Annotated in this window: 50 protein-coding genes (1 of these 50 running past the window's edge); 29 read left to right on the forward strand and 21 right to left on the reverse strand. The window is 70.7% G+C overall.

What is annotated here, in order from left to right:
- On the reverse strand, nt 1-898 hold an 898-nt coding region (locus A3G1_RS0113315; RefSeq protein ID WP_018349969.1), incomplete at its 3' end, for an NAD-dependent epimerase/dehydratase family protein.
- 425 nt (nt 899-1323) lie between these two features.
- On the opposite strand from A3G1_RS0113315, the gene A3G1_RS0113320 reads away from it, so the two are divergent.
- The 5 genes from A3G1_RS0113320 to A3G1_RS41410 all read left to right on the forward strand — a co-directional run bounded on the left by A3G1_RS0113320 (nt 1324) and on the right by A3G1_RS41410 (nt 7701).
- Nucleotides 1324-3162, forward strand: a complete 1839-nt coding sequence (locus A3G1_RS0113320; RefSeq protein ID WP_018349970.1) for a hypothetical protein — start codon at nt 1324-1326, stop codon at nt 3160-3162.
- Nucleotides 3159-3794 (forward strand): hypothetical protein, encoded by a 636-nt coding sequence (locus A3G1_RS0113325; RefSeq protein WP_018349971.1) that lies wholly within the window; start codon nt 3159-3161, stop codon nt 3792-3794. The genes A3G1_RS0113320 and A3G1_RS0113325 overlap by 4 nt, the downstream gene beginning before the upstream one ends.
- Before the next feature lie 156 nt (nt 3795-3950).
- Nucleotides 3951-5765 (forward strand): 1-deoxy-D-xylulose-5-phosphate synthase, encoded by a 1815-nt coding sequence (locus tag A3G1_RS34760; RefSeq protein ID WP_157641116.1) that lies wholly within the window; start codon nt 3951-3953, stop codon nt 5763-5765.
- 43 nt (nt 5766-5808) lie between these two features.
- Nucleotides 5809-6885, forward strand: coding sequence for a flavodoxin-dependent (E)-4-hydroxy-3-methylbut-2-enyl-diphosphate synthase (gene ispG / locus A3G1_RS0113335; protein WP_018349973.1), 1077 nt, complete (start codon nt 5809-5811; stop codon nt 6883-6885).
- A gap of 405 nt (nt 6886-7290) precedes the next feature.
- Nucleotides 7291-7701, forward strand: coding sequence for a GNAT family N-acetyltransferase (locus A3G1_RS41410; RefSeq protein ID WP_211216304.1), 411 nt, complete (start codon nt 7291-7293; stop codon nt 7699-7701).
- Nucleotides 7702-7710: 9 nt separating this feature from the next.
- Here the strand turns inward: A3G1_RS41410 and A3G1_RS0113345 are convergent, their stop codons facing one another.
- Nucleotides 7711-8052: a YciI family protein gene (locus A3G1_RS0113345; RefSeq protein WP_018349975.1), complete on the reverse strand. Its 342-nt coding sequence runs from the start codon at nt 8050-8052 to the stop codon at nt 7711-7713.
- Between the two features lie 57 nt (nt 8053-8109).
- On the opposite strand from A3G1_RS0113345, the gene A3G1_RS0113350 reads away from it, so the two are divergent.
- Nucleotides 8110-8316 (forward strand): hypothetical protein, encoded by a 207-nt coding sequence (locus tag A3G1_RS0113350; RefSeq protein WP_018349976.1) that lies wholly within the window; start codon nt 8110-8112, stop codon nt 8314-8316.
- Nucleotides 8317-8601: 285 nt separating this feature from the next.
- On the opposite strand, the gene A3G1_RS0113355 is transcribed toward A3G1_RS0113350, so the two are convergent.
- From A3G1_RS0113355 to A3G1_RS0113385, 7 genes are all read right to left on the reverse strand, one after another.
- Nucleotides 8602-8880, reverse strand: coding sequence for a hypothetical protein (locus A3G1_RS0113355; RefSeq protein ID WP_018349977.1), 279 nt, complete (start codon nt 8878-8880; stop codon nt 8602-8604).
- Nucleotides 8881-8943: 63 nt separating this feature from the next.
- Nucleotides 8944-10173: a helix-turn-helix domain-containing protein gene (locus A3G1_RS0113360; RefSeq protein WP_018349978.1), complete on the reverse strand. Its 1230-nt coding sequence runs from the start codon at nt 10171-10173 to the stop codon at nt 8944-8946.
- Between the two features lie 110 nt (nt 10174-10283).
- Nucleotides 10284-11468, reverse strand: coding sequence for a terpene synthase family protein (locus A3G1_RS0113365; RefSeq protein ID WP_018349979.1), 1185 nt, complete (start codon nt 11466-11468; stop codon nt 10284-10286).
- A 64-nt stretch (nt 11469-11532) separates the two neighbouring features.
- Nucleotides 11533-13773 (reverse strand): terpene synthase family protein, encoded by a 2241-nt coding sequence (locus A3G1_RS0113370; protein WP_018349980.1) that lies wholly within the window; start codon nt 13771-13773, stop codon nt 11533-11535.
- Between the two features lie 13 nt (nt 13774-13786).
- A complete protein-coding gene (locus tag A3G1_RS0113375; protein WP_018349981.1) occupies nt 13787-15202 on the reverse strand; it encodes a family 2B encapsulin nanocompartment shell protein in 1416 nt (471 codons plus the stop codon).
- 61 nt (nt 15203-15263) lie between these two features.
- Complete coding sequence (locus A3G1_RS0113380; RefSeq protein WP_018349982.1) at nt 15264-16370, reverse strand: polyprenyl synthetase family protein; 1107 nt, start codon at nt 16368-16370, stop codon at nt 15264-15266.
- A 99-nt stretch (nt 16371-16469) separates the two neighbouring features.
- Nucleotides 16470-17252 carry an IclR family transcriptional regulator gene (locus A3G1_RS0113385; RefSeq protein ID WP_018349983.1) on the reverse strand — a complete coding sequence of 261 codons (783 nt, stop codon included), beginning with the start codon at nt 17250-17252 and terminating at the stop codon, nt 16470-16472.
- Nucleotides 17253-17451: 199 nt separating this feature from the next.
- Here A3G1_RS0113385 and A3G1_RS0113390 point away from each other — a divergent pair, with 199 nt between their 5' ends.
- Nucleotides 17452-18330, forward strand: coding sequence for a geranyl diphosphate 2-C-methyltransferase (locus tag A3G1_RS0113390; protein ID WP_018349984.1), 879 nt, complete (start codon nt 17452-17454; stop codon nt 18328-18330).
- A gap of 7 nt (nt 18331-18337) precedes the next feature.
- Nucleotides 18338-19294, forward strand: a complete 957-nt coding sequence (locus A3G1_RS0113395) for a 4-hydroxy-3-methylbut-2-enyl diphosphate reductase (RefSeq protein WP_018349985.1) — start codon at nt 18338-18340, stop codon at nt 19292-19294.
- A 60-nt stretch (nt 19295-19354) separates the two neighbouring features.
- On the opposite strand, the gene A3G1_RS0113400 is transcribed toward A3G1_RS0113395, so the two are convergent.
- On the reverse strand, nt 19355-19666 hold the full coding sequence (locus A3G1_RS0113400; protein ID WP_157641117.1) for a hypothetical protein: 312 nt from the start codon (nt 19664-19666) through the stop codon (nt 19355-19357).
- 239 nt (nt 19667-19905) lie between these two features.
- Between A3G1_RS0113400 and A3G1_RS0113405 the strand changes: the two genes are divergently transcribed.
- Entirely contained in the window at nt 19906-20433 is a 528-nt protein-coding gene (locus A3G1_RS0113405; protein WP_018349987.1) for a hypothetical protein, read from the forward strand.
- Here A3G1_RS0113405 and A3G1_RS0113410 read toward each other — a convergent pair.
- The 3 genes from A3G1_RS0113410 to A3G1_RS34770 form a co-directional block, all read right to left on the reverse strand.
- A complete protein-coding gene (locus A3G1_RS0113410) occupies nt 20417-23275 on the reverse strand; it encodes an ATP-binding protein (RefSeq protein ID WP_018349988.1) in 2859 nt (952 codons plus the stop codon). The genes A3G1_RS0113405 and A3G1_RS0113410 overlap by 17 nt on opposite strands.
- A 30-nt stretch (nt 23276-23305) precedes the next feature.
- Nucleotides 23306-23605: a hypothetical protein gene (locus A3G1_RS0113415; protein WP_018349989.1), complete on the reverse strand. Its 300-nt coding sequence runs from the start codon at nt 23603-23605 to the stop codon at nt 23306-23308.
- A 189-nt stretch (nt 23606-23794) separates the two neighbouring features.
- Nucleotides 23795-24811, reverse strand: coding sequence for a methyltransferase (locus A3G1_RS34770; protein ID WP_018349990.1), 1017 nt, complete (start codon nt 24809-24811; stop codon nt 23795-23797).
- A gap of 220 nt (nt 24812-25031) precedes the next feature.
- Between A3G1_RS34770 and A3G1_RS41750 the strand changes: the two genes are divergently transcribed.
- Complete coding sequence (locus A3G1_RS41750) at nt 25032-27830, forward strand: M4 family metallopeptidase (protein WP_018349991.1); 2799 nt, start codon at nt 25032-25034, stop codon at nt 27828-27830.
- Between the two features lie 65 nt (nt 27831-27895).
- Here A3G1_RS41750 and A3G1_RS0113430 read toward each other — a convergent pair whose 3' ends face one another.
- Both A3G1_RS0113430 and A3G1_RS34780 read right to left on the reverse strand, forming a co-directional pair.
- Nucleotides 27896-28711, reverse strand: a complete 816-nt coding sequence (locus A3G1_RS0113430) for a hypothetical protein (RefSeq protein ID WP_018349992.1) — start codon at nt 28709-28711, stop codon at nt 27896-27898.
- Between the two features lie 218 nt (nt 28712-28929).
- On the reverse strand, nt 28930-31929 hold the full coding sequence (locus A3G1_RS34780) for an AfsR/SARP family transcriptional regulator (RefSeq protein ID WP_018349994.1): 3000 nt from the start codon (nt 31927-31929) through the stop codon (nt 28930-28932).
- 108 nt (nt 31930-32037) lie between these two features.
- Between A3G1_RS34780 and A3G1_RS38560 the strand changes: the two genes are divergently transcribed.
- Together A3G1_RS38560 and A3G1_RS0113450 are read left to right on the forward strand one after the other, a co-directional pair.
- Entirely contained in the window at nt 32038-32565 is a 528-nt protein-coding gene (locus tag A3G1_RS38560) for an RICIN domain-containing protein (RefSeq protein WP_157641118.1), read from the forward strand.
- 56 nt (nt 32566-32621) lie between these two features.
- Nucleotides 32622-32978 carry a VOC family protein gene (locus A3G1_RS0113450; RefSeq protein ID WP_018349996.1) on the forward strand — a complete coding sequence of 119 codons (357 nt, stop codon included), beginning with the start codon at nt 32622-32624 and terminating at the stop codon, nt 32976-32978.
- A 6-nt stretch (nt 32979-32984) separates the two neighbouring features.
- On the opposite strand, the gene A3G1_RS34790 is transcribed toward A3G1_RS0113450, so the two are convergent.
- A complete protein-coding gene (locus A3G1_RS34790; protein WP_018349997.1) occupies nt 32985-35885 on the reverse strand; it encodes an AfsR/SARP family transcriptional regulator in 2901 nt (966 codons plus the stop codon).
- A gap of 141 nt (nt 35886-36026) precedes the next feature.
- Between A3G1_RS34790 and A3G1_RS0113460 the strand changes: the two genes are divergently transcribed.
- From A3G1_RS0113460 to A3G1_RS0113495, 8 genes are all read left to right on the forward strand, one after another.
- Nucleotides 36027-39905, forward strand: coding sequence for a LamG-like jellyroll fold domain-containing protein (locus tag A3G1_RS0113460; protein WP_157641119.1), 3879 nt, complete (start codon nt 36027-36029; stop codon nt 39903-39905).
- 111 nt (nt 39906-40016) lie between these two features.
- Nucleotides 40017-41219, forward strand: a complete 1203-nt coding sequence (gene glgA, locus A3G1_RS0113465; RefSeq protein ID WP_018349999.1) for a glycogen synthase — start codon at nt 40017-40019, stop codon at nt 41217-41219.
- Nucleotides 41220-41374: 155 nt separating this feature from the next.
- Nucleotides 41375-42496, forward strand: a complete 1122-nt coding sequence (wecB, locus tag A3G1_RS34795) for a non-hydrolyzing UDP-N-acetylglucosamine 2-epimerase (protein ID WP_211216305.1) — start codon at nt 41375-41377, stop codon at nt 42494-42496.
- A gap of 15 nt (nt 42497-42511) precedes the next feature.
- Entirely contained in the window at nt 42512-42658 is a 147-nt protein-coding gene (locus A3G1_RS40540; RefSeq protein ID WP_018350001.1) for an LPXTG cell wall anchor domain-containing protein, read from the forward strand.
- Nucleotides 42651-43199, forward strand: coding sequence for an exosortase/archaeosortase family protein (locus A3G1_RS0113480; protein ID WP_157641120.1), 549 nt, complete (start codon nt 42651-42653; stop codon nt 43197-43199). Before A3G1_RS40540 ends, A3G1_RS0113480 begins: the two co-directional genes overlap by 8 nt.
- Entirely contained in the window at nt 43196-44608 is a 1413-nt protein-coding gene (locus tag A3G1_RS34800; protein ID WP_018350003.1) for a glycosyltransferase, read from the forward strand. The genes A3G1_RS0113480 and A3G1_RS34800 overlap by 4 nt, the downstream gene beginning before the upstream one ends.
- A gap of 3 nt (nt 44609-44611) precedes the next feature.
- Nucleotides 44612-46945 carry a hypothetical protein gene (locus A3G1_RS0113490; RefSeq protein ID WP_018350004.1) on the forward strand — a complete coding sequence of 778 codons (2334 nt, stop codon included), beginning with the start codon at nt 44612-44614 and terminating at the stop codon, nt 46943-46945.
- Between the two features lie 34 nt (nt 46946-46979).
- The gene (locus A3G1_RS0113495) at nt 46980-47654 is read left to right on the forward strand and encodes a hypothetical protein (RefSeq protein WP_157641121.1); all 675 of its coding nucleotides are present in this window, start codon (nt 46980-46982) and stop codon (nt 47652-47654) included.
- On the opposite strand, the gene A3G1_RS0113500 is transcribed toward A3G1_RS0113495, so the two are convergent.
- Nucleotides 47651-48427 (reverse strand): class I SAM-dependent methyltransferase, encoded by a 777-nt coding sequence (locus A3G1_RS0113500; RefSeq protein ID WP_018350006.1) that lies wholly within the window; start codon nt 48425-48427, stop codon nt 47651-47653. The genes A3G1_RS0113495 and A3G1_RS0113500 overlap by 4 nt on opposite strands.
- 277 nt (nt 48428-48704) lie before the next feature.
- Between A3G1_RS0113500 and A3G1_RS0113505 the strand changes: the two genes are divergently transcribed.
- The 5 genes from A3G1_RS0113505 (at nt 48705) to A3G1_RS0113525 (ending at nt 53061) form a co-directional block, all read left to right on the forward strand.
- The gene (locus tag A3G1_RS0113505) at nt 48705-49067 is read left to right on the forward strand and encodes a hypothetical protein (protein WP_018350007.1); all 363 of its coding nucleotides are present in this window, start codon (nt 48705-48707) and stop codon (nt 49065-49067) included.
- A 184-nt stretch (nt 49068-49251) separates the two neighbouring features.
- A complete protein-coding gene (arr, locus tag A3G1_RS0113510; RefSeq protein ID WP_040478353.1) occupies nt 49252-49665 on the forward strand; it encodes an NAD(+)--rifampin ADP-ribosyltransferase in 414 nt (137 codons plus the stop codon).
- 95 nt (nt 49666-49760) lie between these two features.
- The gene (locus A3G1_RS0113515; RefSeq protein WP_018350009.1) at nt 49761-50384 is read left to right on the forward strand and encodes a hypothetical protein; all 624 of its coding nucleotides are present in this window, start codon (nt 49761-49763) and stop codon (nt 50382-50384) included.
- A gap of 161 nt (nt 50385-50545) precedes the next feature.
- Entirely contained in the window at nt 50546-52348 is a 1803-nt protein-coding gene (locus A3G1_RS0113520) for an anthranilate synthase family protein (protein ID WP_018350010.1), read from the forward strand.
- Nucleotides 52333-53061 (forward strand): GntR family transcriptional regulator, encoded by a 729-nt coding sequence (locus A3G1_RS0113525; protein WP_018350011.1) that lies wholly within the window; start codon nt 52333-52335, stop codon nt 53059-53061. The genes A3G1_RS0113520 and A3G1_RS0113525 overlap by 16 nt, the downstream gene beginning before the upstream one ends.
- A gap of 160 nt (nt 53062-53221) precedes the next feature.
- Here A3G1_RS0113525 and A3G1_RS0113530 read toward each other — a convergent pair whose 3' ends face one another.
- On the reverse strand, nt 53222-53488 hold the full coding sequence (locus A3G1_RS0113530; protein ID WP_157641122.1) for a hypothetical protein: 267 nt from the start codon (nt 53486-53488) through the stop codon (nt 53222-53224).
- 20 nt (nt 53489-53508) lie between these two features.
- Nucleotides 53509-53742, reverse strand: coding sequence for a hypothetical protein (locus tag A3G1_RS41755; protein ID WP_157641123.1), 234 nt, complete (start codon nt 53740-53742; stop codon nt 53509-53511).
- Here A3G1_RS41755 and A3G1_RS0113535 point away from each other — a divergent pair.
- Both A3G1_RS0113535 and A3G1_RS0113540 read left to right on the forward strand, forming a co-directional pair.
- Complete coding sequence (locus tag A3G1_RS0113535) at nt 53741-54097, forward strand: hypothetical protein (RefSeq protein ID WP_026212107.1); 357 nt, start codon at nt 53741-53743, stop codon at nt 54095-54097. The genes A3G1_RS41755 and A3G1_RS0113535 overlap by 2 nt on opposite strands.
- 39 nt (nt 54098-54136) lie before the next feature.
- Entirely contained in the window at nt 54137-55462 is a 1326-nt protein-coding gene (locus A3G1_RS0113540) for an MFS transporter (protein WP_083936923.1), read from the forward strand.
- Between the two features lie 10 nt (nt 55463-55472).
- Here the strand turns inward: A3G1_RS0113540 and A3G1_RS0113545 are convergent, their stop codons facing one another.
- Complete coding sequence (locus A3G1_RS0113545; protein ID WP_018350015.1) at nt 55473-56411, reverse strand: ribose-phosphate diphosphokinase; 939 nt, start codon at nt 56409-56411, stop codon at nt 55473-55475.
- 166 nt (nt 56412-56577) lie between these two features.
- Complete coding sequence (locus A3G1_RS0113550; RefSeq protein ID WP_026212108.1) at nt 56578-56901, reverse strand: DMT family transporter; 324 nt, start codon at nt 56899-56901, stop codon at nt 56578-56580.
- 61 nt (nt 56902-56962) lie between these two features.
- Between A3G1_RS0113550 and A3G1_RS0113555 the strand changes: the two genes are divergently transcribed.
- Both A3G1_RS0113555 and A3G1_RS0113560 read left to right on the forward strand, forming a co-directional pair.
- Entirely contained in the window at nt 56963-57424 is a 462-nt protein-coding gene (locus A3G1_RS0113555; RefSeq protein ID WP_018350017.1) for an NUDIX domain-containing protein, read from the forward strand.
- Nucleotides 57425-57528: 104 nt separating this feature from the next.
- On the forward strand, nt 57529-57671 hold the beginning of the coding sequence (locus tag A3G1_RS0113560; protein ID WP_026212109.1) for an HAD family hydrolase. Its footprint extends 490 nt past the window's final position; only the first 143 of its 633 coding nucleotides appear in the window; the start codon lies at nt 57529-57531; its stop codon lies off the right edge, out of view.

The following is a 57671-nucleotide window of genomic DNA, read 5'->3' on the forward strand; positions in this document are numbered from 1 at the left end:
GTTCGACGGTGATTTCTGGTGCCCATCCGAGCATGTTTTTGGCGCGGGTGATGTCGGCGGCGCGGCGGGTGACGAGGACGTCGCGGGGGACGAAGATGGGTTCGACGTTGGCGCCGAGGGCTTGGATGAGGATTTTGGCGAGGGTGGCGATGGAGGTGTCGATGCCGGTGCCGATGTTGATGGGCTTGCAGTCGTGTTCGGANTCGAGGGCGGCGACGACGGATTTGGCGAGGTCGGTGACGTGGATGAAGTCCATCGACTGTTCGCCCTTGCCGTCGATGGTGGGGGCCTGGCCGGAGCGGATGCGCTGGATGAACGTGTTGATGACGCTGGTGTAGTAGGCCTCGATCTTCTGGCCGGGGCCGTAGACGTTGAAGAAGCGCAGGGCGTTCCAGGACAGGCCCTTGGTGCGCTGGTAGAAGCCGAGGAGGTCTTCGCCGGCGCGTTTGGTGATGCAGTAGGGGGTGAGGGGGGCGAGTTTGTCGTCTTCGTGCATGGGGAGGCGTTCGGGGTCGCCGTAGACGGAGGCGGTGGAGGCGAACACGAGGCGCTTGACGCCGTGGTCGGCGGCGGCGGCGAAGACGTTGTTGTTGCCGGTCATGTTGATGTCGATCGACTCGTAGGGGTCGGCGACGGACTTGTTGATGGAGACGGTGGCGAAGTGGATGACGTGGGAGCAGCCGGCCATGGCGTTGTGGACGGCGCCGCCGTAGCGGACGTCCTGCTCGACGAGCTCGACGTTCCCGCCGGCGATGAGGGCGTTGACGGCCGCGCGGTCACCACGGGCCATGTTGTCGAAGATCCGGACCTTGTAGCCCTTGTCCAGCAGGATCGGGATCACATGCAGGCCGATGAAACCAGCACCACCAGTAAACAGAACAGTCTTCTGCTCGGACATACGGGGAAGGTTCTCCTTCGGGACAAGCCACGGACCGTGACAGTGAGATGAATTACCGATTGAGGTTAATTGTCATCTTCTGTGCCGTGGGTAGTATTGTCGGCTGCTTGGGCCAGAGGCCCCCAGCTCGGGTTCCACTAGTATGCCAGGGTAGATTTCCTGCGCCGCCAGGACAGGCTCCTCACCTGTGACCGGGCCAGTGATCCGGTGGTTTCACGGGGTGACATGTGTCAGCTCCGGTTCACTCAAGAAAGGATGCCTGGGTGTCTACTGCACCACCTGCACCACCCGTCGCGTCTAGTGAGCCATCACCCGCGCCTGAGTCGCCGGGGAGGCGGCCAGTTGCAGCTACACGCCGTGACGGCGTCCCGCTGCACTACGCCGGGCTGGCACTAGCGTTGTCCTGGGGGCTCCCAGCTGCCGCGATGGCGATCCACGCCGGCTGGATCCTCCCGCTCGTGCTCTGGGCCGCCACCGCGAGCCTGCTGCGCGCCGGGCGCACGATCCTCGACCGGCTGGTCCTGTCCCTCGGCGCCCTGGTCGGCACGACCTGCGCTGCCGGGCTGGTCCTGTCGCTGTGGCCGGTGACGCTCAGGCCGGTACCGGTCTTCGGCATCGGTTTCACGATCCTCGTCGTGCTGTCGGTCCTGACCCGCCGCCGCCCCCAGTTCCCGGTCCGCACCGCGGGGCTGGCCGAGGCCGGCGTGGTGCTCACGACCCTGGTCAGCGCGGCGTTCGCGGTGTACCCGTTCCTCGGCAAGGGCTTCGCCGGCCGGCTGGGCATCCTCGCGATGGGCGGCGACCTGGCCAGGCACTTCACGATCTACGACGGGCTGCGGGTCACTGGCGGCTTCCTGTTCATGCACCGCACCGAGGCGCTCAAGTACGTCGACGACGGGTACGAGAGCTACCCGCAGGGTGTCCACTTCATCTACGCGCTGCTCGCCAACGTCCTGCCGCAGGGTGCCGACCGTGACGACACCGTCGCGTCCTTCGACCTGCTGATCAGCCTCGACATCGCCACGCTGGTGTTCCTCTGCCTCGCGATGCTGTGGGGGGCGCGCTGGGTGGCCGGACCGCTGATGCGTAACCCGCTGACCCTGGCCCTGCTGGCCGTGATCTGCGGCTACGCGCTGTTCGGCGAGCCGGTGACCATGCTGACCCAGGGCTTCCCCTCGGAGATGGCCGGCGGCGGGCTGCTGGCCCTGCTGGTCGCGATCGTGGTCCGCCCCGTGCGGCGGCTGCCCGACCAGGCACTGCTGGTGTCCAGCCTGCTGGTGGGCATCTCCTTCACGTACTTCCTGTTCATGCCCTTCGCCGGGCTGCTCGCCCTGCTGTGGGTGTGGCGCAGCCGGCGAGCACTCCGCGGACACTGGGTGAAGATCGGGCTGCTGGCTCTGGTCACCGGGGCGCTGGTCATGGTGTCGCCGGTGGTGAACACGCTGATGAGCCCGGCGAGTGTCGGCAACCGGCTGCTGCTGCCAGGCACGATCACCAAGGTCGACCGGTCGGTGGTCGTCTTCTGGCTGCTGATGGTGATGGCTGGCGGCCTGCTGGCCTGGCGCCGCAAGATCGTCCTCTGGCGGAACGCCCTGATCGTCGCGGTGCTCAGCCTCGCGCCGGCCGTGCCGCTGTTCGCCTACCAGGTGTACAAAGGCAGGTCCCAGGAGACGTACTACCTGGACAAGCTGCTCCACCAGAGCCTGCTGACCGCCGTGGTGGTCTCCGGGGTGCTCCTGCTGATGGCCCCGAAGATCAAGCTGACCGGCGGCCTGCGGAACAAGGCGCTGCCGGTCGTGGTGACCGCGATGGTCGCCCTGGCGATGTTCGTCCGCGTCGCGAACGTGGAGTGGAACGGGCCGGTCGGCCTGGGCCGCAGTTTCCTGAGCGGGCGGGACGCGTTGCCGTCCGCCGGTGCGAGCACGGAGACCGCGATCACCATGTTCCCCAAGGCTGACGGCCGGGTGACCTGGGTGCAGCTGAGCAGCCGGATCGACCAGAGCAACCGTGAGGCCTCGCACTGGGCGACCCTGTACACGTCGGTGCTCCAGCGCAACTACCGCGACTCCTGGTCCACGTTCTACTGGGGCTACCCGTGGCTGCCCAACACCGAGGAGGAGACGGCCGAGTTCCTGATGACCTCGCCCGTCCCGCTGCGGATCCTGGTCGGTGACCAGATCAGCTACGAGTTCCTGAACCGCATCCAGGCGCGGTACCCATCCCTGGACCTCGAGATCGTCGACCTGAGGAAGAAGAAGCTATGACCCGCGCATGGATCCGGCGGGCCGTGGTCACCGCCCTCGTCCTCGTGGCCGCGGCGGGCTGCACGGGCGGTACCACCGCCGAGCCGGCGAAGAAGGCCTCGGAGCTCAGCGGCAAGAAGCTCCAGGACCTGCTGGCGATCTACCCCTGTGGGCTGTACGAGAAGGACGACGTCCTCAACACGATCAAGCCCAGCCTCACCAAGGCCGGCTGGCCGAGGATGGTCATCGAGGACATCCGGGTCCGGATGAGTGGTCACCTCCAGCGCTGCCAGTGGGTGTTCGCCCCGTGGGACCTGCGCAAGGACGGTTCCCAGCGGCTGTGGCTCTCGCTGTACAACGAGGGCGAGCACGGCGGCAAGCTGATGAAGGACTGCCTGGCCCGGCCGGGTGCCGCCGAACGCAGCAAGCAGAAGGTGGGCGACGAGTCCTGTGTGGATCTCGCCGGCCAGTGGCGGGTCCGGGTCGGCACGGAGTACTTCTCCGTCCTGGTCCACGTCCCGCCGTACATGGAGTCCGGCGACCGCCCGCTCGTCGAGGGCGAGAGCGTGACCCCGCCGTCGCGCACGACAGACAAGGCCAAGGCCGACATCGCCTACTACGTGGCTGCCGACCTGGCCAAGCGCCTGGGGTAACCAGCGGCACTACCACACGACCGCCCCGTCACCGGCTCTCCGGTGGCGGGGCGGTTTGTCGTACATGGGCGTTCGGCCTGGCGGAACGCCCGCCCGTCGCCGGTCGGCTCCTGGGGTGAGGTAGGGAGGTGTCTCACGTGCGGAGGTGGTGGCGAAGTGCTCTCCAGCAGTCATGACCAGCTGTCCCTTGTGGAGGTTTCCCCGGAGTCTGTCCGAGCCTGGCCGGCCGGTGACCTGCCGGCGCTCGCCGGCCGGATCCGGGACTTCCTGGTACCGGCGGTGTGCGCCTCCGGCGGGCATCTGGGGCCGAACCTGGGCGTGGTCGAGCTGACGATCGCCCTGCACCGGGTGTTCGCCTCGCCCCGGGACCGGATCCTGTTCGACACCGGTCACCAGGCGTACGTCCACAAGATCCTGACGGGCCGCGCCGGGGGTTTCGGCACGCTGCGCCAGGCCGGCGGCCTGTCCGGGTATCCGGCGCAGGCCGAGTCGGCGCACGACGTGGTCGAGAACTCGCACGCGTCGACGGCACTGTCCTATGCGGACGGCCTGGCGAAGGCGTACCAGCTGCGGGGCGAGGACCGCGCCGTCGTGGCCGTGATCGGCGACGGGGCGATGACGGGCGGGCTGGCCTGGGAGGCACTGAACAACCTCGGGGCTTCGAGCCGCCCGGTGGTCGTGGTGCTCAACGACAACGGCCGCTCGTACGCGCCGACGTCCGGCGGGCTGGCCGACCACCTCGCGGACCTGCGGGCCGGCCGGGCCTCGGGGAAAGGGAACATGTTCACCGCCCTCGGGTTCGCCTACGCCGGCCCGGTCGACGGCCACGACATCCCGGCGCTGGAGGAGGCGTTCCGGCAGGCCAGGGCGCTCGGCCGTCCCGTGGTGGTGCACTGCGTGACGGTGAAGGGGAAGGGGTACGGGCCTGCCGAGGGCGACGAGGCGGACCGCATGCACGGCGTCGGCGTACTCGACCCGGTGACCGGCCGCCCGCCGAAGCCGACCAGCCCGACCTGGACGGACGTCTTCGCCGCCGAGATCGCGCAGCTGGGGGCCGAGCGGCAGGACCTGGTCTGCCTGACGGCCTCGATGCTGCTGCCGGTGGGCTTCGGCCCGTTCGCCGCCCGGTACCCGGACCGGGTCTTCGACGTCGGCATCGCCGAGCAGCACGCGGTGTGCTCGGCTGCCGGGCTGGCTCTCGGCGGGCTGCACCCGGTCGTCGCCGTGTACGCGACGTTCCTCAACCGCGCCTTCGACCAGGTACTGATGGACGTGGCCATGCACCGCCTCCCGGTCACCTTCGTCCTCGACCGGGCCGGGATCACCGGGCCGGACGGCGCGAGCCACCACGGGATGTGGGACACGTCGTTCCTGGCGATGGTCCCCGGGTTGCGGGTCGCGGCGCCCCGTGACCCGGCCCGGCTGCGCGAGCTGCTCCGGGAGGCGGTGCGGGTGACAGGCGGGCCGGCTGTGGTCAGGTACCCGAAAATGACTGCTGGACCGGATCTGGACCCGGTGGACCGCGTCGGCCGGGCAGACATCCTGCATCGGTCGGGGAGCGACGTGCTGATCGTCGCGAACGGACCTGTGGCGCGGATGTGCGTGGCGGCCGGGGTGGATCTGGGCAGCGCGACCGTCGTCGACCCCCGCTGGATCATCCCGCCCGACCGATCCCTGCTGGCCATGGCCGCCGAGCACCGGGCAGTGATCACTGTGGAGGACGGCTCGCGGACCGGCGGCGCGGGCACGATGCTCGCCCAGGCGATGGCCGACGCCGGCGTGACCACCCCGGTGCACTGCCTCGGGCTGCCCCGACGCTTCCTCCAGCACGGCGACCGGGCCGCGATCCTCGCCCAGCACGGTTTCACGGCCGAGGCCATCGCGCACGCCGCCCGCCTGGCCCTGACCGGCGAAGGCCCCTACCGGCACGAACCGGACCAGCCCCCCGCCCAGTCCCTGTGGCAGTCCTGAACCCTTCCAGAACCCGTCCAGCCAAGCCGAGAGAGGAACGCCGATGACGACCTTGGCCATCCGCCGTCCCACCCGCCAGCTCCAGGTCGGCAAGGTGGGAGTGGGCAGCGAACATCCGGTGAGCATCCAGTCGATGACGACGACGCTGACCGCCGACGTGGACGCGACGCTCCAGCAGATCGCCGGGCTGACCGCCGCCGGCTGTGACATCGTCCGGGTGGCTGTGCCCTCGCAGGACGACGCCGAGGCGCTGCCGAGGATCGTGGCCCGGTCACAGATCCCGGTGATCGCCGACATCCACTTCCAGCCCCGCTACGTCTTCGCAGCCATCGACGCCGGCTGTGCCGGGGTCCGCGTGAACCCGGGCAACATCAAGAAGTTCGACGACCGGGTGGGCGAGATCGCCCGCGCGGCCGGCGCGGCTGGCGTGCCGATCCGGATCGGGGTCAACGCCGGTTCGCTCGACCCGCGGCTGCTGGCCAAGCACGGCAGGGCGACCCCGGAAGCCCTGGCGGAGTCGGCGCTGTGGGAGTGCTCCCTCTTCGAGGAACACGGCTTCACCGACCTGAAGATCTCGGCGAAGCACCACGACCCGCTGACGATGGTGGCCACCTACCGTCTCCTGGCCGAACGCTGCTCCTACCCCCTCCACCTGGGAGTCACCGAGGCCGGCCCGGCCCTCCAGGGCTCGGTCAAGTCCGCCACGGCCTTCGCGATCCTGCTCGCGGAGGGCATCGGTGACACGATTCGCTGCTCGCTGTCCGACCCGCCGGTGGAGGAGGTCAAGGTCTGTGAGCAGATCCTCCAGTCACTGGGCCTGCGTCCCCGCACGCTGGAGATCGTGTCCTGCCCCTCGTGCGGCCGGGCGCAGGTCGACGTGCACACCCTGACGGCGAAGGTCAGCGCGGCCTTCGACGGCTTCCCCCACCCGATCCGCGTCGCTGTCATGGGCTGCGTGGTCAACGGTCCCGGCGAGGCCCGCGAGGCCGACATCGGGGTCTCCTGCGGCAACGGCAAGGGCCAGATCTTCGTCCGTGGCGAGGTTGTCCGCACCGTCCCCGAGTCCCAGATCGTCGAGACGCTCCTGGAGGAGGCCCTCAAGCTCGAACCCGCCCCGTAACCCCGCCGCCGGTTTGGCCTGGCAATCCACTCCAGGCCAAACCTTTCTCTTCTTGTACCCGTCTCGTGGCCCCCTGGCTGCCTTCCACCGGTTCCGTCCGGCCCGGGCGGCTGACGGAAAACGGATCGACGACTTTGCCGAGCTCTGACACAGTGGCGCACCATGACCGGCTTCGAGCTTGTGACCGCCGGGGACATCCTGCTCATGCAGGGTCTCGCCCAGCGTGTCACCGCCACCCGCCCGGACCTGGTCAGCGCAGGTGCTTCGTACGGGGAACTGGCCTGGATCTGGGGCGGCGGGCCTGGAGCGCACGGTGTGCCCGACGGACGCCGAGGAGTTCACCCTGAAGCGATGGGCGGCGCACGGCTACGAGGCCGACCCGTACTCCCTCGGCGACGACGGCGAATGGAGGGGCCTGAGGCTGCGGTCCGGGCCCACGTGGACGCCTGGTCTCCCACCTCGTACACAGCCGGGTGCTACGCGGTCGTCCGGCAGACGGCGGCCTACCGCAGCGACCTGCACGTCCTGGTGGAAGCTCCGGACGGGACGATGGCCTCCTCCACGATCATGTGGTTCGACGAGGCGAACAAGGCCGTCGAGTTCGAGCCGGTCGGGACGCACCCGGACTACCGGCGCCTCGGGCTGGCGAGAGCGATGATGCTGCACGGGATGCACCTGGCGCGCGCCGCCGGGGCCACGCACGCGACGGTCGTCTGCGAGGGCGGAGCAGCGCACGCCGGGACCCAGCGGCTGTACTCCGGCCTCGGATTCCGTGAACTCTCGCGAGACGTACCGCTCATCAAGGCCGCAGCCTGAAAACCAGGGTCAGCTCGCCGGGTCGTAGTGGAACGCGCGGACCTCCTGCGCGCACCGGCAGGCGGCCGCGATTTTCGCAGCCCACTCCAGCGCCGCCTCCCGGGACGGCAGATCCAGGACCGCGTACCCGCCTTCGATCTGCCGCGTCTGCGGATACGTCCCCTCGGTCACCTTCCCGTCGCCGTCCACCATGACCGGCGGAACGCTCTCGTCGATGCCACCGCCGAACACCCAGACACCGGCGTCCCTGGCCTCCTGCACCACAGCATGCGAAGCGTCCCAGACGGCCTGGAAATCCTCCTCGGGAACCACCATCGCGCCACTCGGAAACGAGATCAGGTACTTCGCCATCGCTTCGGCTCCTTCTGCGGCCTTCGGCTGCAAGATTCGATCTGGGCAGGTGTGACAGTGTCTCCTATCATCCGGCGCGGCATCCTCGAAACCGCGATCTTCGGAAGCATCACGTTCGTGGCCCTGCTGCTGCTCGCGGACGGCAAACAATGGCCGCTCCTGGCACTGATGGTCCTGGCCTCCGGAGCACTACGGACGTGGCTCCTCGAGCTGCGCTACCGCAGAGCCGCCCAGGTCGGCTCGGAACGCGATCGCACCAGCTAGCAATCAGCCAGCGAGAGCCGGCCCCGCCGAGTGGGGCTCACAGTAGTCGCAGGGCGGAGGCCGCAAGCGTGACAGCTATTGCCAGCACGACCAGTAGGCGGACACTGATCGTCCTGTGCCTGTAGTGGCGCAAGCGGCGCTGGACGTGCACCATTCCGGGATACGCGGCACATGGCACAGCCAGCCATTGTGGACGGTCGGCGCCTGGCGGCGTGAGGGCTTCCGCTGCGTCGGCCGAGGTGTACGCGAGGAACCCTGAGGCGCACAGCCCGCATTCGTACGCCACTACGGGAACACCGGTGCGCACATGAGTGCCACGAAGGCTGATCGCCGACCCTCGTCATCAAGATCCGTCACGTGGAATCCGTACCCGGCCAGAAGCAGGTCCACCTCGGCACGAGTCGCGATGAGCTGGCAGCCGGCCGGTAGCTGGCGAGCGCAGCCGAACCCGCCGTGGCCATCAGCGAACAGGACGGGTCCCGTGGCGGTGCCCCAGGGTTGCAGGAGAAGCTCGCGGACCTTCTCGCCCAGCTCCCGGTGCTGGGCGGCTGTCAGTGAGAGCATGGCCTCACGGTACGAGGTCCATGACCGAGGGTGAGGTACGTCGGTTGACGGGTACGACCGTACCTAGTCTGCTCCGACCCCGACCCGGCCGGCCAGCGTGACCGCCTGGGCCCTCAGATACGCGGGGGACTCCTCCACCAGCCGCCGGACCATGTCCCGGCCAACAGGGGAGTACCTGATGACCTCTGTGGACACATCGGCGGCCTGGGACAGCAGATGGAGCACACCCTCGCGTGATCCCTCCAGGTCCGCGAGCCGGGCCACTTCGAGCAGGTGCCGTGCCCGGTGCTCGGTCGACGTGATCGTCGCGGGGTCAAGCGCGTAGGCATGGTTGGCCGCGCTGGCCATGTCGCCCATCTCGACCGCGCACATCACGCCGTACACCTCGACCCGCACGGGTCCGATCTGCGTCCACGGGTGCGCGTATCCGGCTGGCAGCAGCTGCCGCACGATCGTGTCCGCCCGGCCCCAGTCCTGCCAGGACGACTGGTCACCAGCTCTGGCCCGGGTCAGCGCCGAGCACAGGTGCAGGTCCGCGAGCATCGCGGCCCGCTCGACCTGTTGGCCGCCCGTGCTCGAAGCGACCAGCGGAGTCATCAGCTCGATGGCTTCACGGAGCCGGTCCGAGGCCTCGTCCGTCCGGCCGACGGCTCTCAGCAGGTGCGCCGTGTACCAGACGGATCCGGCGATCGTGACCGGCTCGTCAGCTTCGAGCGCTGTGGACATGCCCCGGTCAGCCGTCAGCCACACGAGTTCGCGGTCGCCGTGCCAGGCCAGGTATGCCTGAGCCATGTGGTAGCCCTGCGCCAGCAGCGCCAGTGCCTCCCGCCGGGCCTCGCCGGTGTGCAGGCGGGCTGATCGCTGGAGCTGGTCGAGCAGGCCAGGCAGGAACTCGCCGGCCTCGGTGCGCTGGCGGGCGGACGTGTGCCAGGTGCGCCAGGCGGAGTCGACCGCCCCCCGCAGGTACTCCACCGGTTGAGGCTCGCCGTCGACCGAGAGATGCCATGTCGTGAGGACCCGGCGCACCTCGGGTACGCCCGGGTGACTCACCGGACCCGACAGCGACAGCCGTCCGATGTCGGCACCGTAGAGGTCGGCGAGGTCGTCGACGCGCAGGGCCGGAGCGAGCTTGCGCGCCGAGTCGATCGACAGATTCCGGCGGCCGTTCTCGATGAACTTGACGGCCGTGACGCTGAGCCCGCTCTGCGCGGCGAGACCAGCCTGCGTCAGCCCCCGGGCTTTGCGCAGTGCCCGGACCCGCTGGCCCGGAGTCATGGCGGACGGCTCTGGCATGGCGCGCCTCCTGGGGGTACAAGGTGTACCCCCAGGTTAGGTTCCTGCTTGCAGGGAATGCGCTTCCGGCACGCAGGTTGGCACGTTCCGGACATCAGTACACAGTGGATCTACAGGAGTTCGAGTTCTTCTGGGGTGGGCAGGGTCACCGGGGCCGGGCTGTGGCAGTCTGCTGGGCCTGAGGTGGTGAGTTCTTCCTCGTCCCAGAAGTCGGGGAGGCTGTAGCGGTGGTCGTTGGTGGCGTGCCACCAGTGGTTGCCGTCGACCCAGTCGGCGACGCCCTTGCAGAAGCGGGCGAGCTGTGGGAGCGGGTGGGCCGCCATGAGCAGCGCGCACTGTTCCTCGAACTGTTCCATCAGGTCGTTGTGGACGCGGATGGCCTCCAGGTAGGCCTCGCGGTCCGAGCAGCCGGTCTCGGCCTGGACGACGCGGGGGAGGTTGAAGTGGCCGGGGTCGGAGCGGAGTTCCTTGGTGTAGGAGTAGAGGTCGTTCACGATCGTGGTCGCGTTGCCCGCGAGCCCGATCATCTTCTGTACCAGCGGCAGGTCGTGGAACTCGGCCGGCAGTTCGTACCCGGCGACCAGGTCGGTGAGCACCGGGCACGGCCGGAAGTTGTTGTACTGCCGGTACAGCAGGTACTGCCACACGGTCGGCACGGTGCCGTCGAGGGCGTAGCCGGCTTCGGCCGCGTACCCCAGGTGCAGGCGCAGCAGGTCGTGCCGTTCGCGGTCGGCCTGGGCCGGGGTGCCGTACTTCTCCAGGTACGAGAAGGCTGACACGTACGAGACGACGGCCGGGTCGGAGTCCCGCCATTCCCGCCACTGGGAGGCGTAGGGCTCGGCGGTGTGCAGCGGGTCGACGGCGGTGTGGGCGCGGAGGATGCGGTACGCGAGGCCGCTCGGGCCGCCGCCGTAGGGCCCTGCCTCGCAGTAGGTGTCGTCGATGGCGTTCTCGGCGACGAGCATGCGGGAGGCGACCATCAGGTGCTCGACGCTCTGGTAGTCGGGGTGCTGGAGGCAGATCGCGTAGCCGAAGCCGAAGCCGCGGAAGTCCTCCTCCCATTCCGGCGGGTAGAGGCCGATCTCGTCGACGGCCCAGCGGGCGGTGCGTTCCTCGACCTCCGCCACGAGCAGCGGGTCGGGTTCGGGCACGCTGTGCCAGTGCAGCCCGGGGATGGGGCGGACCGGGGTCGAGCGCGCCTGCCCGGCCTCGGGTGCCGCCGGCAGGTGTGCGCGCGCGAAGGCCGTGCCCAGCCCGCGCGGGCCGGGCGGCAGGCCGCCCGTGGTGTCAGTCATGACGTCTCCTCACAGCATCGCCAGCACTTGGTTCAACGCTTGGGTCAACGATTCAGCCGGTACATCAGTCAATACATTGACCAGTGAATCGGAGAAAGCTATCCACTGTGGATGGAAACGGCGGTCCGGCGATGCTGCCGAGACTGAACGGCACTGCGGCCGGTGGCGGCGACGGGACCGGGGCTGGCGGGTCGTAGCGGCGGCGCAGGCCGGCCTCGGAGTACCGGCCGCACTCGGCGTGCCAGGCCAGGATGGCGACCATCCAGTCCTTGAGTTCGCGGACGCGGCGGGTCAGGCTTGCCCGTGCGGCGTCGCCGAGGCCGAGCTGCTCGCACAGCCGGGGCAGCTCGACGCCCGCGACCCGCTGGAACTGGGCCAGCCTGGCATCCATCAGGTTCTTGAAGACGACGGTCGCCTGTTCCCGGTCGTAGCCGAAGAAGTCCTGGATGACGAGGATCAGGTTGTGCAGCTCGTTCTCGTACTCGGTCTCCTTGTGGTACGAGTACCAGTCGTTGATCATCCAGCCCACGTCGTTGGCCGTGGTCTCCAGGTCGATCATGGTTTGCGTGCCGAACACCTCCGCCGGGATGGCGTCCGAGTGGCTGAACCTGGCCAGCACCAGCGTGAAGTCCGAGCCGAACGTCGCCCGGCGCATCTCGACGTAGTCGACCGGGTCGGGGATCCTGTTGAGCGCCAGGTTCACGATCTCCCAGCAGGAGGCGGTCAGGAACTTGCCGACGCCCTCGCGGAACTGGTCCTTCTCCGCCGTGGTCATCGTGGCCGTCGTCCGGGTCCACAGGTCGGCCAGCCCGGCCTCCATCCCGTTCGCGGCTCGCGGCGCGGGCACACCTTCGGCCGGCATGAACTCGGCCAGGCGGTGGCTCTGCAACACCGAACCCGCCACGTCCTTCGCCTTGCCGAACACCTCCGGGTAGTAGTCGTCGAGATACGTACCCCAGATCAGCCAGCCAGCCGACAGGTCCAGTGCCTCCGGGCCGCCGTCCGGATCGATGCCAGCTGAGCAGTGTGCGAGGTCGAAGGCCACCACGTCGTCCTCCGTCCACAGATAACGCGAGGTGTGGCCGGGCAGGAGAGCGCTGATGCCCATCTCGCGGGCCCACGCCTCGCTGCGGTCGCGCACCCCGTCCAGGTGGGGGGAGAGGCGGTGGGGGAAGGGCAGCGAGATGTCCGGCGCCGGGTCAGGGCCTGTTTTCTGGTACGGGACATGGGTGTAGTGCCGGACGCGGCCGGCGCCGAGCCTCGCCGCCACCCGCTCCGGGCTCATCGGCCCCTGCTCGAAGTCGGCGGGCTCGTTCGAGTAGCGGCTGGAGCGTGCGTGCCACTCCTGGCCGCCTGCCTGCCAGTCCTGCAACCCTTTCACGTACCCGAGCACGGCCAGCTGCTCCACCGGCCCGGCCCTGTGCTCGGCCAGCAGCAGCGGCACCTCCACCACAGCCGTGTGCTCGAACTGCTGCATGCGGCTGGTCAGCAGCTCGTTGAGCCAGCCGGCCGCCTCCTGGGTACCGACGCCGAGGAACTTCTCCAGGACCAGGACCCCGTTGGACAGCTCGCCCTCGTCGAGCACCTCGCGCTGGTACGAGAAAAGGTCGTTCCTGAAATGGACGGCGTCGGAGAAGGTGTCCCGCAGCACCCGCATCGGCCTCGTGGCGGCGATCCCCGCCGGGACCTCCGCACCCACCGCGTGCTCGACGAGATTCGCCGACCACGGCGCCCCGCCCACCTTGCGCCGCATCTCGACGTACTCGATCGGGTTGGCCACCCGCCCGTCGCGGATCGCCAGCAGCTCCCACATGGACTCGTCGAGCAGCGCGATCGTGCTGTCCGTGAACCGTTTCCGCCAGGCCCCCGACCGCGCGGGGATCGTGCGCGCCCACAGGTCCGCCAGGCCGGCCTCGACCGGATTCTCCGGCTCCGGCACCGGGCCGCCCGCCAGCGGCATGAAGGCCCGCAGCCGACCGAGGTGCTCCCTGGCGCCCTCCACGTCCCTCGGCCGCTTGTAGAACTCCAGGAAGCGGTCGTCGAAGTAGAACACCCAGACGTACCAGTCCGTGATCAGGTCCAGCATGTCCTGGCCTGCGTCGGGATGCGTGTACGCGCACATCAGCGCGTAGTCGTTCGCGGTCAGCTTGGCCTGGTCCCAGACCACCGTGCCGTCCGGCCCGTCCTCGCTCAGCATGCCCAGCCGGGCGGCCCACGCGTCGCTGTGCTCGCGGGCGTGCTGCTCGTGCGGGTTACGCCGGGCCGGATGGTTCAGGTAGAACTCGGGCAGCGTGAAGGCTTCCATCGTCTCCTCGTTCCTACCGGTAGTGGCCGAGCTCGACGTTCTCCAGCACGCCGAGCGCGTCCGGGACGAGGACAGCGACGGAGAAGTACGCCGTCACCAGGTAGGACATGATGGCCTGCTCGTTGATGCCCATGAAGCGCACGGAGAGCCCCGGCTCCCGCTCGCCGGGCAGCTCAGCCTGCCGGAGCCCGATCACGCCCTGCTGCGCCTCTCCGGCCCGGACCGCGATGATCGACGTCGACCGGCTCTCCGAGATCGGGACCTTGGTACACGGCAGCATCGGCACGCCCCGCCAGGCCGGCACGGCCTCACCCTCCACGATGGCCGTCTCCGGGTATACCCCGAAGCGCGTGCACTCGCGGTGGAAGGCCGCGATCGCCTGCGGGTGGGCGAAGAAGAAGCTGGTGTCCCGGCGCAGGGACAGCAGGTCGTCGAGGTCGGCCGGGGTCGGCGGGCCGGAACGGGTCGGCAGGCACTGCCTCAGGTCCGCGTTGTGGAGCAGGCCGAAGTCGCGGTTGTTGACCAGCTCGTCCTCCTGCCGCTCGCGTAGCGCCTCGACCGTCAGGCGCAGCTGCTGCTCCGTCTGGTTCATCGGCTGGTTGTAGAGGTCGGCGACCCGGGTGTGCACGCGGACGACGGCCTGCGCGATGCTCATCTCGTACTCGCGCGGCTCCAGCTCGTAGTCCACGAAGGTCGCCGGGATCTGAGGCTCGCCCGCGTGGCCGGAGGCCAGCTCGATCGCCGCCTCGCCGTACCGGTTCTGCGGTGGCCGTGGCGCGCTCAGGTTGGCCTCGATGTGCGCGACGAGCGCCGAGCCGCGCCTGCCCAGCTTCGCGAACACGGTGACCGGCAGGGCGAGCAGCGTGACGGCTGTGCTGGCCTTGACCGTGTACCCCCACTGGCCGGTGCTGCCGGGTACCAGGTACTCCTCGCCGAAGTGCCCGCCGTCGGCCATCGTCCCGAGCGTCGCCGTGTCGCCGAACTCGGTCACGCCGAGCCTGGTCACCTTGCCGTGCGCGATGAGGTACGTCTGGCTGACCGGCGTGCCGGCCTCCGCGATCACCTCGCCCGGGCCGAACTCGCGCTGCACGAGCCGGTCGGCGAGCAGGGTCAGCAGCTCGACATCGGTGAACCCGCGCAGCAGCGGCAGCTCGGCCAGCGACTCCGGCACGACGCGGACCTGGCCGCCCGACCGGTACATCGCGACGCGGCCCTCGCCGGCCTGGTAGGTGAGACGGCGGTTGACGCGGTACGTGCCGCCGGACACGGCCGTCCACGGCAGGGCGCGCAGCAGCCACCTGGGCGAGATCTCCTGCATCTGCGGCACGGACTTGGTGGTGGTCGCCAGGTTCCGCGCGGCGGCAGTGCTGAGGCTGTGCTGGTCGCTGTTGTCTCGCCCATGCCCGGTTTCCGGGACGGTCTGCGTCATGACAAGGCTCCGCTTCTGCTGCTGTGGTGTGGGGGGACGAGTGGAAGTCTGGAGTGGACGGTCACAGGTCGCGGCGGGTCGCGGCGTCGATCAGCGCGGCCAGCACCTCCCTGGCCTCCGGCGCGACCGGGGCTGCTGCCAGGGCGGCGCGCGCTGCGAGAACCCGGACCGCGATCATGTCCTCGACGGCCGCCGGGGCCCCGGTCGCCAGCATGATCCGGCGGAGCTGCGCCGCGCCGAGCGCCGTCAGGTTCGCCCGGCCGTGCAGGGCTGCGATCTGCCTGGCCTGCCGGGCGTCGGCGCGTTCCCTGGTGAGGGCGATCAGGACGGTCGGGCGGCCCTCGCGTAGCTCGTCGGCCGCGTGCCTGCCCGTCACCTCCGGGTCACCGAAGACACCCAGCAGGTCGTCACGGAGCTGGAACGCCTCACCGAGCGGCCTGCCGACGGCGGTCAGCGCCTCCAGCAGCTGCGGCCCGGCCCCGGCGGCGGCCGCCCCGATCCGCAGCGGACCCTCCACTGTGGGTGGTGAGGTCTTGTGCCGGATCACGTTGAGCGCGCCGGCCAGGCTCCCGCCCCGCGCCTGCTCGTGCAGGTCGAGGAACTGCCCGGCGATCGTCTCCGTCCGCATCCTGGCCAGCTGCGCGTCGGCCGCTGCCAGGGCGGTGGCCGGCAGGCCGCTCGTCCGGTACATCTCGTCGGACCAGGCCAGCAGCAGGTCACCGCAGTCGATGGCGGTGTTCGCGCCGAACCGGGCCGCGTCACCCCGCCAGGCGGAGCGGGCGTGCAGGTCCGCCAGGTACCTGTGCAGGGCCGGGCGGCCGCGCCTGGTCGCCGCGCGGTCCATCACGTCGTCGTGGATCAGGCAGAACGCGTGGAACAGCTCCAGCGAGGCCGCGACCTGGATGATCGGCTGGCAGTCCGCGCCGCCGGCCGCGCGCCAGCCCCAGTAGCACAGCGCCGGGCGGAGCCGTTTACCCGGCGCGAGCACGAAGCCCCGCAGCGCCTCCCACACCAGCTGGCTGCCGCCCTGCTTCGCCGCTGGCTCCGGCCAGTGGCCCGCACGGGCGTCGAGGAACGCGGCGAGCGCGCCGCCGATCCTGCTCCGCAGGCCCGGGAGCTGCTGCGCCGCGGGTATCTCAGGCTGTACGTGAGGGGAAAGACTGCTCATCACTGCGCGGCCTCCGATCGGCGACGACAGTCACTTTAGGACTGAAATGTGCGGCGGCAGGCGGCTGTTCCGGTCAGCCGACCGCGCACTTGGCGGTGATCAGATCCGATCCCAGTGCATGCCGCGCAGCTCGCGGCTGATGCTGGCCGCCGCGGCCCGTACCGCGCTCGACACAGCCGGGGTCCTGACCCGTTCGGCCGGCCCGGCCACGCCGACGGCCGCGAACACCCGCCGCCGCGAGTCGAGGACGGGAGCGGCGACCGCGTGCACGCCCGGGTGGTACTCGGCCCTGGTCACCGCGATGCCCTCCTCCCGGATCCGGCGTAGCTCGGAGGCGAGCTTCACCGGGGACGTGATGGTCGACGGGGTGTAGCCGGTCAGCTTCGGAGCCGACAGGAACCGTTCCGCCGCCTGCGGGTCGAAGGCCAGCAGCGCCTTCCCGCAGGCCGTCGCGTGCGCGGGGGCGAGCCGGTTGATCGGCGAGATCTCGCGCTGCTGCCGGTGGTCGAACAGCCGTTCGGGGTAGGACACCATCCACTGTGACCAGACGCCGAGCACCGTGGCGCTGCGGACCTTGCCGTGCAGCTCGACGAGGTACGGCGTGATCTGCTGGCGTACCTCGGTGTAGATGGGGTTGCCGCCCCGGTCAGCCCAGCGGTAGGGGCGGGCGCCCAGCACGTACCCGTGCTCGGTGCGCACGATCATGCCGTGCACCACGAGCAGGCCGAGGATCCGGTGCACGGTGACCTTGGGCAGGCCGGTACGCCGGACGATCTTCGACAGCGAGATCGGGCCGTGCGCGACGACATCCATGATGGTCACCATCCGGCCCACCTGGCTGACCACGCGCGGCCCGCCGGAATCGCCGGGTCCCGTGTCCATCACGGCGCCTGATTCGTTGTCATTTCCTGCAGAGATCCCGTCCACACCGGGGATAACGATGTCCAGACCACTGCTGGACCGATTGTGTCGAAGTCCCGACAGTGCGGACGGTTCGGCTGAGTGGAACAAACCGTAGACTCTTGCACCTACCCCTCCATACCGTGCAAACCAGTTCCCCCACACCCAAGGAGTCTCTGACATGACGGCTGTGCTGCGGACGGCGTACCAGAAGTCGATCGCCGAGTACTGGGACGCAGAGCGCGATCCCGTGAACATCCGCCTGGGAGACGTCGATGGCCTCTACCACCACCACTACGGCATCGGCGAGCCCGACCTGTCCGTACTGGAGGGTCCCGCCGAGACCAGGGAAGCCCGGATCATCGAGGAGCTGCACCGGCTGGAGACGGCACAGGCGCACCTCCTGCTCGACCAGTTCGAGCCGAGGGAGTTCGGGCCGCAGGGCTTCGGCCAGCCCGGCCCGCTCGGCGCCTCGTCCCGGCTGATGGACGCCGGATCCGGCAGGGGCGGCACGTCCTTCCTCGCCAACCAGCGCTTCGGCTGCCAGGTAGACGGCGTGTCCATCTCGCAGCAGCAGGTCGACTTCGCCAGCAACCAGGCCGTCGAGCGCGGCGTGGACGGCCAGGTCCAGTTCCACTTCAGGAACATGCTCGACACCGGCTTCCCCACCGGGTCGATGAACGGCATCTGGACCAACGAGACCACGATGTACGTGGACCTCTTCGAGCTGTACAAGGAGTTCTCCCGGCTGCTGGCCTTCGGCGGCCGGTACGTGAACATCACCGGGTGCTACAACGACCTGACGGGCGGCCGGTCCAAGGCCGTCATCCAGATCGACGAGAAGTACACGTGCAACGTGCACCCGCGCAGCGCGTACTTCAAGGCGCTGGCCGCGAACAACCTGGTGCCGATCAGCGTGGTCGACCTGACCCCGCACACCATCCCGTACTGGGAGCTGCGGCAGAAGTCCTCAGTGGCGACCGGGGTGGAGGACCCGTTCCTCACCGCGTACAAGGAGGGCAGCTTCCACTACCTGATGATCATCGCCGACAAGGTGTGACGGGCTCATGACGACGAGCGGTACCCCGGCCGGGACGGTCCTGCTCGCCGCCCCGCGCGGCTACTGCGCCGGAGTGGAGCGGGCGATCGAGATCGTGGAACGGGCGCTGGAGCTCTACGGGCCGCCGGTGTACGTCCGCAAGCAGATCGTGCACAACCAGCACGTGGTGGCCCAGCTCGCCGGCCGCGGTGCCGTGTTCGTCGACGAGCTGGACGAGTGCCCCGACGGGGCGACCGTGATCTTCTCCGCGCACGGCGTCTCCCCCGCCGTGCGCGGGGAAGCCGAACGGCGCGGGCTGTTCACGATCGACGGCACGTGCCCGCTGGTGGCCAAGGTGCACGCCGAGGCCAGGCGGTACGCGGGCTCCGGGCACCCGATCCTGCTCATCGGGCACGCGGGGCACGAGGAGGTCGACGGGACGGTCGGCGAGGCGCCGGCCAGCACACGGGTGTTCGACCCGGCGGCCGATCCGGCGAGCCTGCCGGACCTCGAAGGCCGCAGCCCGGTGTGGCTGTCGCAGACCACGCTGGCCGTGGAGGAGGTGGAGGCCGCGGTGGCCGGGCTGCGGTCCAGGTACCCGGACCTGCACGACCCGCCCAGCGAGGACGTCTGCTACGCCAGCAGCAACCGGCAGCGCGCGGTGAAGGCCATCGCGCCCCGCTGCGACCTGCTGCTCGTCGTCGGCTCGGCCAACTCGTCGAACTCGGTGCGGCTGGTGGAGGTGGCGCTCCAGCACGGTACGCCTGCCGCGTACCTGATCGACGACGCGTCCGGCCTGCGGCCCGAATGGTTCGCCGGGGTCGGCACCGTCGGGCTGACCGCTGGGGCCTCGGCACCGGAGACCCTGGTCAGCGGGGTGCTCGCCGCGCTGGCCGAGCGGGGCTACGCCGGAGTGGAGGAGGTACGGGTGGCTGAGGAGACGATCGAGTTCACCCTGCCGTCCGTCCTCAAGGGACGCTCATAGTCCTGGCTGGGCTGCCCGTCACTCCTCCGCGGGCGGCCCAGCCACACACCACACACCTGATCAGGCTGCGAGTCTCTCGTGTGCCCTGGCGACCGGGATGCGCTCGATCTCCGTGCGCAGCGGCTGGCCGTGGGATCCGCGCCGCCCGTTCCAGACGTCGGCGGGGAAGTAGCTCTCCATCGAGGGCAGCGTCTCCAGCCGGTCCCTGAGGAACGCGAAGGCGAACGCCCGCGACGGGCAGGGCGTCACCAAGCCGCACGCCGGGCACAGCTCGCCCTCGGTCTTCACGGGGCCGTGCTCGGCCAGCAGAGCGGTGGCAAGCCGGTTACCGATGTGCGCCGGTACCTCTTCCACCTCCGGCTCATCCTGCATGCGCCTGCCCTCCCACCTGAACACCTCGGCCATCGGGGGTCACAGGCAGCCTACCGAGAAACGGCCTCCAATCGGACAAATCCCGGGAATCTGGAGCGCTCCCCGGACGCTGCCGCCCCCATCCGCGGTGCGGGGACCCCCGTTGCGACTGGCGCGGCCCCCATATTCCCCGCGAGCCGTTGTCCCAGCTCACCGGGCCGCGTTGACTCGGAACCGACGTCACGGCAGGGGAGGGCCAGATGCACTACGGATCGTTCGCCGCGGGCACCCAGGTGTACTCGGTGGACCGCAGGGCCGCCGGGCACAGCCTCCTGATCCGCCCCGTCTGGCCACCAGCCGACCACCCGCCAGCGGAACTGGTCTACCCTCTCGACTCTGCTTCTGGGGCCTCGCCGTCCGCCTTGCTTCGCGGCCCCGGCCGGCTCGGCCCGCCCCCCGGCTGGGCGGCCCGGCCCGCGAACCGGCACCTGGCGGAGGGCGCGCTGGCCGCCTACCGGCTCGCCACCGCCGGCCCCGCGCCGGTCGCCGGGCCGGTCGACGCCGGCAGCTTCGCCTACCGTGGCCTGACCTGCCGGGTCACCGTGGCCAGCCCGGCCAGGCTGACCGTGCTGACCCCGGACGGCGAGGTCGCGGCCGAAGTGGACGGAGCCGGCGGCCAGGTACCGGCGATCGTGTCCCGGCTCGCCCGCTTCACCCAGGCCGACGAGCCGGCCCTGCTGTTCGCGGCCCTGGCCAGGTACCGGGAGGCCTTCAGCCCGGCAGCGTAGCCGCGTACGCGCACAGCCCGGCCCGGTCGGCGGCGCCGGTCTTCGCGATCAGGCTGGCGACGTGCTTCTCCGCCGTCCGGGGTGAGATGAAGAGCTGGCCAGCGATGTCGCGGTTGCTGTGCCGCCCGGTGGCCATCAGCCGCAGCACCTCGTACTCCCGGACACTGATCCGCAGCTCGCGCAGCGCGGCCGGCAGGTCGCTCTCCCCGGCGCGCCGCTGCGGTACCCGGCCGCCAGCCCGCCGGGTGAGCCGGCGGCAGGCCCGGGCCGCGACGGTGAGCCCCGCCGTGTGGAAGTGCTCCTCGGCGGTGCCCAGCCACGCCACCGGCTCGCCCCAGCCGCCGTCGATGCCGGCCTCCGCGACCAGGCGCAGGCCCAGGTTGCGGGCGAGCGGGAAGACCTGGCCGGCCGCCTGGGCCTCGGCCACCAGCCGGGACGCGTGGTCAGCGTGACCGGATCGTCCGCTGAGGACGGCCTGGCCGTACAGCACGAACTGCTTGTTCCAGCGCAGCTGCGCGGCCGGCTCGGCGCTGACCTGGGCGAAGCGGGCGGCGTCGATCTGGCCCCGGAGGACGCCGAGCAGCGGGTACAGGCCGTGGCGGCCGCCGAGCTGGAACGGGGAGTTGTGGCGGGCCTGCCAGGCGACCAGCTCCTCCAGGTCAGACCAGGCCCGGTCGCCGTCCTCTTCGAGCAGGGCACAGAAGGCGCTCGCCAGCCCGTACCGGATCGGCATGTACGGGGAGGCCGGCCCGGCGGCCTGGTCGAAGGCGAGCAGCGCGGCCGTCATCCGCTGCCGGTCGCCCTGGTGCGCGGCGACCAGCGCCCGGATCGCCAGGGCGTAGGAGTGCGAGCCGGTGTCGCGGAGCCGGCGCAGCGCGTCCGTGCAGTTGTCCAGGAGCAGGCCGGCCTCGGCATGGTGCCCGGTGAGCGCCGCCTGCATCGCCGCAGCCGACTCGGTGAAGTGGGCCAGTCCGATGTCGCCGGTCGTGTGCATGGCGCGGCGGGCCTCGTGGAGGCGGTTCGCGTCGCCGGTACACAGGAATTCGTTGATGCCGAGGCCCAGCAGGGCCCGCAGGCGGTGCAGGGGCAGTGTGTGGCGCTCAGCGATGGCCAGCATCTCGCGCAGGCAGGCGTCGGCCTCGGTGAAACCGTCGCGCCGGGCGCTCGACGCGAGCAGCTGCCAGGCGCGGCAGGCGATGTCGGGCGCGCCGTCGGCGGCGGCCCGGCGCAGCAGCGCCTCGGCGGCCTCCGGCTGGCTGCCGAGCAGGAACCGGCCTTCGAGCAGGGCGATCGCGGCGGCCTGCTCCCTACCCGGGTCCGGGATCTGGTGCTTGGCCTGCCGCAGCTGCTCCGCGGCGTCAGCCATCCGGCCGGCCCCGCTGGCCTCGATGGCCAGCCGCAGATGCAGCGCCGCGCGTTGTTCCGTGCCGAGCTGCGGCAGGCTGCCGGCCAGGCTCAGCGCCCGGTCGATCTGGCCGGCGTCGAGCAGAGCGCGCAGCAGAGCCTCCCGGGCCTGCTGCTCCTGGCCTGCAGCCCCGGCGGACCCGGCCAGCTCGCACGCCCGGTCGAGCAGCGCCACCGCCGAGCCGACCGCCCCGGACTCCAGGGTGGACAGCCCGGCCCGGGTCAGGAACCCGGCGGCGCCAGCCGGATCACCAGCGGTCAGCCGCAGCCCGGCGATCTGCTGGCACCGGTCGGCGGACAGTACCTGCGATTCGAGGATCGCGGACGCCGAACGCGCGATGCCGGCCTTGGCCGCCTGGGGCAGGCTCTCCCGGAGCGCCTCGGCCGTCAGGGCATGACAGAACTCGTACTCGCCCTCGGCAGCCCGCCGGATCAGCTGGGCCCCGGCCGCAGCACGTAACTGCGCCCCGACGGCATGACCGGCGACCGCCTCCAGATCGGCCACCCGGAACCGCTGCCCCAGCACGGCCGCCGCGTCGAGGACGGCGCGGGTCTGCTGACCCAGGCGCTCGGCACGCTCGGTCACCGCCCGGACCACGGTCATCGGTACCCCGGCGGACAGGTCACCGGACACCCGCCAGCCGGTCGCCGACGGGTGGAGTGCGCCCCGGGAGACCATGTCCCGCAGCAGCTCCTCGACGACGAACGGGCTGCCGCCGCCGTACCGGGCCAGCTCAGCCGCGACCGGCTCCGGCAGCCCGCCGGGCCCCACCCCGAGGCACGCGGCCCCCAGCGCGCGGACGTCCTCAGGGGACAGCGGACCGAGATCGGCCACCCTGGCCGCTCCGCGCCGTTCGAGCGCGCCGGTCAGGTCCAGGGCCGGGCTGTGCTCGGGCCGCAGCGTGACGAGCAGCAGTACCGGCAGGCTCGCGATGTGATCGGCCAGGTACTCCACGATGGCCAGTGTCTCGGGCTCGGCGTCGTGCAGGTCCTCGATGCTGAGCAGGCAGCCGGACTCCGCCCCGGCCACGCCGACCAGCCGCAGCACGGCCTCGGCGGTCTCCAGCAGGGTACCGGGGCCGGCCGGCGCCTCCTGCCCGCTGCGCCACTCGGGGATCAGCCGGGCCAGGACGGGCCGGTAGGGTGCCAGGCCCGGGTTGTCCGGCGGCCCTGCCGTGCGGAACAGGGTCAGCAGGGCCTCGGTGATGGGCCGGAACGGCATCGGTACCGTCGTCGAGCTGGTCCGCCCGCGCAGCACCGGCATCCCGCTGGCCGTGGCCTGCTCCGCGCACCACGCCGCCAGCCGCGACTTGCCCAGCCCGGCCTCGGCGCGCAGGAAAACGGCCTGGCCGGCCCGGTCACGGGCGGCGGCCAGGCCATTGTGGAGGATGGCCGTCTCGCCGGACCGGCCGACGAGCGAGGGGGAGCGCAGGTGCATTCCAGCCAGGCTACCGGTGCGGCCGGGGCGTCACCTGCCGGTGACTGTGGTGATCTGCTCGAACACGATCTGGGTCAGGCCCTGTTCGCCGCCCATCGACATCGCGGCGCTGTCGCTCCACCGCGCCAGGACCATCGCCGTGACCCCGGCCCCGAGCAGCGCGCTCGCGTACCCGAACCGCAGCCAGCCGTGTCCACGCGGGAGGTCGATCTCGCCGGCCGGGTGCTCGCCGCCGTGACGCGCGCCGGAGTCCTTCCACTGCCGGACCAGGCCGGCCCCGGAGGCGCCTTCGCCCTGCTGACCAGGCAGGATGCCGTCGTCGTCTGCCATGATGGATGATCCCTTCGACGGAGTAGCTGCTCCATCATGACAGCGGGCCCCGTGATGGGGTAGAGCATCGTGCCCAGCGGTCACTGACCAGTCAGAGATTGCCTGCCAGCAAGTAACAGCAGGCGACGTGAGGGCCGCAGGAAGCGGGCCGGGTCCGGCATCCCTGCGAACCCGGCCTGTCTCCGGGCGTCAGGGCTTGACGGCCTCGATCAGCCGTTCCGAGTGGGCTATCCCGCTCGGGGCGCCCTGGCTGCCCGTGACGGTGAAGCCCGCCGCTTCCATGAGGGCGCGGTACTGGGGCTCGTCGCGGTCGTGACCTTCGAGGGCCACCAGCATCACGATGTCCACGATGCCCGGGTCGGCGGCGAGGCAGTCTTCCATGACGAGGAGGCGGCCGCCGGAGGGCATGGCGTCGTACACGCGGCGCAGGATGAGGGCCGCGTTGTCGTCGTCCCAGTTGTGGAGTACCCGGGTGAGGACGTAGGCGTCGGCGCCTGTCACCGGGAGCGGGTCGAAGAAGCTGCCGGGGACCAGGTCTGCGCGGTCGGTGAGGCCGGCTTCGGCGAAGAGGTCGGCGGCTTGTTCGACGGCGATGGGGAGTTCGATCAGGGTGCCGTGCAGGCCGGGGTTCCACTGGAGGGCCTTGATGAGCAGGCCTCCGGTGCCGCCGCCCACGTCGACGAGGGTCTTCACGCCGGTGAGGTCGGCCTCGCGGAGCACCTCCGGGACCAGGTTGCGGCTCATCGACTCGTTCCAGAGCCGGGCCTTGTCCGGGTTGTCGTTGAGGTAGTCGTACATGCCCTGGCCGGCGAATTTGTCGAAGCCCGACTTGCCGGTCATGAGCGGGTGCATGATCTCGCCGAAACAGCGGTGCATTTCCTCGCCGTAGATGATGGCGGTGCTCCACAGTGAACCGGGGACGTCGGCGCGGAGAATCTCCGATTTGGGGTTGTTGGCGAAGAGTCCCGGTTCCGGTTCGGCGAGCATCTGCCACTGCACGGCGGTGCGCAGGAGCCGGGTGAGGCCGTGTTCGAGTGCTCCGGTCGACTCGGCGAGCTGTGCGGCCGTCCGGGGGCCTTCCGTCAGCAGGTCCGGGATGCGGAGCTTGGCGATGGCGTACATCGTCTGTGCTTTCCACGTGCCCTGCAGGGTGGCGAGGAGCTGCCCGCGGAGGACGCGGGTCTCCTCTGCGTTCGGGGTCGTCATGGGAGTGCGGCTCTCCATTCGATTGTGGACGCCGTGGAAACGGGGGCTGTGGCGTCTGAGTACAAGATAAAGGCACTGTTGCCCTGGCCACAGTCAGAGATTGGTGCGAACGCGGAGCGCGTGGCTAGGATCTTGGGGATCTGTCCACAGAGGACAGATGGCTGCGGAAGAATTCACCGCCCTTTGTGAGCCATTCCTTTACCCCCACAAGGAGTGCTGCATGAGACGCACCATCCCCGCCGTCACCCTGGCGGGCATCCTGGCTGTGCCGCCGCTGGCGCTGATCGCGTCACCGGCCGCCGCCGCTCCGGCCCAGCCGGCCCTGACCGGGAAGGCCGCTGCCACCGCCGCTGCCAACCGGCTGGTCGCCAGCGGCAACGCGCGGTTCAAGAAGAGTGCCTACGACCAGCTGAGCCTGGTGAAGGTGCACGAGGGCACGGCCGGGTTGCAGTACGCGGCTTTCGAGCGTACGCACAAGGGCCTGCCCGTCATCGGCGGCGACGCCGTCGTCGTGACCGACTCGACCGGCAGGATCCTGCACACGGCGAACGCCCAGGACCACGTGATCACGGTCGGCACGACGCCGGCCGTCACGGCTCCCGCAGCCCTCGGTACCGCGACGCAGCAGCTCGCGGCCGTGAAGGAGGCTTCGGAGCCCAAGCTCTCCGTCCTGGCCTGGGGCAGCCCGGCGCTGGTCTGGGACGTGGTCGTGACCGGCCGGACGCAGGCCGGGACGCCCAGCCGGCTGCACGTCCTCGTCGACGCGGCGACCGGCGGGGTCGCGCGGAAGTACGACGACTTCGCGGCGGGCAGCGGCACCGGCTACTACAACGGCAGCCAGACGATCGGCACGTCCGGTTCGGCCGGCTCGTTCCAGATGTCCGACCCGGCGCGGCCGGGCCTGCGGTGCGGCGGGCTGGACGGCGCGACGTTCACGGGCACCGACGACGCCTGGGGCAACGGCTCCGGTACGAACCTCGAAGCCGCCTGTGTGGACGCCATGTACGCCGGCGGCAAGCAGTGGGACATGGTCGGTTCCTGGCTGGGCCGTAACGGGCTCGACGGCTCCGGCAATGGTTTCGCGATGCGCGTCGGCAGCAGCGATGTCAACGCGTACTGGAAGTACTCCTACGCTGAGTTTGGTAAATCCTCCGACAACCTGCGCCAGGCGGTTTCCGTCGACCTCGTCGGCCACGAACTCGGGCACGGCATTTTCCAGAACACGCCGGGTGGATCGACTGCCGAGAATGGCCTCAACGAGGGTACCGGCGATATTTTCGGGACGATGACCGAGCACTACACGGCGGACCCGGCGAAGCCCGCTGACTATGTCATGTTCGAGGACTTCAATTACTACGGCAGTGGCGCGATCCGCAACCAGGCCGACCCCTCCCAGTACGGCGACCCGAACTGCTGGTCGGCCGCGATCAAGACCACTGAGGAGCACGCGGCGGCCGGCCCGCTGAACCACTGGTTCTACCTGCTGGCCGAGGGCAGCAACCCGGGCGGCGGCAAGCCGGTCAGCCCGATCTGCGCCGGGGGCCCGTCCTCCGTCACCGGGGTCGGCATGCAGGCCGCCGGCAAGATCTTCTACAACGGGCTGCTGACCAAGACGTCCGGCTGGGAGTACACGGACGTCCGGGTCGCCACCCTGGCAGCGGCCAAGAACCTGTACCCGGGCGACTGCACCACGTTCAACCGCGTGCGCGACGCCTGGAACGCGGTCTCCGTCCCGGCCGGCCCGGAGGAGCCGCAGTGCGGCACGACCGACAACTTCTCGGTCTCCGTCGCCCCGGCCGGCGCCTCCGTCAAGGCGGACGGCATGGTCTTCCTCTGGGTGACCTCGGCCGTCACGAGCGGCTCGACCGAGATCCTTTCCCTGTCGGCCAGCGGCCTCCCCGCGGGCACGACCGGCGTCTTCGAGGCCCCGACGGTGACGACCGGCCAGCCGAGCCAGCTCACGATCGACACGGCAGCGACGACCACCCCGGGCACATACCCGATCACCATCACCGCGACCGGCGCGCAGACCCACACGACAGTCTTCGAGCTGTCCGTACTCGCGCCCGAAGCCGACGACTACGTGATCGAGCTGGAGAACATCCCGCAGTTCATCGTGCCGGGCAACTCACATGACGTGACCGTGAAGGCTGTCATCCAGGACACCAGCTCGCAGCCGCAGAGCGTGACACTGTCGGCGACCGGGCTACCGGCCGGCGCGACGGCCACGTTCACGCCGGAGACGGTGATGACGGGCGGCATCGCGTGGGGTCCGTCCACCATGCACATCACGACGTCGCCGGCCACGCCGTACGGCGAGTACCGGATCACCATCAGCGGTTCGGGTGGCGTGGCCAACCACTACACCTGGTTCTACCTGAAGGTCACCCCGGTACCGAACGACTTCTCGGTGTCGATCGGGCAGGCTTCGGCCTCGATCGCCGCCGGCGCGTCGGGCAACGTCACGGTCAGCACGGCGCTCGTGTCGGGGGCCGTGCCGTCGATCAGCCTGAAGGCGCAGCAGCCGGGGATGCCGGCCGGTACCGGCTTCACCTTCAACCCGGTCACGGTCGCGGCCGGTGGCTCGTCGGCGCTGACGATCGCCATCCCGGCCGGGGCGACGCCGGGCGCCTACACGCTGACCGTCAACGCTGACAGCCCGGACAAGAGCCACAGCGCCTCGATCCCGGTCACGGTGACGGCGGGCAGCACGTGCGGGGGCTACCAGGTCACGGCCACGGGCACGCTCAGCGCCGGCGCGAACGCCTACAAGCCCGGCACGAGCGGGTTCACCGCCGCGGCGGGCACGCACCAGGCCTGCCTCGACGGCCCGGCCGGCAAGGACTTCGACCTGTACCTCCAGAAGCTCAGCGGCGGCTCGTGGGTGACCGTGGCCAGCGCGGCGAGCTCCAGCGCCGACGAGTCCCTGACCTACACGGGCACCGCGGGCACCTACCGCTACCGGATCTACGCCTACTCCGGTTCCGGCAGCTACACCCTCGGCTACAACACCCCGTAGCCACAGGTAGGCGCTCCGGTGATCGTGGGACCCCTCATGTCGCTATAGCGACATGAGGGGTCCCACTATCTACCCGGGCCGGCCAGCTCCTCCACCACGTCAGCCAGGCTCCGCGCGTCCCCGCCGTCCACCATGCCCGCGAACAGCGCCATCGCCGCCGTGCCCAGCAGCGACCGCCGCCCCGCGTGGTCGATCAGCGGAGCCTCCGGGTCACCGGCAGCCCGCAGGGCCAGCCCCTCGGCGAGCGCCGTCAGCAGGGTCGCCAGGTCCTCGAACGTGACCCCCGGCCGCAGCCGCAGCCCCCTCGCGGCGAACACCGCCTCGCACATCGCGGCCCAGTGGACGGTGATGTCCCGGTACACCGAGGACATCACCTGCCGGAGCGGCTCGTCCTGGCCAGCCCACGCGGTCAGCAGGAACCGGTACCGCATGGCGGTCGACGGGTTCCCGGCCACCGACGTCATGTCCCGGTAGGCGATCTCCTCCAGCGCGGCGACGAAGTCCCCGCCCGACAACGCCGGCACGGCCTGCTCGGCGAGCTGGTTGTGCAGCGACCAGCGCCGGATGCGCATCGTGTACCTGGCGAGGTCCGACAGGTAGTCCGTGAAGTAGGCCCACCGGTCCCGGAACGACCCGACGCTGGCCCGCTTCGCGAGGTCCGAGGGCTCGTTGGCCACCTCCGCGATCACGTTCTCCCTGGTGAGTGTCGACAACGGCCGGGGGAAGCCCTCGGCTGGCGCCGGAGCGGCGAAGAACTCCCTGTCCGCCAGCCGCACCCCGGCCTCCAGGTAGGCCCGGGTCAGCGGATGGTTCGCCAGCCGGGCACGCACGACGGGATCCCGCCGGTTGAGACTCGTCACGACATCGCCGAGGTCGTCCATGTCCTGCCCAGCCCTTCCGCCCGTCCTCCGCTGGCGGAGGTCCACTGACGACGGTCCGTGCCGAGCCTAGTACCGGACCGCCACGGGGCCGTACAACGTTCCCATGCAGATCACATGCACGGCGGCGTTCCTCGCGAAGCTCGCCACCACCGTCTTCCTGTCCGGCCTCACCGCCGGAGTCCTCCTGTCAGCCTGGCTGACCTGAACTGACCGGACTGCTAGAACCTGTCCTCCGGTGAGATCCCGAGTTCCTGGTACAGGGCCAGGGACTCGGCGTGCAGGGCGGACTGCTCTGCGGGGTCCGGGGTGCAGCGCGAGGCGCCGGCCAGGGCGTCGGCCCTGGTGGACCGGGCGCAGGTCCGGCGGGCGGTGTTCAGGGCCGCCTCGTAGTGGACCAGGGCTGCGGCCGGGTTGCCGAGGGCTTCGAGGGCGCGGGCCAGGCCGTAGTGGGCGTTCATGACCGAGCCCTGCACGCCGAGGGCGATCGCCAGGCTCAGCGCCGTCCCGAACTCCTCGGCCGCCCGGGCCGGATGGCCGGAACGGAGCGCCAGCAGCGCCCGGATGTTCAGGGTCTCCACCTCGGCTGGCCGGCTGCCGGTCTCGCGGTGCACGGTCAGGGCCTGGTCGAGGTACCCGCGTGCGGAGTCCCAGGCGTGCTCGCGGATGGCGGCGAGGCCGAGGTTGTTGAGAGCGGCGCCCTCGCCGCCACGGTCGCCGGCGGCGCGGTACACCGTCAGGGCTTTTCCGAGGTATCTGATGGCGGCGGGATAGTCACCGGTCTGGCGGTGGCAGATGGCGATGTTGTTCAGGGTGTCGCCCTGCCCGGCCGGGCAGCCGGCCGCCCGGTGGATGACGAGGGCGCGGTGGTAGCACCCCAGCGCCTCCGGCCACTCGCCCTGCCACTCGTGGATGAGGCCGATGTTGCCGAGCGTGCGGCCCTCGGCTGTCCGGTCGCCGATCGCACGGCTGAGGGCGAGTGCCCTGGTGAACAGGCCGAGGGCCGTGGTCAGCTGGCCGAGGTGGTGCCGGGCGGTGCCGAGCGCCTGGAGTGCCTGGCACTCGCCGGCCGGACTGTCCAGCCCGATGTGGATGGTGAGCGAGTGGTCCAGGTCCGTGATGGCCTCGGGGTACTGGCCCAGCCGGATGAGTGCCATGCCCCGGTCGTGGAGAGCGGCGGCCCTGGCAGCCGGGTCGGTAGCTGCCGTGACGGCGAGCGTGTGGACGGTCAGCATGTCCGCGTACCGCGCCCGGGTGTGCAGATGCCGGTGCAGCGTGCCGGAGAGCGCCGTGACGTGGGCAGGCCAGCCGGACTGCGCCGCGAGCCGGGCCAGCGCGACGAGGTTGGGGAGTTCGGTGTCGAGCCAGGCGATCGCCGACTCGGCCGTCGTGAGCGGGACCCGGACCGTGGCTGGTTCGGAGACCTTGGGACGCGTGTGGGCCTCGTGCGGGTACGCGAGGTCCATCGCGGCGGACGCGGCGTGCACCTGCTGGTCGAGGAGCCGGGCCAGTGCGGCGTGCCGGACCGGCTCCGGCTCGGCGGCCCCCAGCTCCGCCGCGTACTCGCGCAGCAGGTCGTGGCACGCGTACCGCCCCGGGGCGACCTCCCCGACCAGGTGCGCCCGGAGCAGCCCCGAGGTCAGCGGCCGCGGAGCCGGCTCGCCAGCCAGCGCCGCGATGGCGTACTGGTCGAGCGTCCGGCCCGGGTGCAGGCCGATCAGGCGGAAGGCCCGGGCCGTCCGGTCGGGCAGGTGACGCTCCGACCAGGACAGCACCGAGCGCACGGCCGTCCCGGCGTCCCCGCCGGCGTCGAGCACGTCGAGCCTGCCGCCGGCCAGCTCGGCGGCCAGCCCGGCGGCCGTGAGGCCCGGCTCGGACACCACCAGCTCGGCGGCGATCCGCAGGGCGAGCGGGAGCCGCGCGCAGCGGCCGGCCAGCAGCGCGGCGCCGGGATCCCCGGTGAGCTCGGCCAGGAGAGCGACGGCATCCGGCTCCGGCAGCAGGTCGAGCTCGACGCGGCTGGCACCGTCACGGGCCACGAGACCGGCGAGCGTGTCGCGGCTGGTCACCAGTACCTCGCACGAACCGCCGGGCAGCAGCGGGCGGACCTGCTCGGCACAGTAGGCGTTGTCGAGCACGACGAGCATGCGGCGGCCGGCCAGCTCCGTCCGGTACCGGCCGGCCAGCCCGGCAGCCGGGCCGCCGATGCCGAGCGCAGCGAGGAAGTCCTCCAGTACCTCGGCGGGCTCGGCCGGGTCGCCGGGGCCGTAGCCGCGCAGGTCGGCGTAGAGGCAGCCGTCCGGGTAGAGGTCGCGGGCCTGGTGGGCCCAGTGCAGCGCGAGGGCTGTCTTGCCGACGCCTGCGGTCCCGCTGATCACGGCGATGCCGACCATGTCGTCCAGCATGGACAGTTCCTCGTCGCGGCCGGTGAACGTGGACGGGGCCGGCGGTAGCTGCCACGGCTTGCTGACCGGTACCGGGGCCGGGAGGCGCAGGGCCGGGTCCGCCGCGAGGATCTGCGCGTGGAGCTCCTGGGCCGGTGCGCCCGGCGCGACGCCCAGCTCGGTGCCGAGCAGCCGGTAGAGGCGCTGGTAGGCGTCCAGGGCCTCGGCCTGCCTCCCGCTCCGGTACAGGGAGAGCATCAGCAGGCACCACAACCGCTCCCGGAGCGGCGTGACGGAGATCAGGGACGGCACCTCGCTGGCCACCTCGGCGTGCAGGCCCAGCGCGAGCCGGGCCGACATGGCGTCCTCGATCGTGTCCTGCCTGCGGTCCTCCAGCAGCCGCGCGTCAGCCGTGACGGCCTCCGGCAGGTCGAGACCGGCGAGGACCGGCCCGCGCCACAGGCCGGAAGCCCTGGTCAGCCGGTCGGCCGCCAGGCCGGCCGCCCCGGTGGCCAGGCACTGCCTGCCCTCGGCGGCCAGGGCGGCGAAGGTCAGGGCGTCGAGCTCGCCGATGCCGGCCCGCAGCAGGTAGCCGCCCCGGACCGCGTCGATCTGCGGGCCGAGCTTGCGCAGCTCGGCCACGTACGACCGCAGGTTCGCTGCGGCCGACTGCGGCGAGCCCTCCGGCCACAGCGCCTCGGCGATGACCTCGGCGGACACCGGCATGTTCGCCCTGAGGGCCAGCATGCCCAGCAGGATCCTGGCCAGCCGCCGCTTCGGGCTGAGCACCAGGCCGCCGGACCGGATCTCCAGGGCACCCAGGATGCGGACCTCCACCGTCGCAGTCCCCCACTCTCCACAGTGCACGAAGCTCCACAGTGCACACACAAACGTATGCCTGATCGTGTGCTCCCAAGAACAACTATGCAAGGCATGGTGAAACGCATGATGATGACGATCGCCGCCACGGCGGTCGCACTGCTGACTCTCGCGCCCAGCTCCGCCCAGGCGGCCGGCTGGCAGCTCCAGTACTCGAACGCGGCCAGCGGCAAGTGCCTGGACGTCCAGGGCTCCTCCGGGGCCAACGGCGCGAACATCCAGGAGTACACCTGCAAGTCCCTCGGCACCTCCGGCGCGGCGAACCAGCAGTTCGAGCTGGTGGCCAGCGGCGGGGCGTACCAGCTGGTCGCCGCGCACAGCGGCAAGTGCGTCGACCTCCGCGACTGGTCGGCCAGCGACGGCGGCGCGGCCCAGCAGTGGTCGTGCACCGGCGCTGCCAACCAGCAGTGGAACCTCGTCTACCACAGCACCAACACCAACGGCAGCACGAACTACCTGATCCAGAGCGCCTACAGCGGCAAGTGCCTGACCCGTGCCACCAGTGGCAACCCGGTCTACCAGCTCACCTGCAACAGCGGCAGCACCCAGCAGGTCTGGCGGCAGAAGCTGCGCGACGTCGGCGGCACCGCCTAACCACCAGTGAGTGGTTCCGGACGCCGATCGTCCGGAACCACTTGTAGCGTGACGGCATGGCCATCGCTCGCTTTCCCAGCCTCGTCATGGACTGTCCCGATCCGGCAGCGCTCGCCGCTTTCTACGGTGCGCTGCTGGACTGGAAGGTCACCGTGTCCGAAGGCTGGGCCGAGATCCGCGCCGACTACGGCCAGTGCATCTGCTTCCAGCAGGTCCACGGGTACACCCCGCCGGTGTGGCCCGGGCAGGACGTGCCGCAGCAGATGCACCTGGACGTGATGGTCGACGACCTCGACGCGGCCGGGGCAGCCGTGCTGGCGCTGGGCGCTTCGAAGCACGCGCACCAGCCCGGCGAGTCCTTCCGGGTCTTCCTCGATCCCGCAGGGCACCCCTTCTGCCTCTGCGTGAACTGAAAGATCCTACGGGCGGCTGGCGGCGGGAGTCCTGGATGGAGCCTCCGCCGCCAGGTGCCGCGCGGCCTCCCGCTGACCCTGCTCGTACCCGTGCTCGCCGGCCAGGGCCCCCGCCTGCCGGAAGTACCGGCGGGCCTGCTCCTCGTTGCCCATCGCCCGCAGGGTCACCCCGAGGTCGATGAGGGTCTTGCACTCGCGGAGCCGGTACCCGGTCTTACGGGTCAGGTCGAGCGCCTCGTGGTGGCACTCCACGGCCTGCGGGTACGCGCCCTGCCCCCGGTAGACGTTCGCCAGGTAGCCGAGCGACTTGGCCTCGCCGCGCAGGTCACCGATCGACCGGTTGAGCGCGAGGGCCTCACGGAAGTGCCTGGCCGACTCGTCGAGCTGGCCGAAGTGCTCGTAGACCAGCCCGAGGTTGTTCAGCAGCGAGGTCTGGATCTGGAGGTGGCCCTCCTCGCGGGCGACGGCCAGCCCCTCCTGGAGATAGCCCAGCGCCTCGGTGTACCGGTTGAGGCGGCCGTGCAGCACACCCATGTTGTTCAGCGTGTGGAAGGCGTGCCGGAGCAGGCCGTTGTCCCGGTACACGGCCAGCGACTCCTGGTAGAGGCGCCTCGCCTCGTCGAGCCGGTCCTGGGCCTCCATCGTGTACGCCAGGTTGCTGATCGCCGCCGCTATCCGCAGCGGGTCGCCCAGCCGCTTGCGGGACTCCAGCGCCACCAGGTACACGCGTTCGGCCTCGGCGTAGTTGCCGAGTTCCATCTGGAGCGTGCCCAGGCTGTTGAGGATGTCCGAGTGGCCGGCCTCGTCGCCCAGCCCCTCGGCGGCGGCGAGCGCGCAGGTGTGCCCGGCCTGCCACTCCTGGATCAGGCTGCGCCGCTGGAGGTAGTGCTGGAGGCCCCGGGCCAGGGTGACGGCGTGCTGTGGCCTGCCGTGGGCTCGGGCGGCCATGATCGCGGCGGTGACGCCGGCGTGGTCGGCGTCCAGCCAGGCCAGCGCCGCCTCCTGGCTGCCCAGCTCCGGCAGGCAGGCCGGTTCCGGGACGTCCGGTGCGCCCTGCCGGGGATCGGGCTGGCCGCGCAGCACCTGGTCCGCGCGGTGCAGGGCATGGAGGTAGTACCCGTAGAGCCTGTCGAGCGCATCCTCCCGGATCCCGGCGGTCTCCTCGGCACACACCACGTCACGGGCATACTCGCGCAGCAGGTCGTGGAACTGGTACCGCCCGGCGGCCACCTCAGCGATCAGGTGCGCGTCGGCCAGGTCGTCGAGGATCCGCTCAGTCTCGGCCAGCGGCAGCCCGGCCAGCGCGGCCACGGCGTACGGCTCGACCACGTCCCCGGGCAGCAGGCCGAGCACCCGGAAGACCCACTGCTCCCGGCTGGTCAGGTGCTCGTAGGACACCATGATGCAGGCGTGCACGCTGCGGTCGTCCGCCGTCAGCTCCACGAGCCGCCGCTGCTGCCCGGTCAGCCGGGCCGCCAGATCCGCCACCGTCCACGACGGCCGGGCGCGCAGCCGGGACGCGGCGATCCGGATGGCCAGCGGCAGGTACCCGCACAGCCGCAGCACCTCAGCCGTGCCCTCGGCGTCGGCCAGGGCCCTGGCCCCGGCGATCTGGGCGAACAGGTCGAGCGCGTCGCCTGGCGGCAGCACGTCGAGCAGGACCGGCACAGCGCCGTCCAGCCCGGTCATCCTGCGCCGGCTGGTGACGAGGACCATCGAGCCCGGCACCCCGGGGATCAGCGGCCGGACCTGGGCCGGGTCGGCGGCGTTGTCCAGCACGACGAGCGCGCGGCGGCCGGCCAGCTCGTGCCGCCACAGCGCCGAGCACTCGTCCACATCGGACGGTACGTGCTCGCGGGGCACGCCCAGTGCCCGCAGCAGCGTCTGGAGGGCCGACAACGGCGTGACCGGCTCGCGGCCGGGCGTGAACCCGTGCAGGTCGCAGAAGAGCTGGCCGTCGGGGAAGTGCCCGGCGAGCGCGTGCGCGGCCCGGATCGCCGTGGCCGTCTTGCCGACACCGGGCATGCCGTCCAGCGCGGAGATCACGACGGCGGTGTTCGACTCTGCCGACAGCCGGGCCAGCTCGGCCAGCTCCGCGGTGCGGCCGGTGAAGTCCTGTACGCCGTAGGGGAGCAGCTTCGGCGCGACGGGCGGCCCGGCCGGCGGTGCGGCGGGTACCGGTGCGGCCGGTGTGAACTGCTCGTTGCGCAGGATCCGGGCGTGCAGGGCCTCCAGCTCCGTGCCGAGGTCCAGGCCCAGCTCCTCGGCACGGTACTTGCGGGCCTCCTCGTACACGCCCAGCGCCTCCGCCTGCCTGCCGCTGTGCAGGAGCCCGACCAGCTGGAGGCGCAGCGGCCGGTCCCGCAGCGGGTACTCGGCGGCGAGCGCGGCCAGCTCCGCCAGGATCTCCTGGTGCAGGCCGGCCTCCAGCTCTGCCTCCAGGAAGTCCTCCCTGGCCAGCAGGTGCTCCTCCTCGAGCCCGGCGCGCAGCCGGTCGACCAGGTTCGTGGGGTGCAGCCCGGCCAGTGGCTCGCCCCGCCAGAGGCCGAGCGCGCGGATCGCCAGCTCACGGTTGCCGGTCTGGCGGGCGCGGGCCGTCAGGTCGCGGAACTCGTACAGGTCGATCTTCGCGCCCGGTTCGAGCAGGTAGCCGGGCTTGCGGAGCGTGATGACCAGCCCGGCGGGGCGCAGGGCGGCGCGCAGCCGGGAGACGTAGGTCTGGATCACCCGGCGCATCCCGGCCGGCGGCCTGCCGTCCCACAGCGCCTCGGCGATCCGCTCGACGGGGACGACCCTGCCCGGTTCGAGGGCCAGGAGGGCCAGCACGCAGCGTTGCAGCGGCGATCCGATGTCGATGGTGCCGCCTTCGTGCCACACTTCCACCGGGCCGAGCAGTCCGATCCTCACGTCCCAAAACTACCGGGGGCGGCCCTTACTCCCGCCCGGAAGTCCGCTACGTCACGTCATCGAGAACGGGCGATGCGGGTTTATCGAGGGTCAGCATTTTCTCAGCAGCGCGTCATGGTGGCGGCCATAACGTCCGGCCTCATGTCACCTCCCCTCGACCTGACCCGAAGTCCCCGCCGCGCAGTGGCTCTCGCAGCCGTGACCCTCGCGACCACGATGCTCACCCCCGTCGCCCTGGCGGCCAGCCCGGCGGCCGCCGCCCCGGTGACCTGCGCCGACAGCCAGGCGGACCCCGCCGCGGCCACCAGCATGGCCAAGGCGTGCGGCAAGGACGTCGAGGTCATGGGCCAGCGCACCGAGACCGCGCAGACCTTCGCCAAGCCCGGCGGCGGATACACCGTCAAGCAGTTCCTGGCGCCGCGCTGGACCCGCAAGGGCTCCGGCTGGGCCGATGTCGACACGACGCTGGCCGTCGCGGCCGATGGCAAGATCAGCCCGAAGGCCGCCGTGCTGCCGGTGACGTTCTCCCCGGGCGGGACCGGCCCGCTCGCGACGCTCACCGAGGGTGACAAGACGCTCGCGGTGTCGTGGCCGGGTGGCGCGCTGCCCAAGCCGGTACTGGCCGGCGACAGCGCGACCTACCCCGAGGTGCTGCCGGGCGTCGACCTCACGGTCACCGCGTCGGCGACGGGCTTCTCCGAGGTGCTGGTGGTCAAGAACCGCCAGGCCGCCGCGAACCCGGCCCTGGCCGAGGTGAAGTTCGGCCTGGCCACCCAGGGCGTCCAGGCCGTGGCGACGGGGGCCGGCGGACTGGAGGCCCGGGACAAGGCCGGCAAGGCTGTCTTCCGCTCGCCGACGCCGCTGATGTGGGACTCGGCCAAGGACCAGCCGGCCGCCGCCAAGGCCAAGGGCGCGTCCGCCGCCGACGGCGCGGGCGAGGAGTCAGCGGCCCCGTCCGGTGCCCGCAAGGCCGTCATGCCGGTCAAGGCGCAGAACGGCCAGCTTTCCGTGGTACCGGACAAGCAGATGGTCAACGACCCGGCCACCGTGTACCCGATCTTCATCGACCCGTCGTGGACGGGCTGGCTGCGGAACAACAACTGGACGACGGTCTGGAGCAAGTACCCGAACCAGAGCTTCAACCAGAAGGGCGACGCCCTCCGCGACTCCGGCCTCAAGGGCGGGGCCGGGTCGGGCCGGACCTGCGACACCAGCACCACCGAGGGCGTGTGCACCTCGGAGCAGTACGTCGTCCGCTCGCTGTTCCAGCTGGACACGGGTGCGGTACGCGGCAAGCAGATCCAGCGCGCGATCTTCAGCATCGACCAGAAGTGGGCCTGGAAGTGTGACAACTCCAGCCAGGGCCTGTGGCGCACCGAGGCGCTCGGCGACTACTGGCAGGACTACTCCCAGGTGACCTGGGCCGTCTCCAACGACTGGAACAAGTTCCGCTGGCACGAGTCGACGAGCACGCCGGCCAACCACCGGTACAACGCGACGCTGGGCTGCGGCGGCACCGGACCGGTCGAGTTCAACATCACGAGCTGGATGGCCGGCGTGGCCTCCCGGGGTGAGTGGTACATCGGCCTGGGCCTGAGGGCGCTGGAGGAGAGCTGGAACTACAACCTCTGGAAGCGCTACGACCAGACCCGGGCCTTCCTCTCCATCGACTACAACACCCCGCCAGACAAGCCGTTCGAGCTGAGCACCGACCAGCGCGGCTGCGTGACGGGTGACAGCCGGCCGATCCTGCCGACCGGCACGCCGAACCTGCGCGCCCGCGCGACCGACCCCGACGGCGACTCGATGACGGTCAACTTCACGGTGCTGAAGGACTACAACTGGGGCCAGCGGCAGGACGGTTCCCACCACAACATCGGGAACTGGGGCTACGCGCAGTGGGCTCCCAACGTCGGTGACGGCAGGTACGTCTACTGGGCTGAGTCCAACGACGGACGTGGCGGCACTAGCGGGTGGAGCGCGCTCTGCGAGTTCGAGGTGGACCTCACCGACCCGGTCGTCCCGACGGTGACCTCGGCGCTGTACACCGAGGGCTGCCAGGGCTGTGGCTCGGTGGGCAAGCCCGGCCAGTTCACCTTCAAGAGCTCGGACGACGTGGTCAAGTTCCGCTGGGGCTTCGGCTCGCTGTCCAACGAGACCGCCGCGCCGTGGAAGGGCGCGGAGGTCACGGTGAACTGGACCCCGAGGGAAGGTGGCCCGGCCGCACAGCACCTGATGGTCGAGGCCGTCGACCACTCTGGACGGACGGCGCTGAAGAACTACTACTTCATCGTGAAGATGCCCGAGCCCGCTGTCGGCAACTGGCCGCTCAACGAGGGCGAAGGCGCGACGCAGTTCGCCGACACGACGCGGCACAACCGTGCCGCCGTGCTGACCGGTGGCACGCCGGGCCTGCCGGGCCGGATTCCGACTGGTGACACGGCTGCCGGGTTCAGCGCGGCCAAGCAGGAGTCCGCGACTGCCCCGCACGTCCTCGACACCAGCAAGAGCTTCTCGGTCGCGGCGTGGGTCAAGACCAACGACCTGACCTCGCACCGCACAGCGCTCAGCCAGGACGGCGCGGTGTCCACCGGATTCCAGCTCCAGGTGGCCGGCGACTGCGGCTGCTGGAAGTGGGTGCTGCCGGGTTCGGACGGCAACCACCCGGGTGGCACGACCGTGACCGGACCGAAGGCCAGGGCCGGGGTGTGGGTGCACCTCGCCGGCGTCTTCGACTCCGAGGCGAAGGTCGCCAGCCTGTACGCCAACGGCACCAAGGTCGGCGAGCAGCCGGTCACGTTCACACCGTGGAACGCCGCTGGCTCGCTGGTCTTCGGCCGGACAAAGTGGAACGGCGTGAACATGGACTGGTGGGACGGCCAGATCGCAGGCGTGTACGCCTGGGACCGTGTCATCACCCACCGCGAGGTCAACGATCTCGGCGGCACCCAGCGGGTCGGCCTGACAGGCGCCTGGCGGTTCGAGTCGCCGGGCCGTGGCCCGGACGCCGACGAGACGGGCAACCAGCTGCTGAACTTCCACCCGATCGCGAACGTGCCGCTCACCGGGGCCGGCAAGATCGGCACCGGCCTGCACGTCGGTGAGCTCGGTGCGCCGGGGGAGCCGGACAAGACCGGCTGGGCGGACACCGACAACCCGGTCATCGACACCAGTCAGTCGTTCACCGTCTCGGCGTGGGCGAAGCTCAACTCGCCGTCGCTGCCGGGGAAGAGCATGGCGGTCGTCAGCCAGGACGGCAACGTCAACAGCGCGTTCTTCCTGCGGTACCGCTGGTACAACAACGAGGGGCACTGGGCCTTCACCTGCACCAAGAAGGACGAGCTGGCGCCCGGCTTCTCTGACGCGCTGAGCGCCAGCCCGCTGACCACGGCCGACCTCAACAAGTGGGTGCACCTGGTCGGCGTGTACGACGCCCCGACCAGCTCGATGACGCTCTACGTCGACGACGTCCTCCAGCGCACCTCGCCGTGCGACATGTGGAACGCGCAGGGCAAGTTCAACATCGGCCGCGCCAAGTACGAAGGCTGGTCCTCGAACTACTGGATGGGTGACGTCGACGAGGTCCGGGTCTGGGCCGGAGCGCTCAACGGAGGCTTCGACCTGCTCACTGTGGACGGTCCGCGGCCGGCGCGGCTCCAGGGCGTGCACAGCACCAGGTGCCTCGACACCCCCAACGGGAACACCGCCGACGGCACGCAGCTCCAGCTCTGGTGGTGCAACGGGACCCCGGCGCAGGCACTGACCCTCTTCCCGGACGGCACGATGCGGCTGCTCGGCAAGTGCGCCGGCGTCGGCCAGGATCGCGTGGTGGTCGAGATGCGCACCTGCGACCCGGAGAACAACCCCGGCCAGAAGTGGATCCACAACCCGGCGACGCAGCAGTTCGAGTCGCTGGACCGCTGCCTGGACCCGGTCTGGGCCGGCACGGCGGACGGCACCAAGCTGATCGCGTGGAGCTGCCACACCGGCGACAACCAGAAGTGGCGGATCGTCCAGTAAGGACAGTCGCCTGACGGGCTCCCGTTCACCCGCGCGGTGAACGGGAGCCCGCGCAAAGTGACTGCCGTCTTTCCATTGTGATCAGCCACCCGGGGCCGATACGGTACCCGGATGGCCGTACGTGCCGGGCTGATCAGCAGAGAGTACCCGCCGGAGATCTACGGCGGGCTCGGCACGTATCTCGCCCACCTCGTCCCGCAGCTGCGGTCCTACGCCGAGGTCGAGGTGCACTGCTTCGGCGCGCCCCGCCCGGCCGCCCGCTCGTATCCGGAGCCCCGTGAGCTGGCCTCGGCCAACCCGGCCCTGCGCGCGCTGGCGACCGACGTGCTGATCGCGGCGGAGCTCGGCGGCCTGGACCTGGTGCACAGTCACGGCTGGTACGTGAACCTGGCCGGCCACCTCGCCAAGCTCCTGCACGGCCTGCCGCACGTGATCACCGCCCACACGCTGGAGACCCACCGGCCGTGGAAGCGGGACCAGCTCGGTGGCGGGTACGAGGTCAGTTCCTGGATCGAGCGGGTCGCCTACGAGGCGGCGGACGCGGTGATCGCCGTGAGCGCGGCCATGCGTGCCGACGTGCTGGCGGCCTACCCCGGCGTCGACCCCGCCCGGGTCCACATCGCACGCCCCGGCGTCGACACCTCCCTCTTCTACCCGGACCACGACCCTGCGGAACTGCTGCACTGGGGCATCGACCCCGGCCGGCCGATCGTGCTGTACATCGGCCGCAACACCCCGCAGAAGGGCCTGGGCAGCCTGCTGGCGGCCGCCCACCTGCTCGACAGCTCCGCGCAGCTCGTCGTGTGCAGCTGGGCACCGGACACGCCGGAGCTGGGCGCGTGGATCGGCCCGGCGGTCGGGCGGGCAGGCGGGCTGCTCATCGGGCAGCCGATCCCGCAGCAGCTCGTCCGCCAGCTGCTCAGCCAGGCGGCTGTCGTGGTCTGCCCCTCCGTCTACGAACCCCTCGGCATGGTCAACCTCGAGGCGATGGCCTGCGGCACGCCGGTCGTCGCGGCCCGGGTCGGCGGCATCCCCGAGGTCGTGGCGCACGGCCGCACCGGCCTGCTCATCGACCAGGGCCGGTCCTTCCCGGCCCGCCTGGCCGAGGCGGTCAACGGGCTCCTGGCCGACCCGGCCGAGGCCGAGCGGATGGGCCAGGCCGGCCGTCAGCGCGCCGAGCGCGAGTTCAGCTGGGCGGGCACGGCCGCCAGAACCCTCGCCACCTACCGCGCCGCCTGCATCGCCCGCGAACCAGCCGCCGGCCAGCCCGGCTCCCTCTGGGGCCCGCCGAAGGACGCTGGCGCCCTCTCCTAGCGGCGGCGTGCTGTGCCGCTCGTGCCCAGAGCATGCCTGCTGCGATCTATCGCTGATTCTGTCGAAAAACTTCTATTTGTACAAAATGCTGGTGGGATGGTAAATAGCCTGGCTTTTGTACCAAGAGGGGGCTCCATGTAGAGATGGGGTGAACTGTGGGCGTTTTGAGGAGCACGGCAGGTGCGGCGGTCTTCGTGCTGGGTACCCGGCCGGAGATCATCAAGCTCGCGCCCCTCGCGGAGTCACTCGGGGAACTGGCGGTCGTCGTCGACACCGGCCAGCACTACGACCCGATGATGAGCGGGGCCATCTACGCGGAGTGCGGCCTGCCCGCGCCGCAGGTACGCCTGGCCGTCGGCGGGCTGCCCAGGTCCGCGCAGGTCGGGCAGGGGCTGGCCGATCTGGGTGCGCTGTTCGCCCGTGCCGTACCCGCCGTGGTGGTCGTCCAGGGCGACACCAACTCCGGGCTGGCCGGTGCCCTGGCGGCCAACGCGTGCGGAGTGCCCCTCGTCCACGTCGAGGCCGGCCTGCGCAGCCACGACCGCAGGATGCCCGAGGAGAACAACCGGGTACTGATCGACCACCTCGCTGACCTGCTGTGCGCGCCGACGCCGGGCAACGCGGGCAACCTGCGCGCCGAGGGCATCGCCGGCCACCGGGTCGCACTGACCGGCAACACCGTGGTCGAGGCGGTGCTCCGGCACCTGCCAGAGCCGGAGGATCGCCGGAAACTGCTGGCACACCACGGGGTGCGGGCTGGTGAGTTCGTCCTCGCGACAGTGCACCGGCAGGAGAACACCGACGACGCCGCAGCGCTCCGCGAGGTCCTGAGCGGACTGAGCCGGTGTGCCGGGCGCGGATACCCTGTCATCCTGCCGCTGCACCCCCGGACACTCGCCGCCGTGACAAGCCTCGGCTGCGGGGACCTGCTGGGCGGGCTGCTCGTCACCGGCCCGCTCGGGTACTCCGACTTCCTGGGCCTGGCAGCCGAAGCCGCACTCCTGGTCTCCGACTCTGGCGGACTCCAGGAGGAGTGCACTGTGCTCAAACGGCCGATGGTGGCGGTCCGCACCTCGACGGAACGGCCGGAGAGCCTGGACGGTTTCGTACGGCTCGTACCACCGGGCGCTGGCCTCCACCGTGAGATCGACGGCTTCCTGGCGGACGTCGCCGGGTGCCACGCCCGGCTCGCCGCACTGCACTCCCCGTACGGGCACGGAGCCGCAAGCCAGAGAATCGCCGGCCTCATCCAGGAGCGCTTCCTGGTTCACAGCTAGCCCTGGGGAGATCACATGTACGGGAATCCGTTCGTCAGCCTGCCGGTCACCGGCCTGGCCAGCATCAGCATCGCCTTCGTCGCACTCGGGCTGATCTTCGCCGGCCTGCTGCTCTTCCGGCTCGGCCGTACCCGCCGCGCGGCGAACGGCGGCCGTGACTAGGTCCGGGCGGGTCGCCGAGTCCGCCAGGAGCCTGGCAGGGGCCTCGGTGATCGCCGGTGCCGTGCTGCTGGCCGCCAGCGGGATGCGGTTCCGGGGCTGGGAGGTCTCCGCTACCGGCTGGCTGATGGCGAACCTGTTCCCGCTCACCGCCGTGCGCGCCCCGGGGCACCCGGACGTGCTGCATTTCCAGCCGGCGTCCGGCCCCTGGTACGCGATCCAGATCACGGCAGCGTGCACCGCGGCGGTGCTGGTCGTGCCGCTGCTGGTGGTCATGGGCCTGCTGCTGTGCACCCGGAGGTTCCCGGCCTCGCGCATCCTGCTCGCCGGAGGCCTCGCCGCGGTGGTCGTCACCGTGGTCAACCTCGGCAGGGTGATGGGCATCGCCGCCGCACTCGCCTACGGCGACCAGTCGGCCTTCGAGGTGGCGCACGTCATCTGCGGCACGCTGGCCACCATCGTCGGCGGGATACTCGCGGCGGTCGTCTTCGTCCGGGTGCTGCTCGGTTCGCGGGGACGCGGCAGGATGGCGGCCGCCGTATGACCACTGTGGTGCTGATGGCGGCGATGAGCACGGTCATCTGGCTGTCCAACGGCTACTTCTTCACCATGCTCACCCTCGGCATCCGCTTCATGCGCCAGCGGGGAGCGAAACTGGGCGACCAGGCCAGGCTCGGTTACGGCCAGCCCCATCTCGGCCGCGACGACGACCTCTTCTACTACTTCCTCGTACCGTGCCTGAACGAGGAGAAGGTGATCGCGGCGACCGTCACCCGGCTGCTGGGCCATCCCGCCAGCCATGTCGTGGTCATCGACGACGGCTCTGACGACGCCACCGGCTCCCAGGCCCGTGTCGCGGGCGCGGACGAGGTGACGGTGCTCCGCCGGAACCTGCCGGACGCCCGCCAGGGCAAGGGCGAGGCACTGAACGACGGGCTCGCTGCCGTACGGCGGATGGTGGCCAGCGGGCAGCAGGATCCGGAGAAGGTCGTCGTCTGCGTGATGGACGCCGACGGCCACCTGTCCGACGGCGCGGTCCGGCACGTGTCCGCAGCGCTCGCCGAGCCGGAGGTCGGCGCAGTGCAGCTGTCCGTGCGCATCCGCAACCGGGACCGGTACCTCACCAGGATCCAGGACTTCTACTTCTGGGCCATCGCCGCGGTCACCCAGTTCGGGCGCTCGGCGACCGGGACGGTGAGCCTGGGCGGGAACGGCCAGTTCACCCGGCTCACCGCGCTGAACATGATCGGGGAACGGCCGTGGAGCCGGTGCCTCACCGAGGACCTGGACCTGACCATCAGCATGGTGATCGACGGCTGGCGCCTGACGACCACCCCGCACGCCGCGGTGGCCCAGCAGGCCGTCGACCGGCTGCCGGCCCTCGTCCGGCAGCGCACCCGCTGGTACCAGGGCCACATGGCCTGCGGGAAGCGGCTGCCCGAGATCTGGGGCTCCTCGCGGCTCAGTCACCGGCAGGCCACGGAGCTGTCCCTCTACCTGCTGGTGCCGTGGGTACTCGACCTGCCGTGGTCGATCCTGTGGCACTTCGCGATGATCGGCTTCGTCCTGCACGCTCCGGACTACTTCGTCACCGGCTCGGGCCCGCTCGTCTTCGGCCTCAGCGTCGCGACCTGGTACGCGTTCAGTTTCGGTCCGGCGATCGCCGCCGCGTACATGCAGAAGAAGCGCTCTCCCGGCACGGGCTGGCTCCAGGCGCTCCTGATCGGCCACTCGTTCATCGTCATGAACTACGTGTTCTTCGTCTGCGTGTGGCGTGCCTTCGCCGCCCTCGTCGCGGGCAAGCCGTCCACCTGGGCGAAGACCGCCCGGGTGTTCGAGAGCGGTGCCGCGCCAGCGAGCAGGATCCCGGCCCCGGCGCGGCGTGCGGGCGGCAGGCACCGGCGGACGGAGCCAGCGCGGGTCCACGGGTCCCGGCAGCGCGGGGAGGCCTGAGCGATGGGACTTCTCCTGCTGCTGACGAGTACCGCGATCATCGCCACCGCCGCGTGGCGGTTCGCCCGGCGGCTACGGGTACGCGGCCGGATCGAGCAGCTGGTGGCGGCGCTCGTGCTGTCCTCGGCCGGCGTGCTCGGGCTCACGCTGCTGACCGGGGGAGTGCTGCGCTCCTACGACCGGGCGGGGATGGCGCTCGGCGCCCTGGCCATCGGCGGGCTGGAGCTGTGGTGGACCCGGCGGAGCCCGCTGCCAGCCCGGTCCGGTACCCCCGTGCGGTCGTGGCTCACCGGCCGGACCGGCTGGGAATGGGCACAGTGGACGGCCGCCGGCGCGCTGCTGGTCCTGGTCTGCGGCCAGTACGCCTGGCGAGTCCTCCTGGCGGTCACGCTGCCACCGACCGACTGGGACGGACTCCAGCGGCACCTGGTCGGCCCCGCAGTGTGGATCCAGGCCGGCAGGCTCACCCACAGCCCGCAGAGCGAGTGGGCCGACAGCCTGCCGCTCACGGTCGAGTCCTTCGGCGGGTGGACCGGCGTCTTCCTGCACACGATGCGTTACGCCCCGCTGGCCCAGCTCCCGCTGTACCTGCTCGCCGGGCTGTCGGTGGCAGGCCTCGCCCGGAGGGCCGGAGCCGGCCGGGCGGCCGCGCTGCTCGCCGGACTCGTCCTCCTCGCGTCGCCAGCGGTGTTCGCCCAGGCCGGAACGAGCTATGTGGACGTTTCCGCCACGGCCTTCGCCCTCGCTGCCCTGTACCTCGTCACCGGCCTGGGGTCAGCCTGGCAGCCGGGCGAGCCGGGCCTCCGGGTCGTCGCGGCCTACGCCTGCCTGACCGGGGTGGCAGCCGGGCTGGCCGCCGGGTCCAGGATGGACAGTCTTCTGCTGGTGCCGGTGCTGGCCGCCGTGCTGTTCGTCGTCACGATCCGGCGGCACAACGCGGGCCACGTGTCCGGGGAGCACGCCGGGCTCCGGACCAGGAAAGCCCGCCGGCTCAGCCGCTCGGCTCTGCGACCGGCGGCCCTGGCACTGGCCGGGCTCGCCGTGCCGGTGCTGCTGCTCGGATCCTTCTGGTACCTGCGGGCCTGGGCCACCCACGGCAACCCCTTCCACCCGTTCACCGTGGCGGGCTTTCCCGGCCGTGGCGCGGTCGCCGATCTGCTCGCCGGGGCTTCGGTGACGGCGGAGCTGGGAACCGACCCGATCGGCAGGGTGGCGCGCTCCTGGCTGGCGGACCTGAGCCCGCAGGCCGCGCGGTACGACATGCGGTCCGGCGGATTCGGCGTGGCCTGGCTCGTGGTCGTTTTGCCTGCGGCCCTCGCGGCCCTGGCCGCGTCCCGGCGCCGTCTCGCGGGCCCGGTGCCACTGCTCGGTGCCGTGGCGCTGCTCGCCCTCGTGGTCAGCCCCGCGCCCTGGTGGGCCCGCTACACCCTCCTGCCGCTCGCGATCGGTTCGGCGCTCGCGGCGGCGAGCATCACCCGCTGGAACGCCGGGAACCTGCGGATCCTGGCGGCCGGCACGACCGCAGCCCTCGTAGCCCTCACCTCGGTCTCGATGTGGTGGGCGAGCAGCTCGACCCCCATCTGCGCCGCGGAACGGTGTCCGGCCGGCACGCTGCTGACCCCGCACGGTGCGGTCGCGCTGCTGTCCCAGCCCGACCGGCACCAGCGACTGTGGCCGTGGAACCAGTACCGGATCCTCGGCGCTCTCCCTCGTGGCTCGGTGATCGCCGTGCCGAAGGTCCCCAGCACCCCCTTCCCGCTCGCGGTCATGGGCGAGCGGCTCGAACGGAAGATGGTCGCCGTCGAGGCGCCGGACTCCGCAGACCGGCTCGCGGACGTCCTCGACCGGCAGCACGCCAGCCATGTCCTGCTCGACCCGGCCGTGCACGGTTCGCTGGCCAGGGCTGTCGCGCGGGATCCCAGGTTCGCGCTGCGTTCCGCGCCGTCCGAGCGAGTGTTCGGTTCCGACCTGTTCGCCTACGGCCCCCAGGCCACCGGCTGCCCGGAGCCGCTACCCGCCACGCTCACGGCCGGCCTGGCCGGGACCGCCGGTGAGGCCTCCGGGCTGCGGGTGTCCGTGATGGACGGCTGTGGCCGGCCGATGCGCGCCGAGGTGCGGCTCTACGCCGGCGACCCGGCCAAGGCCCTCTGGCAGGACGACGTGGCCCTCGCGGAGCACTCCTCGGACGCGGGCGGCACGGTCACCTTCGCACTGCCAGCGCGCGCCCGGCCGTGGCGCTACTTCGCCAGCGTCCAGGCGACCGAGTACCACGACGCGCTGGCCAGCGCGACCGTGATCGTCCCGCCGGCCGCCACAGCGGAGCCTGCTGGGGACTGACCTGATGTCCGTACCAACCTGTGTGGAGGTAGCAGTGAGGAATTCGACCGCGAGGTGGCTGCGCACGTCAGTGCTGGCAGCCGCTGGCAGCATCGTCCTGCTGAGCGCGACGCCGGCCCTGGCGGCGACGATGACGTCCAAGGACGAGCCGGAGACCGTGACCATCGCGCCCGGGGCCACCGGCATCGTCCCGGTCACGATCCGCAACACCGGCACCACAGTCGTGGAGATCGACACATCGAAGCCGAGCAGCGTGGTGTTCACCGCTCCGGCGAACACGACGTTCCCGGCGCAGACGAGCGTGCCCGCCTACCAGGCGCCGACCGGGTTCCTCTGGAACACGGGCTCCCTGGCGCTGAACAACTGTGCCGTCAGCAACGCGGGCAAGACACTGACGTGCAAGCTCGACACGACTCCCACCAGCGGCGGCTACATGCAGTGGAAGGGCGATGTCGGCCGGCAGTTCAGGCCGCAGGTCACCGTCGACCCGTCGGCCCCGCCCTCGACGACGCTCTCCGCCGGGAGCATGAAGATGTCCTGGCAGGACACCAGCGGCGCAGCCTGGGAGACCGTCCCGGGCACCATGAACGTCAAGACCCCGGCGGTGAACGCCATCCCGATCGCCAACCTGGCGGTCGCCGTGCCGGTCCTCCTCGTCCTGGGCGCTGGCACCTATCTCGTCCGCCGGCGCGGAGCGCGGAAGGCCTAGGGTGTACGCCTCCGGCCCATCGCCAGCACCGTGTCGAGCCGGATGTCCAGGTGGCCGCCGACCCGCCCGATCGCGTCGCCGATCCGGCCGAAGAGGGCGCTGCGCTGGTCGGCGGGCAGCAGCAGGTTCGGGGCGAACGTCCCGAGCAGGCTCAGGTACTCCGCGGCCGACCACCGCACCACCGGCGAGAAGATCCGCGCCTCCACGTCCGTGAACATGCCTGACCGGTCGACCTCCCGGAACAGCCAGTGGTCCTCCGGGCTGTCGAGCTGGTCGGGGAGCTGCGGGACGAGATGCGGGGCCGTGGCGGCGTACGCCGCCCGCAGCTGGTCGTCGAGCCGGGCGTCGACCACTGTGTACTCGTGCTCGAACACTGCCAGGGTCCCGCCCGGTGCCAGGGCCTTGTGCGCGAGCCAGCAGCGCTCGCCGACCGGCATCCAGTGCCAGGCCTGCCCGCTGTACACGATGGACACCCCGCCGGGCGGCGGCGTCCAGTCCTCGAACGCGCAGACGGCGACCTCGACGTGCGGCTGGCCGGCGAACTTGGCAGCCAGCACGCGCGCCATCACCGGGCTGCGCTCGACGCAGGTGATCGGCAGCCCGTACGGCGCGAACTGCTCGGTGGCCTTGCCGGTGCCCGCGCCGACCTCCAGGAGGCTGGACACGGTGCCGGTGCGGGTGAGGACCAGCTCGGCGAGTTCGGGAGAGTAGCTGGGCCGGGCGAGGTCATACTCGGCGGCGATGCCGTCGAACACCGAAGACGGGCCGGACATGCGGGCTACTCTAAGGTCCCCAGGCTGATCAAGTCGAGCATTGGTCCAACGTGGACAGTCGCGCCGTGGTGGGCAATTCCGGGCAATCGTGCCGAGTCCGCGAGCCCAGACCGAAACCTCACACAGCCTCACAGTGCGGTGCGCGAGGTGATGAAACGCCGGCCAAACGGTATCGCCCGCTGCCGGGTACCTGTTCGGGATTGTTCGGGATCGGTGACGATCCGGAGCGCCGCGAGCTGCAATTGCCTGCGACCAGGGTGAACAGGAGGAGGCAGCAATGCGGACGATCAGCAAGTTTCTCGGTGCGGCCGGTGTCGCCGCAGCTGTGGCCGTGACCGGCTTCGCGGCTCCCGCCAGCGCGTACTCGGGCGTGGAGATCAACGCGGCCAGCTGCGTGTCCTACGTCGGCCCGATGTACGGCGGCATGAACTGCTGGGCCGACGCCGTGGGCGGCGACGGGGTCTACACCTACACGTGGGCCAGCGGCGACGGGGCGTGGATCGGCGGCCACGGGTACGAGCAGAGCGGTGCCTGCGTCCCGGACCGCTGGGTGTACGTCAACGTGACCGTGATCGACAGCTCCGGGCACGGGGCCGGAACAGTCATCCACTTCTGGTGCGACGGGGCCGTGCCCGTCTGACCCGCGCCCTCCCAGACCAAGGAGCCACGGGATGCCACCCCCCGTGGCTCCTTCACGCTGTTTCGCCAGCTCGGCGACCACGCCGCCCCGGCCAGGTACGCGAAACGCCGGGCCGCCCGGGCACGGAGAGATACCGTGGGCTGCGTCCATCACTACCAGCGGGGAGTGACAAGTGTCCGAGCCAGTGCGATGGGGCAGCAAAGACCCGGGCCCGTTCTTCCACGGTACGAAAGCCGTGCTGGCCGCCGGCGCGTTGCTGGAGCCGGGATACGGCTCCAACTACGGCGCTGGCGACCGGGCGAACTTCGTCTACATGGCAGCCACGCTCGACGCCGCGGTCTGGGGTGCTGAACTGGCCGCGGGCGACGGGGACGGGCGGATCTACCTCGTCGAGCCCACCGGGTCCTTCGAGGACGATCCCAACCTCACCGACCAGCGGTTCCCCGGCAACCCGACCCGTTCGTACCGCACCCGCCACGCCCTGCGTGTCCTCGCAGAACTCCGCGGCTGGCAGGGACACTCCGAGCAGGACCTGCGGCACATGCGCGACCACCTCGCAGCGCTCAAGGAGCAGGGCGTCGAAGCCATCAACGACTGAAACCAGCCCAGATCCGGCGCGAGTCGATGACCCGTCCCGGCTTTGTGTCCTGCCAGGATGGTGCTGCCAGCGCATCCTCGTGACAGGAGCAACTGATGACAGGGTTCCCGACCGGGCAGTTCCGGCTCGTCAATGTGGAGACAGGGCTGTGTATGTACATACACAAGTACTCTCTCAACGACAGCCCGATGGTGGGGATGCAGAAGAAGAAGGGCGTGGCCGAGGAGCTCTGGCGCTTCGACGGGCGGCTCATCAACACTTCTGAGGTCGGCCTTCTCGGGACCTTCGGCCTGCGGGCGGATCGGGACCTGGATTTCCTCACCACCCGGGGTACCGGCAGCGAGCTGTGCAGCAAGTGGGAACACAAGAACGGGATCATCAGCTGCCCCGCCGTGCCGGGCGTCATGACCTGCTTGAAGGAGAACTTCAACGGGGCGGTTGGCATTGCCCGCGCGAACGGCACGACCCCGCCGATCAGGGCCGCCATCCAGAGCGCCACGGGAACAGACGATGCGGACACGTGGCTGGATGAGGCCCCAGACTACGAACTGCGGCACACGCTGGCGGAGATGACCATGGGGCGACAACTCCCTGGCGTGTCCGTGATCGTGATTCAGAAGAGCACTCCTGCCGAGCTGCGCGCGCTGTTCAAGAAGTTGCTCGCCGAGGAAGCCTCGCTCCCGCCCCTGAACCAGCAGTGGCGGTGCGATCCCGCCTGACCTGTGCGGCTGGCCGGCGCGGTGAGGAACCGCGCCGGCCAGCACAGGCACAGCCGCCACCAAGCGGCCCGCAGGAGGGCTGTTTTCCCAGCTCGGCACCCAGATCGCCACCTCGTGGCACGTCAGGAGACGAGACCCAGCTGTTCTAGTACTGTTGGGCGATGACCGCAGCCGTGAAGCCCTTCTGCCTCTTCCACTCCGACGGGAAGACCTTCTACGCAGCCGGCGAGGTCAGCTACACCCGATGGCTCGCGCAGATGCCCCGCCCGGCGGGGACCGACGGCCGCCCCGTGATCAGCATGGTGCCCTACACCCAGCTCCGCGAGCGGGGCTTCGAGCTGCACGACGGCGACGAGCCGATCATCTCCATGATCGCCACGGAGTTCCGCGAGGTGGCCCTCGACGAGCTGCTGCCGGAGGGTGAGCCAGCCTTCGGCACCTCCGAGCTGGTGCTGGACGTCAGCGACGCCGAGTACGCGGAGATGGTCCGGAAGGTGATCGAGGAGGAGATCTGCCGGGGCGAGGGCTCCAACTTCCTCATCTCCCGCACCGGGCGGGCCACCATCAGCGGCTTCTCGCCGGAGGTCGCCCAGGTGATCTTCCGGCGGCTGGTCCGTAACGAGCCTGACGCCTATCTCACCTTCTGCTTCCACGACGGCGAGCGCTACTTCGTCGGCTCCTCGCCGGAGCGGCACATCACGATCGAGCGTTCCGAGGTCACGATGAACCCGATCAGCGGCACCCTGCGGAAGGCGGAGCTACACAAGCGGTCGGACCTGGTCGAGTTCCTCACCGACCCGAAGGAGGTCAACGAGCTCTTCCAGGTGGTCGACGAGGAACTCAAGATGATGTCCCGGATCTGCTCGGAGGGCGGGGTGGTCCGTGGCCCGTTCCTCAAGGAGATGAGCGCCCTGATCCACACCGAGTACGTGCTGGTCGGCCACAGCCATCTCGACAAGGTCGACGCGTTCCGGGACTCGATGTTCGCGGCCACCATGATCGGCTCCCCGCTGGAGAACGCCGCCCGGATCATCCGCAAGTACGAGCCGGCCAGCCGCCGCTACTACTCCTCGGCCATCGTCATCAACGGCCTCCGCCCGGACGGCGAGGAGTACCTGGACAGCGCGATCACGATCCGGACGATGGAGGTCACACCGGACGGGCAGGCCCGGCTCCAGAGCGGCGGCAGCATCGTCCGCGACTCCGTACCGGAGAAGGAGACCAGGGAGGCCGAGGCCAAGATGGCCGGGCTGCTGCGCGCGATCACGTCGGGGGAGCTGGCGGAGCCGAAGCTGCCGCAGTACATGGACGCGCACATCGAGGAGCTGCTGACCTCGCGGAACAAGTACCTGTCCCGGTTCTGGATCGACGACCAGGAGGGCAGCCCGGTCCCGGTGCCCACCCCCGGCAAGTCGATCCTGGTCGTGGACAACGAGGACGAGTTCACGCACATGCTCGGCCACGTCCTGACCCACCTCGGTTTCGACGTGACCGTCAGCGACTACGACGATCCGGCGCTCGACCTGGACTCGGCGGACCTGGTGCTGGTCGGCCCCGGCCCCGGCGACTCGACCGATCTGTCCGACCCGAAGATGCGCAGGGTCCACGACATCGTGGGCAGGCTGCTGGCGAGCAGGACCCGGTTCCTGGCCGTGTGTCTCGGGCACCAGATGGTGTGCCACCATCTCGGCATGCAGATCGTCCCCGTCGACCCGCCGCTGCAGGGCGTGCAGAAGTCGATCGACCTGTTCGGGCGGCAGGAGGCGGTCGGCTTCTACAACACGTACTTCGCGCTCCGGCCGGAGGTCGCACCGGCCGGCGTGCGGATCGCCGCCGAACCGGACGGGCGGGTCATCGCCCTGCGCGGGGAGAACTTCTGCACCTTCCAGTTCCATGTGGAGTCGGTGCTGACCAGTAACTGCGTAGCCATCCTGAAGGAAGCGCTCGATTGCCTCCAGCACTGAAGTACCAGTCCATCGCCGACGACCTGCGCGCGCGGATCGCGGCCGGCGAGTTCCCGCCGGGGACGCCACTGCCGGCCCAGCGGGCCCTGAGCGTGTCGTACGGCGTCACGCTCATGACCCTGCGCCAGGCGCTCCAGGTGCTCGCCGACGAGGGCAGGCTGCTGCTCCAGCCCGGGCGGGGGACCATCGTGCCCCCGGCCGGCGCCGGCTACCGGCTGGACACCCTGCGCAGCCTCAGTGAGGACCTGCGCGAGCAGGGGCACACCGTGACCAACGAGGTACTCGCGTCCGGCATGCGCAAGCCGCCGGGCTGGGTGGCCGGCCACCTCGGCACCGGCAGCGCCCTGCGCCTCGAACGGGTCCGGCACGTCGACGGCCGCCCTGCCGTGCACCAGATCTCGTGGGTAGCCGAGCCGCACGGCACGCGGATCAAGGAACGCGACTTCCAGAACGAGCAGCTCTACGCCGTCCTGGCCAGCATCGGCGTCTCCGTCCACAGTGCCACGGAAACCATCCGTCCCCGCGTCGTCACCGATCCGGTCGCCGGCTACCTCAACCGCCCGGCAGGCAGCGCCGTCTTCGTCAGTGACCGCATCACCCACGGCCTCGACGGCCGCCCGGTGGTCGTCGACCGGGCCTCGATCGACGGCGACCTGATGGAGATCCGCGCCGAACGCTCCGCAGCCAGCCTGTCCATCCGCTGGGTCAAATAGGGCCGTTTGGACCCGCTGAGAGCGAATCTGGACTGCGCGAAACGGCTTCCCACGTACAACACCGGTACGAGGGAAGCCGTTTCGCTTGCCAGATTCACTCTCAGCGGGCCACTTCGCGTTAGATCAAGAGCAAAAGGTCAAGAGCGATAGATCAAGTGCTTCATCTGTTACTGGTGACGGGGGCACCCGCCGCGCGCCAGTGGCCCCCGGGAGAAGACCCGAGGGCCGCACAGTCCTCTGTGTCCGGTCCGGGGATCAGCGCGTGCTTCGCGGGGTCGGTGGCTGCGGCCTCGTACACGTCGAGGTAGCCCGCGAATCCGGGCTGACTGACGGCGAGGACCCGGTACTGCTCAGCTGGCCCGTAGTCGAGGCCGGGCACTGTCGTCGCGCTCAGGCTCTCGACGCCGAACCACAGGTCGCCGGTCACGCCGGGCGGCACCATCGCCGTCAGCGCGGGCCGTGCTCGCCGGCGAGCACGGTCGCGTACCGCATCCGGGAGGCGATCTGTTGTGCGCCGCCGGCGGAAACTTTTCCGGAACCGGCGAGGAGTATCGCTGACCTCGGATTCCTGGGTGCCGGGCAGGTGACTGCGGGCCCCGCAGCGGGTACAAAAATGGAGCTTTGGTTCTTGATCTGGGTGTGGATGGGCGGCGTCGCGTGGTCTGTAAGGTTCTGGATCATGACAACCCCCCTCGTCACCGTCTGCCGGGACTGCTGCTGTGGCTCGGCGAAGAAGCACCCGGACGTCGACCACGGCTACCACCTGGAGGTCGTGCGAGCTGGGGTGGCCGGTCACGCGCGGTTTCGGGTCGCTGACTGCCTGGACGTGTGCGAACGGTCCAATGTGGTGGTGGTCCAGCCCTCGCCGGAGGGCAAGCGGCGGGGCGCGCGGGGCGTGTGGCTGGGCGAGGTGCTCAGCGACGAGGCGGTCGACGCGGTGGTGGACTGGACGCGAGCCGGGGGCCCGGGCGCGGCGGCGATGCCCGAGGTGCTCCGGCCGCTGGTGATGCCCCGGCCGGCCACGAAGAAGAAATAGGCCCTTTGCCCTGAATACGCCGCTGCTGGGTGGCTGGCTATGTCAGGGGCAGGTCTGCCCGGCCCGGAAGGCTGGCGGCGGGCACCCGGGAAGGAGCCACACTGGGATGTGGAACCTGGACCAGCCGGGATCAAGCGGATCTACTACACGCTGGTGGTCGGCAACACCCTGGCGGCCTCGCTGATCTGGGGGATCAACACGATCTTCCTGCTCGACGCCGGACTGTCCAACCTGGAGGCCTTCGCCGCCAACGCCTTCTTCACGGCGGGCATGGTGCTCTTCGAGGTGCCGACCGGCGTGGTCGCCGACCTGCGCGGCCGCCGGACGTCCTTCCTGCTCGGCACGGTGACGCTGGCCGCATCCACCGCGCTGTACGTCCTGCTGTGGCGGCTCGGCGCGCCCTTCTGGCAGTGGGCTGTGGTGTCGCTGCTGCTCGGGCTCGGCTTCACCTTCTTCTCCGGCGCGACCGAGGCCTGGCTGGTCGACGCGCTCCAGGCGACCGGGTTCGACGGGCAGCTGGAGTCGGTGTTCGCCCGGGCCCAGGTCTTCGGCGGGCTGGCGATGCTGACCGGCGCGATCGGCGGCGGGTACCTGGCCCAGATCACCAACCTCGGCGTGCCCTTCGTCGTCCGGGCCAGCGTGCTCATGCTGATGTTCCTGGTGGCGCTCCTGCTGATGCGGGACATCGGCTTCACGCCCCGGCGGGACGGCCACCCGCTCCGTGAGATCCGCACGATCGTGTCCAACTCGGTGGAGTACGGCTGGCGGGTCCCCGCGGTCAAGTACCTGATGCTCGCCGCGCCGTTCAGCGCCGGCGTCGCGATCTACGTGTTCTACGCGCTCCAGCCGCATCTGCTCGACCTGTGGGGCGACCAGGAGGCGTACGGCATCGCCGGCCTGGTCGCGGCGCTCGTGGCCGGGTCGCAGGTCGCGGGCGGGCTGCTCGCCCCGGTGGTCCGCAGGCTGGTGACCCGGCGGACCACCGCGATCCTCGTGGCGGCGGCGGCCGGCACGGTGGCGGTGTTCGCCATCGGCCTCGTACCCGACTTCTGGGTGGTCGTCGCGCTGATCACCCTGTGGGGGCTGGCCTTCACGGCGGCCGGCCCGATCCAGCAGGCGTACCTCAACGACATGATCCCGTCGTCCCAGCGCGCGACGATTCTGTCCTTCGCCTCGCTGATGGGTTCCAGCGGCGGGATCGTGGCCCAGCCGGCCCTCGGCCGCTCGGCCGACGTGTGGGGGTACCCGGCCTCCTACCTGCTGTCCGCCGGGATCTCCGCGCTGGCCCTGCCCTTCGTGTACCTGTCGCGCCGGCAGAACGCACCGGCCGACTTCCGCCGGGGCGAACCAGCCGCCCCGGCGTGACGTGAGCTGGTCACGCGAACAGCGCGCTGACCGACTCTCCGTTGTGGATGCGGCGCATGGCCTCGGCGAGCGCCGGGGCGATCGACAGCACCTTGAGCTTCGGCCCGCGCTCCGACTCGGGGATCGGCACGGTGTTGGTGGAGACGATCTCCAGCACGTCGGGCTGGTCGCCGATCCGCTTGAGCGCGCCGCTGGAGAACAGGCCGTGCGTGCAGGCCACCCGGATCGACTTGGCCCCGAGCTCGCGGAGCCGTTCGATGAGTTCCAGGACGGTGCTGCCCTTGGCGATCTCGTCGTCCAGGATGATCACGTCGCGGCCGGTGACCTCGCCGATCACCGAGCTGATGCTGACCTTGTCGTCGGCGAACCGCTGCTTGGCCCCCGCGGCCACCTTGGCGCCGATCAGCCGGGCGAAGGCGGCGGCCTCCTTGGCGTTGCCCAGGTCGGGGGAGACGACGGTGGTGTTCGACAGGTCGTACTGCTGGAAGTGCGCCGCCAGCTCCCGCAGCGCGTGCAGGTGGTCGACCGGGATGTTGAAGAACCCGTGCACCTGAGGGGAGTGCAGGGTCATGGTGAGAACACGGCTGGCGCCCGCCGTGACCAGCAGGTCGGCCACGAGCCGGCCGCCGATCGAGATGCGCGGCGCGTCCTTCTTGTCCGAGCGCGCGTAGGCGAAGTGCGGCATGACCACAGTGGTGCGTGCCGCCGAGGCGCCGCGTGCGGCGTCCAGCATGAGGAGAAGCTCGACCAGATTCTCCTGTACCGGCTGGACGAGCGGCTGGATCAGGAACACGTCCCGTTCCCGGCAGTTGGCCTGGAGCTGGACTTCGAGGCAGTCGTTGGCGAACCGCTGCACCCGGACCGGGTGGAGCGGTGCCTCCAGGTGTGAGCAGATCTCGGCGGCTAGTTCGGGGTGGGCGCTTCCGCTGAACACGGCGATGTCCCGCACGGGAATGCTCCTTGTTGATCTCACCGGATGTCGCGCCGAATATACCGAGGCTCCGGGCGGCACCGACCGGCTGCGGCCAGCTGAGACGGACATCTCACATCCCGCACTATCCACATAGGATCATCGATGCCTCGTGCGGTTGGCCGTCACGTCCCGCGCCGCTTCCTCAGTGACCCGACCCGCCGAGGTTCAGCAGGATCACCCCGCCGATCACCAGCATGATCCCGCAGATCTTCATCAGGTTGATCTCCTCCTTGAGGAAGGTGAACCCGATCGCGGCGATCACCGCCGTCCCGACCCCCGACCAGATCGCGTACGCCGTCGACACCGGCACCCCGCGCAGCGCCACGGACAGGAAGTAGAAGGACACCCCGTACCCGACCAGCGACAACGCGGTCGGCAGGCCCTTGCTGAACCCGTCGGAGTACTTCAGGGAGGTCGTCGCGCCGATCTCGAACGCGATCGCCAGCGCCAGCATCACATAAGGCATCCCGGCAGCCTAGAGGCCCGCGTGCCCCGCGTGCCCAGGTCGGGCTGGGTAGCCTGGCCGGATGGTTCTCCCGGCTGCCGAGTGGTACGCGACCCTGCCCACCTTCCTGGCGTTCGCCGGCGCCGTGATCACGGATGACGCGGGGCGGATCCTGCTCGTCCGGACGACATACCGCCAGCACTGGAACCTTCCGGGCGGCGTACTGGAAGCAGGCGAGCCGCCCCACGCCGGCTGCGCCCGCGAGGTCAGGGAAGAAGTCGGGCTCGACCTGGAGCCCGGCCGGCTGCTCGTCGTGGATTGGTCGGCGCCGGCCGCCGGGCGGCAGGCGCTGTTCGGGTTCCTGTTCGAGGCCGGCCCGGTCGCGCCCGGCACCCCTATCCGGTTGCAGGACGGGGAGATAGCCGACTACGCGTTCGTGCCACCCGGCGAAGCCCTCGGCCGGGTATCGGCGAACATGGCGGCCCGGCTCCGCGCGGTGGCCACGGCCCAGGAGACCGGCACCACGGTGTACCTCGCCCGGTGACCGGCAGGTGAACAACAATTCCGGCCCCGGTGACCTGGCCGACAGTCTGGTCCGGGCCAAAAGGGCCGTCGGCTAGGGTTCCACGCGTGACCCCGGACTTCGCCCTGCTCCTCGACATGGACGGCACCCTCCTCGACAGCGAGAAGCTGTGGGAGATCGGCCTCCACGACCTCGCCGTCCACCACGGCGGCCGGATGTCGGCGCAGGCCAGGGAACGCATGGTCGGAGGCAACATGGCCGACTCGAT

Source organism: Longispora albida DSM 44784, from assembly GCF_000379825.1.
GTDB classification, from domain to species: Bacteria; Actinomycetota; Actinomycetes; order Mycobacteriales; family Micromonosporaceae; genus Longispora; species Longispora albida.

Bases quoted from the DNA above. Each gene is read 5' to 3' on its own strand.
- A3G1_RS0113320 (WP_018349970.1), top strand. From the start codon at position 1,324: ATGGCGATCCACGCCGGCTGGATCCTCCCGCTCGTGCTCTGGGCCGCC.
- A3G1_RS0113325 (WP_018349971.1), top strand. From the start codon at position 3,159: ATGACCCGCGCATGGATCCGGCGGGCCGTGGTCACCGCCCTCGTCCTC.
- ispG (WP_018349973.1), top strand. From the start codon at position 5,809: ATGACGACCTTGGCCATCCGCCGTCCCACCCGCCAGCTCCAGGTCGGC.
- A3G1_RS41410 (WP_211216304.1), top strand. From the start codon at position 7,291: ATGGAGGGGCCTGAGGCTGCGGTCCGGGCCCACGTGGACGCCTGGTCT.
- A3G1_RS0113345 (WP_018349975.1), bottom strand. From the start codon at position 8,052: ATGGCGAAGTACCTGATCTCGTTTCCGAGTGGCGCGATGGTGGTTCCC.
- A3G1_RS0113355 (WP_018349977.1), bottom strand. From the start codon at position 8,880: ATGCTCTCACTGACAGCCGCCCAGCACCGGGAGCTGGGCGAGAAGGTC.
- A3G1_RS0113360 (WP_018349978.1), bottom strand. From the start codon at position 10,173: ATGCCAGAGCCGTCCGCCATGACTCCGGGCCAGCGGGTCCGGGCACTG.
- A3G1_RS0113365 (WP_018349979.1), bottom strand. From the start codon at position 11,468: ATGACTGACACCACGGGCGGCCTGCCGCCCGGCCCGCGCGGGCTGGGC.
- A3G1_RS0113370 (WP_018349980.1), bottom strand. From the start codon at position 13,773: ATGGAAGCCTTCACGCTGCCCGAGTTCTACCTGAACCATCCGGCCCGG.
- A3G1_RS0113375 (WP_018349981.1), bottom strand. From the start codon at position 15,202: ATGACGCAGACCGTCCCGGAAACCGGGCATGGGCGAGACAACAGCGAC.
- A3G1_RS0113380 (WP_018349982.1), bottom strand. From the start codon at position 16,370: ATGAGCAGTCTTTCCCCTCACGTACAGCCTGAGATACCCGCGGCGCAG.
- A3G1_RS0113385 (WP_018349983.1), bottom strand. From the start codon at position 17,252: ATGGACACGGGACCCGGCGATTCCGGCGGGCCGCGCGTGGTCAGCCAG.
- A3G1_RS0113390 (WP_018349984.1), top strand. From the start codon at position 17,452: ATGACGGCTGTGCTGCGGACGGCGTACCAGAAGTCGATCGCCGAGTAC.
- A3G1_RS0113395 (WP_018349985.1), top strand. From the start codon at position 18,338: ATGACGACGAGCGGTACCCCGGCCGGGACGGTCCTGCTCGCCGCCCCG.
- A3G1_RS0113400 (WP_157641117.1), bottom strand. From the start codon at position 19,666: ATGCAGGATGAGCCGGAGGTGGAAGAGGTACCGGCGCACATCGGTAAC.
- A3G1_RS0113405 (WP_018349987.1), top strand. From the start codon at position 19,906: ATGCACTACGGATCGTTCGCCGCGGGCACCCAGGTGTACTCGGTGGAC.
- A3G1_RS0113410 (WP_018349988.1), bottom strand. From the start codon at position 23,275: ATGCACCTGCGCTCCCCCTCGCTCGTCGGCCGGTCCGGCGAGACGGCC.
- A3G1_RS0113415 (WP_018349989.1), bottom strand. From the start codon at position 23,605: ATGGCAGACGACGACGGCATCCTGCCTGGTCAGCAGGGCGAAGGCGCC.
- A3G1_RS34770 (WP_018349990.1), bottom strand. From the start codon at position 24,811: ATGACGACCCCGAACGCAGAGGAGACCCGCGTCCTCCGCGGGCAGCTC.
- A3G1_RS41750 (WP_018349991.1), top strand. From the start codon at position 25,032: ATGAGACGCACCATCCCCGCCGTCACCCTGGCGGGCATCCTGGCTGTG.
- A3G1_RS0113430 (WP_018349992.1), bottom strand. From the start codon at position 28,711: ATGGACGACCTCGGCGATGTCGTGACGAGTCTCAACCGGCGGGATCCC.
- A3G1_RS38560 (WP_157641118.1), top strand. From the start codon at position 32,038: ATGATGATGACGATCGCCGCCACGGCGGTCGCACTGCTGACTCTCGCG.
- A3G1_RS0113450 (WP_018349996.1), top strand. From the start codon at position 32,622: ATGGCCATCGCTCGCTTTCCCAGCCTCGTCATGGACTGTCCCGATCCG.
- A3G1_RS0113460 (WP_157641119.1), top strand. From the start codon at position 36,027: ATGTCACCTCCCCTCGACCTGACCCGAAGTCCCCGCCGCGCAGTGGCT.
- glgA (WP_018349999.1), top strand. From the start codon at position 40,017: ATGGCCGTACGTGCCGGGCTGATCAGCAGAGAGTACCCGCCGGAGATC.
- A3G1_RS40540 (WP_018350001.1), top strand. From the start codon at position 42,512: ATGTACGGGAATCCGTTCGTCAGCCTGCCGGTCACCGGCCTGGCCAGC.
- A3G1_RS34800 (WP_018350003.1), top strand. From the start codon at position 43,196: ATGACCACTGTGGTGCTGATGGCGGCGATGAGCACGGTCATCTGGCTG.
- A3G1_RS0113490 (WP_018350004.1), top strand. From the start codon at position 44,612: ATGGGACTTCTCCTGCTGCTGACGAGTACCGCGATCATCGCCACCGCC.
- A3G1_RS0113500 (WP_018350006.1), bottom strand. From the start codon at position 48,427: ATGTCCGGCCCGTCTTCGGTGTTCGACGGCATCGCCGCCGAGTATGAC.
- A3G1_RS0113505 (WP_018350007.1), top strand. From the start codon at position 48,705: ATGCGGACGATCAGCAAGTTTCTCGGTGCGGCCGGTGTCGCCGCAGCT.
- A3G1_RS0113515 (WP_018350009.1), top strand. From the start codon at position 49,761: ATGACAGGGTTCCCGACCGGGCAGTTCCGGCTCGTCAATGTGGAGACA.
- A3G1_RS0113520 (WP_018350010.1), top strand. From the start codon at position 50,546: ATGACCGCAGCCGTGAAGCCCTTCTGCCTCTTCCACTCCGACGGGAAG.
- A3G1_RS0113535 (WP_026212107.1), top strand. From the start codon at position 53,741: ATGACAACCCCCCTCGTCACCGTCTGCCGGGACTGCTGCTGTGGCTCG.
- A3G1_RS41755 (WP_157641123.1), bottom strand. From the start codon at position 53,742: ATGATCCAGAACCTTACAGACCACGCGACGCCGCCCATCCACACCCAG.
- A3G1_RS0113540 (WP_083936923.1), top strand. From the start codon at position 54,137: ATGTCAGGGGCAGGTCTGCCCGGCCCGGAAGGCTGGCGGCGGGCACCC.
- A3G1_RS0113550 (WP_026212108.1), bottom strand. From the start codon at position 56,901: ATGCCTTATGTGATGCTGGCGCTGGCGATCGCGTTCGAGATCGGCGCG.
- A3G1_RS0113555 (WP_018350017.1), top strand. From the start codon at position 56,963: ATGGTTCTCCCGGCTGCCGAGTGGTACGCGACCCTGCCCACCTTCCTG.